Source organism: Lentzea alba (assembly GCF_011067745.1).
Classification (GTDB): Bacteria; Actinomycetota; Actinomycetes; order Mycobacteriales; family Pseudonocardiaceae; genus Lentzea; species Lentzea alba.
In genome coordinates this window covers 288,004-345,674 of record NZ_JAAMPJ010000010.1, presented here as the reverse complement: position 1 = coordinate 345,674, position 57,671 = coordinate 288,004, and the positions used below count along the sequence as shown (strand labels likewise).

The 57,671-nt window shown below is 70.0% G+C and carries 53 protein-coding genes (2 of these 53 only partly in view); 27 read left to right on the top strand and 26 right to left on the bottom strand.

The genetic code is table 11. From position 1 onward, the window contains the following. Positions 1 to 467 carry the 3' portion of a TetR/AcrR family transcriptional regulator gene (locus G7043_RS32735; RefSeq protein ID WP_166052322.1) on the top strand. It extends 148 nt beyond the left edge of the window, so the window shows 467 of its 615 coding nt (coding positions 149–615); its start codon lies beyond the left edge, outside the window; the stop codon is at positions 465 to 467. A gap of 21 nt (positions 468 to 488) precedes the next feature. Here the strand turns inward: G7043_RS32735 and G7043_RS32730 are convergent, their stop codons facing one another. From G7043_RS32730 to G7043_RS32715, 4 genes are all read right to left on the bottom strand, one after another. After that, a complete protein-coding gene (locus tag G7043_RS32730; protein WP_166052320.1) occupies positions 489 to 1,094 on the bottom strand; it encodes a TetR/AcrR family transcriptional regulator in 606 nt (201 codons plus the stop codon). A gap of 10 nt (positions 1,095 to 1,104) precedes the next feature. After that, positions 1,105 to 2,505, bottom strand: a complete 1,401-nt coding sequence (locus tag G7043_RS32725; protein WP_166052318.1) for a fatty acid desaturase — start codon at positions 2,503 to 2,505, stop codon at positions 1,105 to 1,107. A 63-nt stretch (positions 2,506 to 2,568) separates the two neighbouring features. Next, complete coding sequence (locus G7043_RS32720; protein WP_166052316.1) at positions 2,569 to 3,774, bottom strand: NAD(P)/FAD-dependent oxidoreductase; 1,206 nt, start codon at positions 3,772 to 3,774, stop codon at positions 2,569 to 2,571. Between the two features lie 41 nt (positions 3,775 to 3,815). Next, the gene (locus tag G7043_RS32715; RefSeq protein ID WP_166052314.1) at positions 3,816 to 4,241 is read right to left on the bottom strand and encodes a MarR family winged helix-turn-helix transcriptional regulator; all 426 of its coding nucleotides are present in this window, start codon (positions 4,239 to 4,241) and stop codon (positions 3,816 to 3,818) included. 55 nt (positions 4,242 to 4,296) lie between these two features. Between G7043_RS32715 and G7043_RS32710 the strand changes: the two genes are divergently transcribed. Continuing rightward, positions 4,297 to 4,977 carry an alpha/beta fold hydrolase gene (locus G7043_RS32710; protein ID WP_166052312.1) on the top strand — a complete coding sequence of 227 codons (681 nt, stop codon included), beginning with the start codon at positions 4,297 to 4,299 and terminating at the stop codon, positions 4,975 to 4,977. On the opposite strand, the gene G7043_RS50065 is transcribed toward G7043_RS32710, so the two are convergent. The 3 genes from G7043_RS50065 to G7043_RS32695 are packed head-to-tail and all read right to left on the bottom strand — an operon-like array spanning position 4,970 to position 9,845. Further along, entirely contained in the window at positions 4,970 to 6,901 is a 1,932-nt protein-coding gene (locus tag G7043_RS50065) for a GH36-type glycosyl hydrolase domain-containing protein (protein ID WP_166052310.1), read from the bottom strand. The genes G7043_RS32710 and G7043_RS50065 overlap by 8 nt on opposite strands. A gap of 44 nt (positions 6,902 to 6,945) precedes the next feature. Next, positions 6,946 to 9,279, bottom strand: a complete 2,334-nt coding sequence (locus G7043_RS32700; RefSeq protein ID WP_166052308.1) for a VIT domain-containing protein — start codon at positions 9,277 to 9,279, stop codon at positions 6,946 to 6,948. After that, on the bottom strand, positions 9,279 to 9,845 hold the full coding sequence (locus G7043_RS32695; RefSeq protein ID WP_166052305.1) for a MerR family transcriptional regulator: 567 nt from the start codon (positions 9,843 to 9,845) through the stop codon (positions 9,279 to 9,281). The genes G7043_RS32700 and G7043_RS32695 overlap by 1 nt, the downstream gene beginning before the upstream one ends. Before the next feature lie 131 nt (positions 9,846 to 9,976). Between G7043_RS32695 and G7043_RS32690 the strand changes: the two genes are divergently transcribed. Both G7043_RS32690 and G7043_RS32685 read left to right on the top strand, forming a co-directional pair. Then, on the top strand, positions 9,977 to 10,951 hold the full coding sequence (locus G7043_RS32690; protein ID WP_166052303.1) for a hypothetical protein: 975 nt from the start codon (positions 9,977 to 9,979) through the stop codon (positions 10,949 to 10,951). Further along, complete coding sequence (locus tag G7043_RS32685) at positions 10,948 to 11,457, top strand: GNAT family N-acetyltransferase (RefSeq protein WP_313888187.1); 510 nt, start codon at positions 10,948 to 10,950, stop codon at positions 11,455 to 11,457. The genes G7043_RS32690 and G7043_RS32685 overlap by 4 nt, the downstream gene beginning before the upstream one ends. Here G7043_RS32685 and G7043_RS32680 read toward each other — a convergent pair. Both G7043_RS32680 and G7043_RS32675 read right to left on the bottom strand, forming a co-directional pair. Next, on the bottom strand, positions 11,435 to 12,067 hold the full coding sequence (locus G7043_RS32680; RefSeq protein WP_166052301.1) for a uridine kinase family protein: 633 nt from the start codon (positions 12,065 to 12,067) through the stop codon (positions 11,435 to 11,437). The genes G7043_RS32685 and G7043_RS32680 overlap by 23 nt on opposite strands. 8 nt (positions 12,068 to 12,075) lie before the next feature. Then, the gene (locus G7043_RS32675; protein WP_166052299.1) at positions 12,076 to 12,447 is read right to left on the bottom strand and encodes a DoxX family protein; all 372 of its coding nucleotides are present in this window, start codon (positions 12,445 to 12,447) and stop codon (positions 12,076 to 12,078) included. Positions 12,448 to 12,552: 105 nt separating this feature from the next. Here G7043_RS32675 and G7043_RS32670 point away from each other — a divergent pair, with 105 nt between their 5' ends. The 3 genes from G7043_RS32670 to def all read left to right on the top strand — a co-directional run bounded on the left by G7043_RS32670 (position 12,553) and on the right by def (position 13,967). Further along, the gene (locus tag G7043_RS32670) at positions 12,553 to 12,930 is read left to right on the top strand and encodes a winged helix-turn-helix transcriptional regulator (protein WP_313888186.1); all 378 of its coding nucleotides are present in this window, start codon (positions 12,553 to 12,555) and stop codon (positions 12,928 to 12,930) included. A 144-nt stretch (positions 12,931 to 13,074) separates the two neighbouring features. Then, positions 13,075 to 13,416: a hypothetical protein gene (locus tag G7043_RS32665; RefSeq protein ID WP_166052295.1), complete on the top strand. Its 342-nt coding sequence runs from the start codon at positions 13,075 to 13,077 to the stop codon at positions 13,414 to 13,416. Then, positions 13,413 to 13,967, top strand: a complete 555-nt coding sequence (gene def / locus G7043_RS32660) for a peptide deformylase (RefSeq protein WP_166052293.1) — start codon at positions 13,413 to 13,415, stop codon at positions 13,965 to 13,967. The genes G7043_RS32665 and def overlap by 4 nt, the downstream gene beginning before the upstream one ends. Before the next feature lie 41 nt (positions 13,968 to 14,008). On the opposite strand, the gene G7043_RS32655 is transcribed toward def, so the two are convergent. After that, positions 14,009 to 14,653 carry a fasciclin domain-containing protein gene (locus G7043_RS32655; protein WP_166052291.1) on the bottom strand — a complete coding sequence of 215 codons (645 nt, stop codon included), beginning with the start codon at positions 14,651 to 14,653 and terminating at the stop codon, positions 14,009 to 14,011. Positions 14,654 to 14,851: 198 nt separating this feature from the next. On the opposite strand from G7043_RS32655, the gene G7043_RS32650 reads away from it, so the two are divergent. Both G7043_RS32650 and G7043_RS32645 read left to right on the top strand, forming a co-directional pair. Continuing rightward, positions 14,852 to 15,454, top strand: a complete 603-nt coding sequence (locus tag G7043_RS32650; RefSeq protein ID WP_166052289.1) for a sigma-70 family RNA polymerase sigma factor — start codon at positions 14,852 to 14,854, stop codon at positions 15,452 to 15,454. After that, positions 15,451 to 16,176, top strand: coding sequence for an anti-sigma factor (locus tag G7043_RS32645; protein ID WP_166052287.1), 726 nt, complete (start codon positions 15,451 to 15,453; stop codon positions 16,174 to 16,176). Before G7043_RS32650 ends, G7043_RS32645 begins: the two co-directional genes overlap by 4 nt. Positions 16,177 to 16,179: 3 nt before the next feature. On the opposite strand, the gene G7043_RS32640 is transcribed toward G7043_RS32645, so the two are convergent. From G7043_RS32640 to G7043_RS32620, 5 genes are all read right to left on the bottom strand, one after another. Further along, entirely contained in the window at positions 16,180 to 16,524 is a 345-nt protein-coding gene (locus tag G7043_RS32640; RefSeq protein ID WP_166052285.1) for a sunset domain-containing protein, read from the bottom strand. Positions 16,525 to 16,533: 9 nt separating this feature from the next. Further along, complete coding sequence (locus tag G7043_RS32635; RefSeq protein WP_166052283.1) at positions 16,534 to 17,460, bottom strand: hypothetical protein; 927 nt, start codon at positions 17,458 to 17,460, stop codon at positions 16,534 to 16,536. Between the two features lie 110 nt (positions 17,461 to 17,570). Then, positions 17,571 to 18,728: a glycosyltransferase gene (locus G7043_RS32630; RefSeq protein ID WP_166052280.1), complete on the bottom strand. Its 1,158-nt coding sequence runs from the start codon at positions 18,726 to 18,728 to the stop codon at positions 17,571 to 17,573. Next, a complete protein-coding gene (locus G7043_RS32625) occupies positions 18,728 to 19,537 on the bottom strand; it encodes an HD domain-containing protein (protein ID WP_313888185.1) in 810 nt (269 codons plus the stop codon). Before G7043_RS32625 ends, G7043_RS32630 begins: the two co-directional genes overlap by 1 nt. 45 nt (positions 19,538 to 19,582) lie before the next feature. Next, the gene (locus G7043_RS32620; protein ID WP_166052278.1) at positions 19,583 to 20,236 is read right to left on the bottom strand and encodes a TetR/AcrR family transcriptional regulator; all 654 of its coding nucleotides are present in this window, start codon (positions 20,234 to 20,236) and stop codon (positions 19,583 to 19,585) included. Between the two features lie 134 nt (positions 20,237 to 20,370). Here G7043_RS32620 and G7043_RS32615 point away from each other — a divergent pair, with 134 nt between their 5' ends. Genes G7043_RS32615 through G7043_RS32605 form a run of 3 tightly spaced genes read left to right on the top strand, consistent with a single transcriptional unit; the run spans position 20,371 to position 23,824 of the window. After that, the gene (locus G7043_RS32615; protein WP_166052276.1) at positions 20,371 to 21,174 is read left to right on the top strand and encodes an SDR family NAD(P)-dependent oxidoreductase; all 804 of its coding nucleotides are present in this window, start codon (positions 20,371 to 20,373) and stop codon (positions 21,172 to 21,174) included. After that, a complete protein-coding gene (locus G7043_RS32610; protein ID WP_166052274.1) occupies positions 21,174 to 22,295 on the top strand; it encodes a DUF5938 domain-containing protein in 1,122 nt (373 codons plus the stop codon). The genes G7043_RS32615 and G7043_RS32610 overlap by 1 nt, the downstream gene beginning before the upstream one ends. Next, positions 22,295 to 23,824 (top strand): acyl-CoA synthetase, encoded by a 1,530-nt coding sequence (locus G7043_RS32605; protein WP_166052272.1) that lies wholly within the window; start codon positions 22,295 to 22,297, stop codon positions 23,822 to 23,824. Before G7043_RS32610 ends, G7043_RS32605 begins: the two co-directional genes overlap by 1 nt. Here G7043_RS32605 and G7043_RS32600 read toward each other — a convergent pair. Genes G7043_RS32600 through G7043_RS32590 form a run of 3 tightly spaced genes read right to left on the bottom strand, consistent with a single transcriptional unit; the run spans position 23,814 to position 27,800 of the window. After that, a complete protein-coding gene (locus G7043_RS32600; protein ID WP_166052270.1) occupies positions 23,814 to 24,914 on the bottom strand; it encodes a zinc-binding dehydrogenase in 1,101 nt (366 codons plus the stop codon). The genes G7043_RS32605 and G7043_RS32600 overlap by 11 nt on opposite strands. Next, positions 24,911 to 25,324, bottom strand: a complete 414-nt coding sequence (locus G7043_RS32595) for an acyl-CoA thioesterase (protein WP_166052268.1) — start codon at positions 25,322 to 25,324, stop codon at positions 24,911 to 24,913. The genes G7043_RS32600 and G7043_RS32595 overlap by 4 nt, the downstream gene beginning before the upstream one ends. Positions 25,325 to 25,340: 16 nt before the next feature. Next, on the bottom strand, positions 25,341 to 27,800 hold the full coding sequence (locus G7043_RS32590; RefSeq protein WP_166052266.1) for a helix-turn-helix transcriptional regulator: 2,460 nt from the start codon (positions 27,798 to 27,800) through the stop codon (positions 25,341 to 25,343). A gap of 186 nt (positions 27,801 to 27,986) precedes the next feature. Here G7043_RS32590 and bdeA point away from each other — a divergent pair, with 186 nt between their 5' ends. The 3 genes from bdeA (at position 27,987) to G7043_RS32575 (ending at position 32,285) form a co-directional block, all read left to right on the top strand. Then, on the top strand, positions 27,987 to 28,847 hold the full coding sequence (bdeA, locus tag G7043_RS32585; protein ID WP_390828604.1) for a bis(hydroxyethyl) terephthalate hydrolase: 861 nt from the start codon (positions 27,987 to 27,989) through the stop codon (positions 28,845 to 28,847). Between the two features lie 72 nt (positions 28,848 to 28,919). Next, on the top strand, positions 28,920 to 29,330 hold the full coding sequence (locus G7043_RS32580) for a toll/interleukin-1 receptor domain-containing protein (RefSeq protein WP_166052262.1): 411 nt from the start codon (positions 28,920 to 28,922) through the stop codon (positions 29,328 to 29,330). Between the two features lie 6 nt (positions 29,331 to 29,336). Next, complete coding sequence (locus G7043_RS32575) at positions 29,337 to 32,285, top strand: NB-ARC domain-containing protein (protein ID WP_166052260.1); 2,949 nt, start codon at positions 29,337 to 29,339, stop codon at positions 32,283 to 32,285. 7 nt (positions 32,286 to 32,292) lie between these two features. Here the strand turns inward: G7043_RS32575 and G7043_RS32570 are convergent, their stop codons facing one another. The 7 genes from G7043_RS32570 to G7043_RS32540 form a co-directional block, all read right to left on the bottom strand. After that, positions 32,293 to 33,954, bottom strand: a complete 1,662-nt coding sequence (locus G7043_RS32570) for a hypothetical protein (protein ID WP_166052258.1) — start codon at positions 33,952 to 33,954, stop codon at positions 32,293 to 32,295. Further along, positions 33,954 to 38,522: a hypothetical protein gene (locus G7043_RS32565; RefSeq protein WP_166052256.1), complete on the bottom strand. Its 4,569-nt coding sequence runs from the start codon at positions 38,520 to 38,522 to the stop codon at positions 33,954 to 33,956. Before G7043_RS32565 ends, G7043_RS32570 begins: the two co-directional genes overlap by 1 nt. Positions 38,523 to 38,802: 280 nt before the next feature. Beyond that, positions 38,803 to 39,402: a hypothetical protein gene (locus G7043_RS32560; protein ID WP_166052254.1), complete on the bottom strand. Its 600-nt coding sequence runs from the start codon at positions 39,400 to 39,402 to the stop codon at positions 38,803 to 38,805. 89 nt (positions 39,403 to 39,491) lie between these two features. Further along, on the bottom strand, positions 39,492 to 40,142 hold the full coding sequence (locus G7043_RS32555; protein ID WP_166052252.1) for a response regulator transcription factor: 651 nt from the start codon (positions 40,140 to 40,142) through the stop codon (positions 39,492 to 39,494). Continuing rightward, complete coding sequence (locus G7043_RS32550) at positions 40,127 to 41,284, bottom strand: hypothetical protein (protein ID WP_242642904.1); 1,158 nt, start codon at positions 41,282 to 41,284, stop codon at positions 40,127 to 40,129. The genes G7043_RS32555 and G7043_RS32550 overlap by 16 nt, the downstream gene beginning before the upstream one ends. Next, positions 41,187 to 42,308 carry an ATP-binding protein gene (locus G7043_RS32545; protein ID WP_207312009.1) on the bottom strand — a complete coding sequence of 374 codons (1,122 nt, stop codon included), beginning with the start codon at positions 42,306 to 42,308 and terminating at the stop codon, positions 41,187 to 41,189. Before G7043_RS32545 ends, G7043_RS32550 begins: the two co-directional genes overlap by 98 nt. Continuing rightward, positions 42,301 to 45,153: a BTAD domain-containing putative transcriptional regulator gene (locus tag G7043_RS32540; RefSeq protein ID WP_166052250.1), complete on the bottom strand. Its 2,853-nt coding sequence runs from the start codon at positions 45,151 to 45,153 to the stop codon at positions 42,301 to 42,303. The genes G7043_RS32545 and G7043_RS32540 overlap by 8 nt, the downstream gene beginning before the upstream one ends. Positions 45,154 to 45,206: 53 nt before the next feature. On the opposite strand from G7043_RS32540, the gene G7043_RS32535 reads away from it, so the two are divergent. From G7043_RS32535 to G7043_RS32480, 12 genes are all read left to right on the top strand, one after another. Then, the gene (locus G7043_RS32535) at positions 45,207 to 46,064 is read left to right on the top strand and encodes an alpha/beta fold hydrolase (RefSeq protein WP_390828598.1); all 858 of its coding nucleotides are present in this window, start codon (positions 45,207 to 45,209) and stop codon (positions 46,062 to 46,064) included. Between the two features lie 78 nt (positions 46,065 to 46,142). Then, complete coding sequence (locus tag G7043_RS32530) at positions 46,143 to 47,045, top strand: ABC transporter ATP-binding protein (RefSeq protein ID WP_242642903.1); 903 nt, start codon at positions 46,143 to 46,145, stop codon at positions 47,043 to 47,045. Further along, the gene (locus G7043_RS32525; protein ID WP_166052247.1) at positions 47,042 to 47,770 is read left to right on the top strand and encodes an ABC transporter permease; all 729 of its coding nucleotides are present in this window, start codon (positions 47,042 to 47,044) and stop codon (positions 47,768 to 47,770) included. The genes G7043_RS32530 and G7043_RS32525 overlap by 4 nt, the downstream gene beginning before the upstream one ends. Before the next feature lie 10 nt (positions 47,771 to 47,780). After that, positions 47,781 to 48,860, top strand: a complete 1,080-nt coding sequence (locus tag G7043_RS32520) for a sensor histidine kinase (protein WP_313888184.1) — start codon at positions 47,781 to 47,783, stop codon at positions 48,858 to 48,860. 58 nt (positions 48,861 to 48,918) lie between these two features. After that, positions 48,919 to 49,524: a response regulator transcription factor gene (locus G7043_RS32515; protein WP_166052244.1), complete on the top strand. Its 606-nt coding sequence runs from the start codon at positions 48,919 to 48,921 to the stop codon at positions 49,522 to 49,524. Positions 49,525 to 49,821: 297 nt separating this feature from the next. Further along, complete coding sequence (locus G7043_RS32510) at positions 49,822 to 51,261, top strand: NAD(P)/FAD-dependent oxidoreductase (protein ID WP_166052242.1); 1,440 nt, start codon at positions 49,822 to 49,824, stop codon at positions 51,259 to 51,261. Beyond that, positions 51,258 to 52,256: a hypothetical protein gene (locus G7043_RS32505; protein ID WP_166052240.1), complete on the top strand. Its 999-nt coding sequence runs from the start codon at positions 51,258 to 51,260 to the stop codon at positions 52,254 to 52,256. The genes G7043_RS32510 and G7043_RS32505 overlap by 4 nt, the downstream gene beginning before the upstream one ends. Positions 52,257 to 52,271: 15 nt before the next feature. After that, positions 52,272 to 52,877, top strand: a complete 606-nt coding sequence (locus tag G7043_RS32500; RefSeq protein WP_166052238.1) for a TetR/AcrR family transcriptional regulator — start codon at positions 52,272 to 52,274, stop codon at positions 52,875 to 52,877. Positions 52,878 to 52,887: 10 nt separating this feature from the next. Then, complete coding sequence (locus tag G7043_RS32495; protein ID WP_313888183.1) at positions 52,888 to 53,490, top strand: TetR/AcrR family transcriptional regulator; 603 nt, start codon at positions 52,888 to 52,890, stop codon at positions 53,488 to 53,490. Between the two features lie 205 nt (positions 53,491 to 53,695). Beyond that, positions 53,696 to 54,232, top strand: coding sequence for a VanZ family protein (locus G7043_RS32490; protein ID WP_242642902.1), 537 nt, complete (start codon positions 53,696 to 53,698; stop codon positions 54,230 to 54,232). 10 nt (positions 54,233 to 54,242) lie between these two features. Further along, a complete protein-coding gene (locus G7043_RS32485) occupies positions 54,243 to 55,007 on the top strand; it encodes a response regulator transcription factor (RefSeq protein ID WP_166052234.1) in 765 nt (254 codons plus the stop codon). Further along, positions 55,004 to 56,077, top strand: a complete 1,074-nt coding sequence (locus G7043_RS32480) for a sensor histidine kinase (protein ID WP_166052232.1) — start codon at positions 55,004 to 55,006, stop codon at positions 56,075 to 56,077. Before G7043_RS32485 ends, G7043_RS32480 begins: the two co-directional genes overlap by 4 nt. Positions 56,078 to 56,152: 75 nt before the next feature. Here the strand turns inward: G7043_RS32480 and G7043_RS32475 are convergent, their stop codons facing one another. After that, positions 56,153 to 57,671 carry the 3' portion of a tachylectin-related carbohydrate-binding protein gene (locus G7043_RS32475; protein WP_166052230.1) on the bottom strand. The gene runs 1,259 nt beyond the window's last position, so the window shows 1,519 of its 2,778 coding nt (coding positions 1,260–2,778); its start codon lies beyond the right edge, outside the window; it ends in the stop codon at positions 56,153 to 56,155.

Genomic DNA, 57,671 nt, shown 5'->3' with positions numbered 1-57,671 from the left:
AGGCCCGTGTCTCGATCGGCTCGCTCTACCAGTACTTCCCGAACAAGGACGCGATCCTCGCCGAGCTGCTGGTGCGCCACGTCGACCGCGGTCGCTGGGACCAGGGCGACCGGCTCGACCTCTCGCCGGGAACCCTGGAACAGGTGGTGCGGGCACTAGTCCGCGACGCCGTCGACAACCACCGCGACGACCCGCAGCTGCTCCGGATCATGGTCGAGGAGGGACAGTTCTCGGACGAGCTGCGCGAGACGATCACCCGCCACGGCGCGCAGCGCGTCGCCCAGGTCCGCGAGCTGCTCGCCCGGCACCCCGACGTCCACGTGCGGGACCTCGACACCGCGGCCGATCTGATCGTGTTCACCGTCGAGCTGAACACCCACCGGCTCGCGGCCTCTCCGCAGACCGGCTCGATCGAGACCTTCGAGAACGAGCTCGTGGACATGGTGACGCGGTACCTGCGCGGCTGAGGGCTTCGACGCTCCCCCGAATCAGCCGTAGCGGAGGGGCTTGCGCGCGGGCTCTTCGAGGATCCGCGAGGCGAGCCAGGCAATCCCGTCGGCCGTGGCGGCCGGGGTGCCGGTCGGCTGGATCACGTGGCTGAGCACCGTGCGGGTGACGATGTCGATGACCACGTCGATCTGGTCACCCGTCAGCCCCGTCCGGTAGGACGCGACCCGTTCGACGAGCATCGCCTTCACCCCGGCCAGCAGCGTCTCGGCCTGCGTGGTCAGCAGCGGCACCAGTTCGGTGTCCGCGCCGTGCGTCGCCGACGCGATGGCGCGGACCAACTGGTTGCCGCGGGCGAGTTCGAGCACGTCGCGCACCGCGTCGTAGACCGCCTCGACCAGGTTGTCGGCGTGGCGGTCGAACGCGTCGCCGATCGCCTTCACGAACCGGTCGAGCTCGTGGGCGAGCATGGCGTCGGCGAGCGCGTTCTTGGAGCCGATCTCGTTGTAGACGGTCTGGCGGCTCACCCCGACCTGCTCGGCGAGCCGCGCCATGGTGACCGCGGCCCAGCCGTTGCGCGCCGTCATCTCGATCGCCGCCTCGACGATCGGCTGCCGGCGCTGGCCGCTCGCGGCCGGAGAAGTCATGCCCGCGATCCTAAGCTGTGCCGACCCGCCCCGGCGCGACGAAGTCGATCTTCTCCCGGACCCCGCAGTCCGGGCAGCACCAGGAGTCCGGGATCGCGGACCAAGGCGTGCCCGCGGGGAAGCCCTCACGGGGATCGCCGGTCGTCTCGTCGTAGACGTAACCACAGCCGGGACACATCCCACCGGCCGTTGCGTCGCCACGGGTGTCGGCGACGACGTCCTCCAACGTGCCGACGCCTCCGTACCGCGCGAGCACCTTCTCGCGCTTGCTCGGCTGGATGTTGGCACGGCCGATGTCACCGTCGAAGTGAGCACGCACCCGCGGGTCCATCACCCGGCGCCACAGCGGAGGCACCAGCGCCAGCAGGATCATCCCGGCGTACCCGGTCGGCAGCACCGGCGACTCGGCGAAGTCGCGCAGCGTCTGGTAGCGGCGGGTCGGGTTGGCGTGGTGGTCGCTGTGCCGTTGCAGGTGGTAGAGCAGGACGTTGGTGGCGATGTTGTTGGAGTTCCAGCTGTGGCTGGGATCCACCCGCTCGTACCGGCGGCGATCGGGCGCCCCGACCTTCTGCCGCAGCATCCCGTAGTGCTCCATGTAGTTCACGACCTCCAGGAGCGAGAAGCCGATGATCGCCTGGATCAGCAGGTACGGCACGATCCCGACGCCGAGCCAGGCGATCATCGCTCCCCACAGCACGGCCGACATCAGCCACGCGTTGAGCACGTCGTTGCCCAGCCGGAACGGGTGCCGGTCGCGGCGCGCGTACCGCTTGCGTTCGAGCCGCCACGCCGACTTCACCGAGCCGGCGACGGTGCGCGGCCAGAACCGGTAGAAGCTCTCCCCCACCCGGCTGCTCGCGGGGTCCTCCGGGGTCGCGACCCGCACGTGGTGGCCGCGGTTGTGCTCGATGTAGAAGTGTCCGTAGAAGCTCTGCGCGAGTGCGATCTTGGACAGCCACCGCTCGTGGCTCTCCTTCTTGTGCCCGAGCTCGTGCGCGGTGTTGATGCCGATGCCGCCGACGCACCCGATCGACACCGCGAGCCCGATCTTGTCCAGGACGGACAGGTCCCCGCGCGCGATCAGCCAGAACGCCAGCACGAACCCGGCGTACTGGATCGGCAGGAACAGGTAGGTGATCCAGCGGTAGTAGCGGTCGTTCTCCAGCCGCTCGATCACGTCGTCGGGAGGGTTGCTGCGGTCCAGCCCGGCCACGAGGTCGATGGCCGGGACGATGAGCAGCACCACGATCGGGCCGATCCAGAACCAGATGCCCCAGCCGGTCGCCGCGTGCAGGCCTATCGCCAGGAACGCCAGGGACGGCACGACCAGTCCCAGCAGCCACAGGTAGCGCTTGCCGTCGGTCCACTGCTCGGTTGAGCCGACGGGCACCGTTGCCTTCAAGTCGCTCATGCCACGCTCCTCAGGAGGTTGACAGAACGATAGGGCTTGTAAAGTTGATTTGACAAGGGTCGGCTATTTGTAAACCTCGGCGAGCACCGCGCGGGCGGCTCGGCGACCGGAGTGCAGCGCGCCCTGGATCGAGCTGGTGTCACGGTGGTCGCCGCACACGTAACGGCGTCCGCCCGCACGCACGGACTGCCGCAACCGGTGCGGCGCGTTCATCGCCGGGAGCGCCCGCTCGATCTCGTACCTCCGCAGGACTTCCCATCGACTGGCGTCGGTGCCGTACAAGCGGTTCAGGTGCGTGCGAACGTCCTGTTCGGACGCTTCGCCCAGCACGGTCGCCTGCACCAGCGGGGCATACGGCGAATACGGGCGCGAGACCTCCGACATCACGGCGGTGTTCACGACCGGGCCGCCGTTGGCGTCGATGACCAGACACCCGTCCCGCAGCGGGGATCGCGGCGGCCGGAAGTACCAGGTGGTGACGCTGTTCCAGCGGGGTTCGGCGAGCCCCGGCAGCAGGGTGGCCGCGGTCGCGCCGTCCGTCGCCACGACCACCGCGTCGGCGGACACGCGTCCGCCGTCTTCGAGGTCCACTCCGTCGTCGCGCACGGCTCGCACCGCGGTCTCCAGCTGAACGGTCCCGTCGGGTAACCGCGCCGCCAACGCCTTCGGCAGCTCACCCATGCCGAGCGCGGGCACGGCCGCACCACCACGCGCGAAGCTGCGCCACACCAGGTGGAAGAAGCGCGACGACGTCTTCAGATCCCGTTCCAGGAACACACCGGAGAGGAACCGGCGGAACACCGCGTCCACCGCCCGGTCGGTGACACCGAGGCGCCGCAACTCTTCTCGTGTCGTGCGGTCCGTTGCAGCGAGAAGCGGCCACACAGGTCCGAACGCGTCCCGTGCCGAGAACGCGGCCAGCGCGGCCAGATCACGCGCGCCCAGGACGTGCTGACGCAGCATCCCGTCCCACGCGGCGGATCCGCTGCGCGGGTCCGCGAGCAGGTCGTGCCTGCCGTTGTCGTGCACGAACACGCCGGACCTCAGGTGCCGCAACGGGAACGGGCCCAGGTCCAGGCGCTCCAGTTCCGGGTAGGCGGGCAGCATGATCTGGAAGCCGCGGTCGAACCGCACGCCGTCGACGACGTCCGTCCGCACGCGGCCACCGACCTCGTCACCGGCCTCCAGCACCGTGACTTCGACGCCGGCCGCGGTCAGTTCCAACGCAGCGCTCAACCCCGCAAGGCCTGCTCCCACCACCACGATCACAAATCGACGGTATGGGCCACACCGCGGGTCCGCATGACGGACTACTGATCCGCGAGATCGCCACCGAGTGCGGTGTCCAGCAGGTCACCCAGTTGTTGGAGCTGCGCGGCCGACAGCGCGCTGAACGACGACTCGACGACGCCGTCGACCAGGTCCTGCCCCTCGGCCCGCAGCCGCGCACCCTCGTCGGTGAGCCGATGACGCACCGCTCGCCCTGGTCCGGCAACGCGTTCGATGAGCCCGCGCTCGGCCATGCGCACCGCCAGGGAGCCGAACGACTGGTCGGTCTGAAAGGTCAGCACCGCGAGGTCGTGCAGCGACGCGTCCGGCTTGCGGTGCAGGTGACGCAGGGTGTCCCACTGCACGAGCGACAGCCCGAGCGGGGCCAGCGCCTGGCTGAGCGCCCGGTGGTGGCGGTGCTGCAGGCGCTTCACGGCGAGCGCGACGTCGGCGGGACGGTGCTTCACAGCGGCGATCTTAACCATCTTGCTTATCTAAGCATGCTTATCTAAGGTTCCTTATATGACTCAGACCTACCTGCTCCTCCACGGCGGAGGCGGCGCTGCCACGATGACGACGTTCGCCGACCTGTTGGCTGAACGCACCGGTTCCCAGGTGCTGGCACCCACCCATCCCGGCTTCGGCGGCACTTCGCGGGCCGGGCTCACCAACGTTCCCGACCTCGCACGGCACTACATCGCGATGCTCGACCAGCTGGACCTCACGAACGTGACGGTGCTCGGCAACTCGTTCGGCGGCTGGCTGGCGGCCGAGATCGCCCTGGGCGCCAGCCCCCGCGTGAGCAGCGCGGTGATCGTCAACGGGATCGGCGTCGAGGTCGCCGGCCACCCGATGACCGACGTCAGCGGCATGTCCGTCGCCGAGATCCGGTCCTTCTCGTTCCACGACCCCAGCAGGTTGCCCGCACCCACCGGGGGCGGCCCGAGCCCGGACGTGCAGGCGCTCATCGGCTACACCGGACCGTCCATGTCGGACCCGACCCTGCTCGAACGGCTCGGCGACGTGCGCCTTCCCGTCCACGTGCTCTGGGGCGAGAGCGACCGGATCGTCGACCCCGGCTACGGCAAGGCGTACGCGGCCGCGATCCCGTCCGCGACGTTCACCCTGCTCCCCCGCACCGGCCACCTGCCCCAGGTCGAGACGCCGGAGGACCTGCTCACGGCGTTGCTCGCGCTCAGCTGAACCTGGGTTCGACGCCTCGCAGCCGCAGGTGGGCGAGCAACGGCTGGGAATGGCTGTGCAGGTTGGCGACGGGGTAGGCCTGCATGGCGACGCCGAGATCGGGCAGGGCCCACGTCTCACCGGGCCGATCGCTCTCCGGCGCGAGGTAGCAGTCGGGGCCGGACAACGTGCCCGTCCACGTCGAGGGGTAGGCGGCGGTGTGCGCGTGCAGGGTCATGCGCCGCCACTCGTCCCACGCCAGGTCCGGGTCGTATCGGGAGGCCGCCCAGATCAGCGTCATGTTGACCGAGAACCACACCTGGCCCTGCCCGCTGACGGGCCACCGATGCCGCGCCCCCAGCGGTGAGCCGGCTCGGCAGGTTTCGTCGATCGTGTGCAGCAACGACCGTGCCTGCTCCGGAGTGGCCGCACCGCAGAGGATCGCCCACGGCTGCACCTCCAGCCACAGGTCGTGATCGCCCACGGGGTTACCACCTGGGGCATGCGCGCGACGGAACCAACGGCCGTTCCACTCCCCCGCAACGCGTTCACGCAGATCGGCCGCACGTTCACGCGCTTCCTCCGCCGTCGCGTGATCACCCAGCCGTTCGGCGAGGCCCGCGTACACCGGAAGCACCCAGGCGGCCATCGCCGAGTTCAGCACCGACTCGCCGCGTTCGATCATCAGGTCGCGGTCCACGCCGGACTCGCTGATGGCGAGGTCGTTCCAGTCGGCGTTGAGGATGCGGACGTGCCCGTGCTCCCCCACGCCGACCTCGTCGACGAAGAACCGGAACTGGCGCCGCAGGTTCTCGGCGAGCGGCACGGGATCGGCGCCGTGGCAGGGGTGGTACGGCACCGGCTGGCCGAACGCGGCCAGGTCGCCGGTCGCCGCGGCGTACTCGGCGGCCAGCCAGAGCGCCCACAGGTTCTGGTCGGACGGCCGGAACAGCTGGGTCCAGGGCTGCTTGTGACCGTCCAGCGCGTACGGCAGATCCCCGTCAGGACTCCCCCAGGCACACGTGTTGCGCAGGACCGACAGCGCGAGGTCCGGTTCGAGGTGGACAAGCGGGAGCGCGTGCTGCAACGGATCCCTTGCCGCGCCGTTGAATCCGTGCCGGAACGCATAGGCGGACCCCTGGTTCAGCGTGTGACCGCCAAGCACGCCATCAACGCAGGCGCCACCGGTGAGCATCGCCGCGTGCCAGGTGATCTCAGGAGTCTCGGCCGGCAGCCGCTCCCGCAGCGAGGCCAAGCTGTCGGCGTAAACCACCGCCGGTTCCACCGGTCCGTCCAGCAAACCGAACCGGAACCACACCGTCTTCCGCCCGCCCGGCGGCACCTCCACCGCAACCCCGACCGTCAACGCCCCGTCGACGCTCTCCACCCGCTCGCCCCCGCACACCTCCAGCCCCACCCGCTGTTGATGAGGGGAGCTTTCATCAACGTCAGGTTTAGGAAAGCTCCCCTCATCAACAGCGGGTGGGCCGAATTCGAGGTTCACCGAGCGCTGGCGCACCACCCATTCCTCGGTCAGGGAACGGTGCAGCGTCGTCTCGGCTCGGTTGACCACGTCGACCCGGATGAGCACCCACGGCGCCTCGCCCTCCGGGCACATGATCGTGCGTTCGACCTCGGCGTGCGCATCGGCCACGGAGAGACGGAAGAAGGTGGGACCGAACAGCTTTGTCGTGGCGGCGTCGGTGGAAAGCTCGCCGAACCGGGCGATGCCGGTGTTCTCGGCGAGCCACCGGCACCCGAGGTGCTCGTCCCACACGCTGCTGAGCCCGTCACTGCCGGCCACCAACGTGATCCGGCGGTTGCCCAAGTGCACCCGGTGCACGGACTTCGGCGGGTCGAGGATCGGATCCCACGGCGCAGGGCCCGCCCGGTAGTCGAACGCGGGCAGGCCCTCGGCCGTCGTCCACTCCCCGAACGCGCTCACCCGTAGCAGCGTTCCGGCAGCGCCACGGGTGGGCAATCGTCCGATCAGCGCCAGAAACTCCGCCGGCGCTCCGGTGCGGCGGGCTGCTGGGCGAACTCCCGCAGCACCTGCTGCGCCCGTGCCCACAACTGGTTCACGTCCCCGCCCGCCGTGAGCTCCACGACCAGCTGCCGCAGCGGCTCGTACGCCGGCCCCTGCCGCGAGGCGACGAGGGTGCCGAGCCGGCTGGCCAGGTCGGCGAGCAGCTCCCGGCGTTCCCAGTCGGGCCGTCCCGCGTCCTGCTCCAGCCGCCCGACTTCCAACGCGGCGATCTTGCGCAGCTCCGCCGGGTCGTCGGGCGACGGCACGGGTGCCGGTGCGGGCATCATCTTGGACGCCAGAGGACGGCCTCGGGTGCGTCCCGCGGCGGCTTGCGGTGCCGGAGGAGGCAGAGGTGCGCCGTCGAACGCGGACCGCGCCACGGGGCCACCGCCGTACCCACCGCCGGGCGCCGCGCCAAAACTCACCATCGGCGCGGCGGCGAACGGTGCCACCGGCATCTCCCAGCCCGCAGGCGACTCGACCGGCTGCACCACCCGATGCACCTTCCCGTCGGACACCACTTGCTCGTCCACCGCGACGAACGCGGTGAAGCGGCACAACACACCGAACCGCAACGAGGTCCGTACGATCTCGGGCTCCACCGCCCGCTCACCGGTCGCGTACCGATCTTCGAGGTCGCGCAGCGCCGCACGGGCCCATTGCGCCCGGACCGCGGGCTCGGCGAGACGCACCACCGGCACGGTCTCCTGCCAGTCCGAACCGTCCCTGGTCCGGCCGCGCACGCTCAACGACTCCGGCGCCGATCCGCGGTAACGGCCGAACGCGACCAGCGGCACACCGGGGTAGATCGCCGTGGGCTGCTTGGGCAACGACGACTCGGGCGCCACCACGACGTCGGTGATCAACGGCGCGCCGATCCGCCGCTGGATGTGCGCCATCGCCTCGTCCAGGCGGTCCTCGCTCTCGACGAGCTCGCACCGGCCCGCGCCCGCCGCGGCCAGCCTGCCGAGGAACCCCGCGTTGACCGCCGTGTCGATGCCGACGGCGTGCACCCGTGTCCGGTTGAGCACCGGATCGATGTCGCGCAGCAGCTGGTCCTCGTTGCCGACCTGCCCGTCCGTGACCAGCACCAGGACCGGATCGCGGCCCTCCCGCACGTCCGAGAGCAGGCTCAGGCCCTGCCGCAGCGGCTCGAACATCTCGGTACCGCCGCGCGCCTGCACGCCCGCGAGGTGTTCGACGGCGCGGAAGCGGTGCCGGTCGGTCGCCGCGACGAGCCCGCTGCCGAGCTCCGTCGGCCGTTCCACGCGGTCGTCGAAGGTGATCACGGAGAACGTGTCGTCGTTGGTCAGCGTGTCGACGATCCGAGCCGCCGCGCGCCGGGCCGCGACCATCTTCCAGCCCGACATGCTGCCGGAACGGTCCAGCAGCAGCACGACGTCACGCGGGCGGACCTGGCCGGACAGGTCCGGCGGCAGAACCGTCAACTGGTAGGTGCCCTCGTCGGCGTTGTCGGGATCGGGCACGCACACAGCCGCGGAGCTGTTGCCCGCGTAGGCCAGGCGCAGCACGAAGTCCCGGTCGACGCGCTCTCCCGGCACGACCGACACCGTGTTGCCCTCGGTGACGACCGTGTGCAGGCTCGACCGCACCTCGCCGAGCTCGAGCCCGGCCGGGTCGATCTCCACGCCGATCCCGAGCCGCACCGGGTTCGGGAAGCCCGGCAGCAGCACCGGCGGCGTGATCCGGGACGCGTCCGGCACCAGGTCCGTGTCGTCGGCGTACCCGTCGCCCACGGACGGCCCCGGCAGCGGCGAGCCCGGCACGTACCTGGGCGCCACCACCAGCGGGAACCGGAACGTGGCCGCGCCGTCCTCGAACACCAGCGGCCCGACCAGGCTGAGCTCGACGGTCACCCGTTCGCCCGCCGGGATGTTGCCGACCCGCATGGTGAAGACGTCGGGCCGCTCCTCCTCCACGATGGACGCTCTTCGGCCCGCCGCTATCGCGTCGTCGTAGGCCTGGCGCGCGGCGCCGCGTTCCTGCAGTTCGGCCTCGACGGTGCGGTCGCCGGCGGTCATCTTCATGCCGGTGACGGCGGCGCGGTCCGGCAGCGGGAAGACGTAGGTGGCTTCGAGGGCGGTGTCGTGGGTGTTCACGAAGCCGGTCGTCAGCACGACGCGGCCGACGAGACCGGTGATCGTCGCCCGCACGTCGAGGCGCTCCAGCGGCAGGTTGCCGCGTTCGGTGCGCAGCGCGCCGACACCCGCGTCCTCGCTGGTCCGGGCGATGCGGTCCGCTTCGGTGGACGTCATCGGGGCGACGGAGATGGTCATCAGGACTCCCTTTCATTCGTGAGCAGACCACGGGCGGCGAGCAGGTCGAGCAACGGCCGGGCGGCGGCCGCGAGGTCCGCGCAGTCGGCGGCGGTGGGCGTACCGGGCACCAGCAGGACAGCGCCTCCGCCGAGCGCGACCCCGTTCAACGCGACGGCCTGCGCCGGTGGTGGCGCCGCAGCCGGTGCGGCGGCGGGTTCGGCCCAGAACCGGGGACGGACTGCCTCCGGTGGTGCCGGATCACCGCTCTCGAGCAGTTCTTCGGGAACTCGGGCGATCGCCGCCAGCGTCTGGTCGGTGGCGCCCGCGAGCTCGGTCTGGATCTCCGCCAGCGCCCTCCCCTCCGACTGCAGTCGCTTCACGGCCACCAGCTGGAGCAGGTGGCGCTTCTCGTACAACGCCGTGCGGCCGCGCATCGCGGACGGTCTGTCGACCAGCCCGGTCGTCGCGTACCAGCGAACGGCCCGCCGGTCGGGCACGTCCCGCACGCGACCGTTGGGCGCGCCCGAGTACTCCGCCGTCAGCGCGGCGGAGACACGTTCCAGCAACTCGTCGAGCGTCCACACCACTCGATAGTGACACTGCAACCGTGACAGTGTCAACGTCCTAAACCTGGTGTGGATCTTGTCCAGTCACCCGGTAGGGTTCCGCGGGTCCGCGTGCCCCTGTACATCCACACGAAGGACGGAGAGCACGAGTGACCACCGACGAGGTCGGCCAACTAACCGACCACGCCGCCGCGTTAGGCCGCTTGAAGACCAAGAAGTCGCAGATCCTGTACGCGCTGGAGCACATGCCGCGCGGGTGCACCGTCGAGGACGTGCGCAGGTGGCTGTTCAAACACGGCCAGAAGGAACCGGGCAGGCCTTACGCCGCAGCGATCGTGAACGAGTGGCGTGCGCGCAACGGCGTGACCGACACCGGCGGCCACGTGCTGCTGACCCCGGAACTGATCGCCGAGATGGACGAGGCCGACCGCGAGGTCCCCGAACCGGCTGAGCCCCCGAAACCCGATGGTGCCAAGGGTTTCTACGCGGTCGCACTGCTGAGCATCGGCGTCAGCGTCGACACCTCGTGGCGGTTCTTCGAGCAACGGCTGGGCATCACCGACACCTGGGAGCGCGTCGCCCTGTTCTCCGTGATGGAGGCAGCGCTGATCGCGTGCGGCTGGGCCATGCGCGGTGGCGTGCGCCGCGACGGCCGCCCCGGTCCGGCACGACTGGTGGCGTGGGCGCTGACGGCGTTCGCCGCGTTCGCCGCCCTGAGCCTGTCCGGCCCGATCGCCGGCACTGCCCGCGTCCTGCTAGGACCGGTGCTGGGCCTGGTGATGCTGCACCTGGCGCTCGGCATCGAGATCCGCGCGTCCCGCCAACGCACGACAACCTGGGCACGCGTAGGCCGTGAACTGCGGGAACGCGTGTTGTCGTTGCTGGGCTTGGGCGACGACGGCCGCGACGCCCTGGCGCGCACCCGCGACCGTGCGGCGTTGCGCGCGGCCAAGCTGGCCCTGGCCAGCCGCTGGACGCCGTGGCGAAAAGCCCGCCTGCGCAAGGCACTGCACGTCTCGCACGTAGCGCACGACCCCGCCCAGCGCGACCGGATGTTGCGCGAACTGGGAGTGCTCCAACACGCGGACAAGCTCGCCGAGACCACCCAACCGTCCCCGTGGTGACCTTCGCCTCCGCCGCTCCCGGTCTAGCGGCGGAACTAGCCGACCTGGTGAACCGCGTTTATGCCGAGGCCGAGAAGGGCCTGTGGGTCGGCGACACGGCCCGCACCACCGAGTCCGAGATGGCAAGCCTCGTCGACGCCGGGCAAATCGCGGTGGCCCGATCGTCCGGGCGTCTTGTCGGCGCAATCCGCATCCAGCAGTTGGACGACAACACCGGCGAGTTCGGCATGCTCGTCGCCGCACCGGAAGAACGCGGCACCGGCCTCGGCCGCGACCTGGTCACCTTCGCCGAGGCCTGGGCGCGCGAGCGCGGGTTGTCCCGCCTGCAGTTGGAACTGCTGGTCCCCCAAACCTGGACGCATCCGGTCAAGAACTTCCTGCGGGCTTGGTACACGCGCATCGGCTACCAGGTCGTACGCACGGACGACTTCGGCGAGGCCTTCCCACAACTGGCCCCGCACCTCGCCTGCCCGTGCGACTTCCTCATCTTCCACAAGAACCTGTAACGACCTCGGTCTCGGGATCGTGGCGAAGTCCGGTCGTGCCGGCCACAACAATCGTCGCCTTCTCCCACGGCCGTTCCCTGCGCATGAACGGCAGTTCTTCAGCCAGCCACGCGGCAACGTGACGCCGCTGCGCCGCCGAATCACCGTCCCGCGCCACCAACCGACGTTCCTGCTCATCCAGGTCGCCCTGCACCCAGATCGACGCGTCGAACCACGCGGTCAGTTCGTCGCGGATGATCCCGGTGCCCTCAACCCACACGACGTCCGCCCCGGCCGGGACGCGGATCGCCCCCGGCCGGTCGTGCTCGATCCAGGCGGGCGGCCGGAACTCGACCGCCTCACCCCGGCGAAGAGGCCGCAACACGTTGTGGGCCAGGAGATCCGCCCAGTCGAAGAACGCCTGGTTCCACGCGATGTCGTCGGTGTGCACGACCTCGGACCGGGGAACAACCTGCCGCATCCGTTCGACGAGGGTGGACTTCCCGGCGCCGCCGCGTCCGTCAACCGCGACGAGAACAGGCCGTCTGGGTGCACGCAGTCGTCCCACAAGGTCCGCCAGCTTCTCGACCCGCCATCCCGCGGCCTCGACCTCACCTTCGTGCAGGCGCATGCACCCCATCATCCAACGGCGAAGCGCCCCACCGCCACGAACGCGGCCAGGAGCAACAGAACCACGTTGACGGGCAACGACTTGGTCTCCCCCAGCTTCAGGTGCACCCGCATCGCAAAAACCTGCACGATCACCAGCCCAACGGCGGCGATCGGCGTGAGCACCGGCGCGATGCCGGTCAGCTGCGGCAGGACCAGCCCAAGCGCACCGAGCACCTCAACGGCACCGATCGCCTTGACGGCCCCGTCCGTCATGTCCTTGGCCCACTCGAACCCGCCGGACGCGACCATCTGCTCACGCGGGCGCACCACCTTCATGACGCCGGCCGCCAGGTAGACCGCCGCCAGCAGCCCCTGCACCACCCACAACGCGATGTTCACCGCAGTCTCCAATCCTTACGAGTTGTGCGTAGCCACATGCTGTGTAAGTTTTGAAGCGCCGCAAAAGGCACATCGATGTATGTGTCCAGGAAAGCGAGGCGAGCTGTGGCCGGGATCACACGCACACGCACCTGTCCGCCGCTGCTGAACGACGGCGGCGCGGTCCGGGAGGTGCTGGACCGCATCAGCGACAAGTGGAGCCTGCTGACCCTGGGCGCCCTGCGGTCGGGCCCGCTGCGCTTCGGCGAGCTGGAGAAGGCGATCGGCGGCATCTCCCAACGAATGCTCACCCTGACGCTGAAGCACCTGGTCGAGGACGGCCTGGTCAGCCGCACGGCCTACCCGGAAGTGCCGCCGCGCGTCGAGTACGAGGTGACCGCGCTCGGCAAGACGTTGGTGCCGCTGGTGATCGCGCTGGCCGAGTGGGCGATCGAGCACCGCGACGAGATCAACGCCAACCGAGGCTGCTCACCCAGCGAGTAGCTCCGCACGCGATGGTGCAGGCGAGGCGAAGCGAAGGCGCAGCCGAGCCGCTTTTCAACCGCGACCACCCGCAAGGTCGTGCCACTGGCGACGTTGAACACAGACACCGAAACCAGCCCGGCACAATCGAGTTAGATCCAGATCATGACGCCACGGATCACGGTCTGCCGGGGATGCTGCTGCGGAACCACCCGCAAACACCCCAACGTCGACCACGACCACCAACTCGAGGTCCTGCGAGCAGCCCTCCCAACCGTTCGCGTGGCCGACTGCCTGGACGCCTGCGAGTCGTCGAACATCGTCGTCGTGCAACCCACCCCTGCCGCACGGGCAGCCGGAGCCAAACCGGCCTGGGTGGGCTCCGTGCTGAACGACGACGCGATACACGGCGTCATCGCCTGGATCAACGCGGGCGGCCCAGGCCGAGCCGCCCCACCCCCAGTGGTCGCCGAACGGATCGTGATGCCACCCGCGGTCAAGCCATGACCATCCGCCCGATCCTCGTGGCCGGCGACCCGCGCCTAAACACCCCCACCACCCAGATCACCGAGTTCGACGACGACCTGGCACAACTCGTCGAGGACCTGTTCGACACCAACACCGCCGCGAACGGCGCGGGCCTAGCAGCCAACCAGGTAGGCGACAGCCGCAGCGTGTTCGTCTACGACTGCCCGGACGACACCGGCCGCCATCACCGGGGCCACGTGATCAACCCGGTCCTGGAGACCTCCGGACCCCCGCTGACCGCACACGAAGGCTGCCTTTCGGTACCCGGCGAGCGTTTCCCGACCAGCCGAGCGGCCTGGGCCCGCGTAACCGGCGTCGACCTCCACGGCGCCGAGGTGAAGGTGGAAGGCACCGGGTTCTCAGCCCGGTGCCTCCAGCACGAGACCGACCACCTAGCCGGTCGCCTCTACCTGTCGCGGCTCCTGGAACCCCACGCCGCCGAAGCCGCCCTGATGCTGGAACGCAGCGGTTGGACCGAACCCGGCATCAGCTGGCTGCCGGGTGACGGGCCCGATCCGTTCCACTCCTGAGAGCGTTGCCGCACACCATCACTGCCGCAACAGCGCCGAGATCACTGAGGCAGCAACACCGAGTCGATCAGGTAGACGGTCGCGTTGGCGGTACGCACGCCACCGCAGATCACGTTGGCGTCGTTGACCTTCAGCGCGTCACCCGAGCCGGACACCTTCACCACGCCGGCCTGCACGGTCTTCTGGTCCCCGGCGATCTCGTCGGGCGCGATCTGACCGGGCACCACGTGGTAGGTCAGGATCTTGGTCAGCAGCGCGTCATCGGTCTTGAGCCTCTCGATCGTGGCGGCGTCGATCTTCGCGAACGCCGAGTCGACCGGCGCGAAGACGGTGAACTCGGCGCTGTTCAACGTCGAGACCAGGTTCACCTTCGGGTTGAGCTTGCCGGACACCGCGCTCACGAGCGTGGTGAGCAACGGGTTGTTGCTCGCGGCAACGGCGACCGGGTCGGCGGCCATGCCCGTGACGGAACCGGCGCCGGACGGGACCTGCTTGGCGTAGTCGGCACAACCGGGGCCGACGAGGTCACGGGCCGGGTCGGCCATCGCGGCGGACGAGGTCGTCGAGGTTGGCGTGGAGCTGGTGTTGCCACTGCTCGCCATGTCACCCGAACCACAGGCGCCGGCGAACAGGGTGAACGAGACGGCGCCGATGGCCAGGGCGGTGCTGCGGACGGTCTTGTTCATGACAGGACATCTCCAAAAAGTGGTCGAGCGGTTGCTGCACGTGATTCGCCACCACTCGGAGAACGGATGGGTGCGGTTACCGATCCGTTACCAATCCGCCTGTCCACAATGGACCAAAACAGAACAACCCGTTCAACACCGATCCACAGACGCCTCTGCCGCGAACACCAGAGGACGACGCCGTGGAAAGGAAGCCCGATGCCGAAGCGTGAGCGGTCGCTGCAAAGCATTCCACGCGACGACGACCGCCCGGCCGAACCCACTGCCAACGACCTGCTGGCCCTGGTGGCACGGGGCGACGAGGCGGCGTTCGAGCGGTTGTACGACCACGTGTCCGGCTCGGTTTTCGGCCTGATCAGAAGGGTTGTGCGCGACCAGGCGCAGTCGGAGGAGGTGTTCCAGGAGGTGATGCTCGAGGTGTGGCGGACCGCGACCAGGTTCGACCCCGGCAAGGGCAGCGCCAACACCTGGATCCTGACCCTGACGCACCGGCGCGCCGTCGACCGCGTGAGATCCGCCCAGGCCGCCACGCACCGCGAGGAACACGTGGCACGTCTCGACACCACCAGGCCGTTCGACGAGGTCAGCGAACAGGTCGACGGCCGCCTGGAACAACGCCAGGTGCGCCGCTGCCTCGGCAACCTGACCGACCTGCAGCGCGAATCCGTGTTGCTCGCCTACTACCAGGGCTACTCGTATCCCGAGGTCGCGAGCCTGCTCGGGCTGCCGCTCGGCACGGTCAAGACCAGGATGCGCGACGGCCTGATCCGACTCCGCGACTGCATGGGGGTGACCGGATGAGGAGCACATCCGCAGAACTGCACACGCTCACCGGCGCCTACGCCGTCAACGCGTTGGCGGACACCGAAAGAACGGCGTTCGAGACTCACCTCGACCGGTGCGGCAGCTGCGCCGCTGAGGTTGCCGAGCTCACCGCCACGGCGAGCCGGCTGGGCACGGCGGTCGACTCCCCACCGCCTCCACACCTGCGCGCGCGGGTGCTCAAGGCCGCCGCCGAGACCCGGCAGCTGCCACCGCGAACCGCCCGCGTGCCCCGGATTCGCAGGCTGCGCGAGGCGGGCGGTCTGCTCGTCGCCGCCTGTCTGGTGGCGGCGGTCGTCGTGACAGCACAGGGCCTGGGGTCCACGAAGGACAGTGACACGCTGGCCCAGATCTCCCGCGAGTACAGCCAGTTCACCGATTTCCTGTCCACCCCGGACGTCAAGCTGGTCAGCGCGGCCGGTCCGGACGGCGCCACGGGCACCGCGGTGGTGTCGGCGAGCCGGGACGAACTGCTGTTCCTGAGCCGGGATCTGCCCGAACCACCCGCCGACCGGGTCTACCAGCTGTGGTTCCTCGATGCCGGCGACCCCCGGCCCGCGGGGCTGCTGCCGGCGACCGGGTCGGCTCCGATGATGGCGTCGGGAGTGTCCGGCGCGCAGAAGGTGGCGGTGACGGTGGAGCCGCAGGGAGGGTCCGCGACTCCGACCAACCCACCCATGATGGTCATCTCGCTCGTGTGACGGTCACACCTTCACGCGAGCTTTGGTGGTCCACATCCGGTACCCGGCGGCGACGGCCTCCGCCTCCGAGGCGAACGCCATGTCGCCCTTCATCCGGTTGTAGTAAGGGGAATCGGAGGTGTGGTACACCATCGTCTTCGAGTTCCCCTTGAGCGGCAACGACTGCCGGACCGGCGGCTGCTCCACCACCACGTCCTCGGGCGCGGCCCGCCTCGGCGCGGGCAGGGCCAGCCGCGGCTTCGGCGGCTCGGGACGCAGCCGGTTGCGCACGGACAGCCACGTCATCAGCGAACCGACACCGAACGACACCAGGCAGAGCACGAACATCTGCGCGAACAACCAGAGCACGACGAACTCCTAGCGGACTACGACGTCGACCTGGCGCAGTGCCGGGTCGTACTCGCCGTCGGGGGCGGGACGGGTCTCAAGTGCGATCAGCGCGGGCGACACGCCTTGACCCACGAGCACGTCGCGGACCATCTCCGCGCGTTTCGCGGCCATCGCGGGGTCGGTGCCGTGCGCCACCAACGTGATCGAGGCGCGCGGTGCGACGAGAAGCATGCGGCCGACGCGTTCGACGAGCACCGGGCCGTGGCCTTCCCACCCGGTGGTGCCCTGCACGAACCGGATGGCGCCGTTGCCGTTCACCAGGCGGTTGATCGAGTCGTGCAACGCCGCGACGTTCAGATCACCGGCGGACGTGGACGGTCCGACCTCGACGCGGTCGGTGATCTGCAGTCCGTTCGCGGCCTGCTTGACGGCGTCCCGCACCGCGGTCGCGCGCGCTTCGTCCGGGACGCGGGCGGCGATCGCGAGCTGTCCGTTGTGGATGGTCGTGGTCACCTCGGACACCTTGGCGGACAGCGCCGCCGACACCAGGCGCCCGACCACGACCGGTGGGACGGGCAGGGTGCCGCCGAGCCGGAGCGCGGCCGTCACGCGGTGGTCGTCGGCCTTCGCGGCGTTGAGCAGCGCCACGCGTTCGGTGTCGTCCGCCACCGCGCCGGACAACAGGATCTCGCCACCGCGCACGGCCACGAGCAGCTGCTCCGGGCCCGCGGGACGCACGTCGGTGCTGCTGACACCGGACACGTCGGAGACCACGGCGCGTACGGCGTCCACGGACCGCGGCGACACTTCGCTCACCACGACCGAACGGCCGTTCACCTCGACCACGCCGTGATAGCCGGCCTTGCTCAGCGCAGAACGCACATCGGCGTACAACGTCCGTTCGACGTCGTTGCCGTACACGAGCACGCCGGTGGCGGCGAGCAGCGCGGGCACCAACAGTCCGCTGATCCAAACCGCGTGAGGAAGACGCACGGCGCAGGGATTACCGGACCGCGCTGCCGAAAATCCACTCGCTGCCACCGTTTGGACAGAACTTCACCCGGTCAGGTGGCAACCCTCAGCACGGCGCGGCACACCTCGACGGGATCGCGAACCTCGGCCACCGTCGCCGCCGCACGCGCCGCCGCGGCAGCGAACCGCGAGTCACCCAGCAACCGCGCCACCGCGGCACGCAAACCGTCCACAGTGGCCGGACGCACGATCACCCCGCTCCCCTGCCGCGCCACCCGGTTCGCCATCTCCCACTGGTCGCCGCCACCCGGCACGACCACGACGGGAACCCCGGCCAGCAACGCCTTGGCCAGCATGCCGTGCCCGCCACCGCAGACCACCACCGACGACGCGCGCAGCAACTCGTCCTGCCTGCCCGGCCCCGACCGCACCCACGCCGGCAGCTCGCCCGGTGCCGGGGCGAACGTCGACACCACGGCCCGCACACCCAGCTCCCGCAGCGCGTCGAGCGTCATCCCGGCCATGTCGGCGGCCCCGGTCCACGCCGTCGACGGCGCGACCATCACCAGCGGAGCGTCGCCCCCCGGTGGGCTGATCCGCTCCCGGCTCGCCTCCCACAACAGCGGCCCGACCACGTGCGCGTTGCCCGGCCAGTCCGGGCGCGGCACCTCCAGCGCGGGCAACGTGGCGATCAACCGCACGGCCGGCCCCGCTCCCCGCGCGCTCAAACCGATCCGCTGCCGCACGACCGCGCGCTGCCGCTCGCCCTGACGGAGCGACCTGGCCGTCATCGCCCGCAGCACCGAGTCCCGCAGCCGGCCTCTGAGTCCGAGGCCCGCGGCCAGCCCACTGCCCATCGGCGGCAGCGCCCTCGACGGTTCGTAGAGCGGATGCGGGGAGAGCTGCGCCCACGGCACGCCGAGCAGTTCCGCGGCCATGCTCGCGCCCAACGCCAGGACGTCGCACACCACCAGGTCAGGGCTGATCGCCGCCAGCTGAGGGGTGAGCTTGGTCGCCAGTTCCGCGGCCTGGTCGTGCAGCGCGCGGCCGAGATCAGCGGCATCTCGCAGGTCCGCCAGCGCCAGCCCGGTCACCCGTGCCGCCGTGATCCCCTCGCCCTTCGCGGCGTCCACCCACCGATCACCGGTGAGCAGCACCGGCGTGTCGCCGGCCTCCGCGAACCTCAGGCACAACGCGATCGCCGGCACGACGTGCCCAGGATCGCCCCCGGAGACGACCGCGACGCGCATCAGCCGCGGTCGCGAACCGGCTGGTACGTCCGCCGCAGCAGCCGGTGAACCCGCCGCACCGCCGCCAGCCGTTCGTCGACGTTGACCTCGAGCGCCCGCACCACCGGATCGTCCGGCCCGCGCCGCCGCCGGATCTCGGCGAGCCGCGCCTCGACCGTCGTCGGATGACCGTCCGGGCTGGTCGTCATGTCGGCGTACCAGAGCGCGTCCCGCAGCCGGCCACGTTCGTCGCCGAACTCCGCGAGCCGCTCACCCAACCCGGTCAGCTCGGCCACCGCCGACGCCCCGGAATGGTGCGCGACCAGCCCGCACACCCGCCGATCGAGCCCGGCCCGCACCAGGTAGTGCGCCCCGTCGAGGGAGTGCAGTCCGGTGTCGACGAGCTCCGACGCGTACCCGATGTCGTGCACCCAGGCGGCCGCGACCAGCAGTTCGCGCTCCTCGACCGGCAACACGCGCGCCACCTGCCCAGCCCGGCGCGCCACTCCGGCGGTGTGCGCCCAGCGACGCGGCAGCTCGGCGGCGAGCAACCGCCGCGCGGTGTTCCGCGCCCAGTCCGACAGCCAGGTCCCCGACATCTCCGGCGGGTCAGCCGAGAAGCCCAGCACGGACGCCCGCACCGCGCGTTCCACCAGCAACGGCACGAAGTCCCGCACCCGAGCGTCACCGAACCGCGCGTTGGCGCGCTCGATCCACTCGTGCACCAGGCTCGGCGGCACCTCGTCGTGCTCCCGGACCAGCCGCGACTCCAGGCGCCTGATCCGCTCGTCCACCTGCCGCCGCGCCTCGACGCTCGTGGTCGTCAGCACGTCACCCGCCTTCCGCAGCCCCTGCCCCGACCACCGTAGTCGCGCTCAGTCCGCCTTGGACACCAGGAGATCGATCACGTCCGGCAGCTCGGCCCGCAACCGCGCCACGGTCTCCGCGTCGCCGGCCAGGTGGTGCAGCAAAGCCCGCTGGAACACGCCGTCCAGCGTCACGTAAACAGTGCCAGAAGACCCCGCGACCACCCCGCCCAGCAGCTCGGCGTAGCGGCTGATCACCCGCCACACCATGGCTTCCCGGTGGGTGTCGATCTCCAGCACGTCCGCCCGGAACGACGCATCGAACAGGCTCTGGTTGCGTAGGTCGTACCAGAGCCGGTGCAGCGTGGCGTCCTGGCCGAGGGTGTCGAAGAACATCGCCACGAACTCGGCCCGCAGCTGCTCCGACGTGACGGCGTGCGCCACCACCTCGTCGTACCGCGTCACGCAGACGACCTCGTACTGGCGCACGGCCTCGGTGATCAGGTCGCGCTTGTCCGCGAAGTAGTAGTGCAGGACGCCGTGCGAGAACTCGGAGTTCTGCGCGATCTCCCGCAGGCTGGTGCGGGCGTACCCCAGTTCGGCCAGCGTGTGCAGGGTCGCCACGGCGAGCTCGGTCCGCCGGGCGTCGAACTTGTCGACCTGCCGGCGGGCGATGCGGTCCTGTTTGCTCTCCGCGACCTTGCTCTCAGCGACGTCTGTCACGCCTCGGATCCTAACGCTGATCTCGACAACAGTTGACCACTCGTCCAAAAAATCTTGGACAGTCGTCAAGGAAAAACTTGACGACTGTCAAGCCGCAGCTAGGGTGTGAGCCAACTCACCGAGGAGGCGTCGCCATGACGAGCTATCAGCTGAACGGACGGAAAGCGCTGGTCACCGGGGGTGCGCGAGGACTGGGCGCGGGCATGGCCGAGGCGCTGGCCGCAGCCGGCGCGGCGGTGCTGATCGGCGACGTCCTGGAGGAGGAAGGCAAGCAGACCGCCCAAGCACTGCGTGACTCGGGCGCGACCGCGGAGTTCGTGCCGTTGGACGTCACCGACGACGACAGCTGGGCGTCCGCCGTGAACACCGCGGTCGACGCGATCGGCGGGCTCGACATCCTCGTCAACAACGCGGGCATCGAGATCACCAGCCTGATCACCGAGCTCGACCCCGCCGACGTGCGCAGGATGCTGGACGTCAACGTCCTCGGCACCGCGCTCGGCATGAAGCACGGGCTGCGCGCGATGCGTCCGGGCGGCGCGGCGGGCAACGGCGGTTCGATCATCAGCGTCGCCTCCGTCGCCGCGACCATCGCCTTCCCCGGCATCAGCGTCTACTCGGCGACCAAGTCCGCCATCGACCGGCTGACCAGGGTGGCGGCCGCGGAGTCCGGCAAGCTCGGCTACGGCGTGCGGGTCAACTGCATCTACCCCGGTCTCACACCCACTGCCATGGGCAACCAGCTCGCCGTCGACTGCGCCGAGCTCGGCCTGTTCCCCTCACCCGAGGCGGCGGCGGGCGCGGTGGTGGAGCTGACCCCGCTCGGCCGGCTCGGGCAGGTCGACGACATGGCCGACGCCGTGGTGTTCCTGGCCTCGGACGCCTCGAAGTTCATCACCGGAGCTGGTCTTCCGGTCGACGGTGGGATGGGAATGTGATGAGCAAGCCTGTCGTCGTCTACGGCGCCTCCGGCTACACGGGCCGCCTGATCTGCGAATACCTGCGCGAGTACGGGGTCCCGTTCCTCGCCGCCGGTCGGGACGGCAAGCGCGTCAAGGAAGCCGTCGACGCGGTGCCCGGCATCGACACCGTCGACTACGAGGTCCTGGAGGTCGAGCACACCGAGGCGGCGCTGACGGAGGCGTTCACCGGCGCCAAGGTCGTGCTGAACACCGTCGGGCCGTTCTCCCGCTATGGCCACGAAGCGGTGCGGGCGAGCCTCAACGTCGGTGCGCACTACACCGACACCAACGGTGAGCAGGACTGGATGATCGACGCCGACGCGCGGTACGGCGCCGAGTTCGCGAAGCAGAACCTGTTGCTGTCGCCCGGCATCGCCCAGATGTACACGGTCGGCGAGATCGCCGCGCAGATCTGCCTGGAGCAGCCCGGTCTGGACACTTTGGACATCGGGGTGTTCTGGAAGGGTTATCCCACCGTCGCTTCCACCAACACGATCCTCACGAACGCCGCGTTCGCGAAGGCCTACTACCTCGAACAGAACCAGTACGTCGAATGGCCGGCCGACGCGGGACTGTACGAGCTCGTCGTGCCCGGCCAGCACGAACTGGGCCTGGCACTGCCGTGGGGCGGCACCGCGCATCCGGTGTGGTTCAAGAAGGATCCGCGGGTGGCGTCGGTGCGGGCGCTCGGTGGTGTGTTCAACCGGCCGTTGATGCTCGGGGTGCCGCAGATCGTCACCGCCGCTCTCCAGCAGATGGAGGGCAAGTCGGACGAGGAGAAGTACCGGATCGTCGACGAGTTCTCCGCGCAGGTGCGCAGTGAGATGCCGCCGCGCGAGAACCCGCGGATCAACATCTCGCTGGACTCCGTGCACGCTTCCGGACCGCTCGGGCGCGCGCATTGCGTCATCCACGGCAACTGCAACTACAAGCAGACGGCGTTGTTGAACGTGCACGCCGCGGTGCACCTGTTGCAGGACGCGCCGCGCCGGGTCGGGTTCGCGTCGGGCTGTCAGGCGTTCGGCCACCGGGAGCTGCTGGGCGCGCTGCGGTCGTTCGGTCTCGTGCTCGACCCGATCGTCGAGGTGCACCGTTGATGCGGCTCCACGGCTACCTCGACAAGGGCGCGTCGCTCGGCGGCGACGCCCCCTGTCTGACCATCGGAGACGTCTACCAGACCTACGCCGAAGTGCAGCAACGCTCCCGCACGATCGCGGGAGCGTTGCAGGACAGCGGAATCGGGCCTGGAGACCGGGTCGCGGTGCTGTCCGCGAACGACCCGCTCGCGCTCACCTGCGTGTTCGGCACCTCGCGGGCCGGCGCGGTGTGGTGTCCGGTCAACCCCCGCAACGAGGCGGCGGAGAACCGGGAGCTGCTCGATCTGTTCGGCTGCCGGTGCCTGTTCTTCCAGGCGAAGTTCGCGCCTCTCGTCGAACGCATCCGCGGTGACCTGCCGGCGTTGACCACGCTGGTGTGCCTGGACGGTGAGGTCGACGGCGCGGTCACGTTCGACGAGTGGCTGGCGGCCCACGGCAGGGAGCCGGATCTGGTGACGCTGCCGGACGACCTCTGCGTGCTCGCGGGCACCGGCGGCACGACCGGCAAACCCAAGGGCGTGCGGCTGACCGGCCACAACCTGGAGACCGCGACCGCGCTGACCCTGATGAGCTACCCGTTCGGCGAGCGGCCGCGCTACCTGGCGCTGGCGCCGCTCACGCACTCGGCGGGCGTGCTCACGTTCCCGATCATGGCACTCGGCGGCGAGACCGTGATCATGCCGGCGCCGGATCTCGGCGAGTTCCTCCGGCTGATCGAACACCACCGCATCACGCACGCGTTCCTGCCGCCGACGGTGATCTACGGCCTGCTCGACCACCCCGCGCTGGACTCGACGGACCTGACCTCGTTGCGCTGCCTCTGGTACGGCGCCGCGCCGATGTCCCCGGTGCGGCTGACCGAGGCGCTACACCGGATCGGGCCGGTGATGGGTCAGCTGTTCGGGCAGACCGAGGCGCCGAACATGATCGCCACGCTCGCTCCCGCGGATCACTTCCTGCCCGACGGGTCGATCGCGACCGCGCGGTTGTCGTCGGCGGGCAGACCGACGCCGCTGACCCAGGTCGCGATCATGGCCGCGGACGGCGCGCTGCTGCCTCCCGGTGAGCGCGGGGAGATCGTGGTCCGCGGGCCGTTGGTGATGGCCGGGTACCACGAGAACCCCGCGGCCACCGCCGAGGTGAGCGCGCACGGCTGGCACCACACCGGTGACATCGGCTATCTCGACGAGGACAACTTCCTCTACATCGTCGACCGGGCCAAGGACATGATCATCACCGGCGGGTTCAACGTCTACTCGGCCGAGGTCGAGAAGGCGTTGCAGGCCCATCCCGCGGTCCAGGACAGCGCTGTTGTCGGTCTGCCGGACGAGAAGTGGGGTGAACGGGTGGCCGCGGTCGTCCAGCTTCGCGCCGCTGGTCAAGCCGACCCGGACGCGTTGATCGCGTTCGTGAAGGAGCACCTGGGCAGCGTGAAGGCGCCGAAGCAGGTCGAGATCTGGCCCGACCTGCCGCGGTCCAAGGTGGGCAAGGTGCTCAAAACCGAGATCAGGCAACGGCTCAGGCCATGATCACGACCTGCCGCACCGCCTCGCCGGACGCGAGCCTGGCGAACCCGTCGTTGACCTCGTCCAGGCTCAGTCGCCCGGACAGCAGGCCGTCCACGGGGAGGCGCCCCGCCCGGTACAGGTCGACGAACCGGGGCACGTCCCGGCGCGGCACGCACGAGCCGAGGTAGCTGCCTTTGAGCGTGCGTTCCTCGGCGACCAGGTTCAGCGCGGGAAGGGTGACGGTGCGATCCGGGTGCGGCAGGCCGACCGTGACCGTGGTGCCGCCGACAGCTGTTGCGGCGTAAGCCTGTTCGAGCACGGCCGCGACGCCGGTGGTGTCGATGACCTTGTCGGCACCACCGTTGGTGAGTTCTCGGACGTGTTCGACGACGTCCGGTCCGCCCGGGGCTTCGTGCGTCGCGCCGAGGGTGAGGGCGAGCTGCCGTTTGTGTGCCACGACGTCGACCGCGACGACCTGGGTCGCGCCCGCCGTGACGGCCGCGAGCACGGCGGCCAGGCCTACGCCGCCGAGGCCGAACACCGCGACCTTCTCCCCCGGCACGACCTGGGCGCTGTAGAACGCGGCACCCGCGCCGGTCAGCACCGCGCAGCCGAACAGGGCGGCGATGTCGAGCGGCAGGTCCGGTGGCACGAGGGTCGCCGACCGGTCGGAGATGACGGTGTACTCGGCGAACCCGGACACGCCGAGGTGGTGGTGCGGTTGGGTGCCGTCCGGGAGCGTCCACCGGCGGTGTCCGCTGAGGAGGGTGCCGTCGCGGTTCGCGGCGGCGCCCGGTTCGCACAACGCCTGCCGCCCTGCAGCACAGCGACGGCAGGCGCCGCACGCGGGCACGAACGACATCACGACGTGGTCGCCCGGCTTGAACTCGGCGTTCGGTCCCGCTTCGACGACCTCGCCCGCCGCCTCGTGGCCGAGCACCATGGGCAACGGCCGGATGCGCGAGCCGTCGATCACGGACAGGTCGGAGTGACACAGCCCGGTGGCGTGCACGCGCACCAGCAGTTCGCCGGGTCCGGGCGGATCGAGCTCGAGGTCGACGATCTCGAGCGGACCACCGACGCCGGTCAGCACCGCGCCTCGGGTCTTCACGCGACCACCAGACCTTCCATCGCCGTGCGGAGGTTCGCGGGGATCTCCACCGGTTTGCGGGTCGTGCGGTCGACGAACACGTGCACGAAGTGGCCTTCCGCCACGACGTCGGCGCTTCCTTCGAGGAAGAACCCGACCTCGTAACGCACGCTCGACCGGCCGAGGTGCCCGACGCGCAGCCCGGCGTCCAGCGCGTCCGGGAACGACACGGAGGCGCGGTAGTTGCAGTGGGACTCCACGCACAGCCCGATCTGCTGACCGGCCTGGATGTCCAGGCCCGCCTCGATCAGCCACGTGTTGATCACGGTGTCCATGAACGCGTAGTGGACGACGTTGTTCACGTGTCCGTACACGTCGTTGTCCGCCCACCGGGTCGGAATCCGCTGCCAGTGCCGGTAGTCGTCACGCACACGACCTCCATCTTCCTCAGTCGAGCCTCCGGGTGAGCTCGACCCGTGACCGTACGCCGAGCCGCGCGAAGATGTTGCGCAGGTGGTGCTCGACGGTGCGGTGGCTCAGGAACAACCGCGCGGCGATCTCGCGGTTCGTGGCACCCTCGGCGACCAGCCGGGCGATCTGCGCCTGCTGCGGCGTCAGGTCAGGGTGGTCCTTCGGTTCGCCGGTGGGATCACCTGCCGCGCGCAGTTCCGCCTGAGCACGGGCGACCCAGTGATCAGCCTGGTAGGACTCGAAGATGCGCACGGCGTCCCGCAGATGTTCCCGCGCCGCCTTGGGTTTGCGGCTTCGGCGCAACCGGTTGCCGTAGAGCAGCTCGGTCTTGGCGAGTTCCAGGGCGGTGCCGCTGGCCCGGTGCAACCGGATCGCTTCCTCGAAGTGCTCGTCGGCGGTTCCTGCTTCCAGGAGGCCGTGACACCGGTGGGACAGCGCCATCCGGGCCGTGCTGCCGGTGGTGTCGGCCCACTTCTCGAACCGCCGCAACGCTCTGTCCCCTGTGGACGGTCGGCCGCACGCGACCGCGGCCTCCACGACCTGCGGTGCCGCCATCACCTTGATGCCGGCGTGGCCGGGCTGCAGCCGCAGCCGGTCCAGCGCGTCGGCGGGCCGGTCGCGGGCCAGGTCGACGCACGCGAACGCCCACGCGCCGAACGTGCCCGGTCTCGTCAGTCCTCGTTGGGTGATGTGCTCCGTGGCGGTGTCCATGCGGTGCACCGCCGTCTCCGCGTCACCTCTGAGCGCCGCCAACAGAGCGAGGATCGTCAAGTGGTCGACCACCGCGTTGTGCTGCCCGATCGCCGTAGCCGCGTGGACGCCTTCGGTCGCGGCGGTGAGGGCGGCGGCGTGCTGGTCCAGGAGCAACGCCGACAACGCCCGGTACACCAACGCCCACGGCACGAGCGCCGTGAGCCCACTCTCTCTCGCAGCCGTCACCGCACTGGTCGCCATCTCGTGCGACCTGGTGGCGTCCCCCAGCACGTAGGCGGCCTGGCTGGCCCAGATGCGCGCCTGCGGCCCAGCGACCTCGTCGGCCAGCCGGACGACCTCTTTCAGTTCCGGCAGCGCCTCGTCGTGCCGTCCCTCGAGCGTCGCGGACATCCCGACCAGGTGGTCGAGCGTGAGCCGGGTGGCCGGCGGTTCGTCGCTGCGGCGTATCTCGCGCGCGAACTCCGCAACGGCCGTGTACCTGTGCGGGTCGCCAGCGATGTTCGCCGCCTCACCCGCGAACCCCAGCGCGGCGACCGCGAGCCCGCGGTTGGTGCCGACCAGCCCCTTCGCGGCGCGCACCAGCCGGTCAGCCGCGACGTCCGGGAGTCCTTCGCCCAGGTCGATGCCGCCCACGACCAGGTCCATGAGCGCCTTGAGCTCGGTCGTGTCGGTCAACCTCGCCGCGGTCCGCAGAACGGCCCGCGACCGGTGCGACGCGCCATGAGCCCAGTGATCGGCGGCGGTCTTGAGCAGCCGGTGGGCTTTCGTCTCGGGATCGCTGGTCAGCTGGGCGGCCCGGCCGTGGTCGCGAGCGGCCGTGGCGAAGTCCCCGCAGCGCCGGGCACGTTCGGCGTGCGTCGTAAGAACGTCCGCGAGCTTCGCGTCCTGGTTCGCGACCGCCTGGTGCCACGCCCAGCGGGCCCCCAACGGCAACGTCGCGGCGAGCTCGGCGTGCGCCTTCCACCGAAGATCGATCGGCACCTCCGCCGCGATCGCCGACCGGACCAGCCTGCGCAGGTCGAGCAGCTCGCCCGCCTCCACCACCGCGTCCAGGTCCCGCATCGCCAACGCCTCGGCGTCAAGATCCTCGTCCACCGCCGCGAGCGCGACGACGTGCTTCGCCTGGGGCGACAGCGCGTCGAACCGAGCCCGCCACCGGCCGCGCAACTCGCTGTTCTCCGGCAACACGTCCGGCGCCGGCGCGGTCCCCCCGAGCTGCGCGGACGTGAGCGAGCCCGCCAGCTCCACGAGCGCCAGCGGGTTGCCGCAGGCCAGGTCGGCGAGCTCCTCGGCAAGCGTGCCGGGCACGCCGGGCACCAGATCGCGCAGAACGCTGATGCTCGTCGCGCGGTCCAACGGGTCGAGGGTGATGCACGGCAGCCCGCGCGGCTTGCCTTCGGTAGCGATCAGCAGCGCGGCGCGCGTGCCGTGGATGTCATGGGCGAGTTGTACAAGGTCGTCGTCGAGAGAGAGGACGTCCACGCAAAGTAACGCGTCGTAGGTGTGCCTCACCGCGTTGAGCAGCGCGGTCTTGCCCGAACCGGCCTCGCCGCGCAGCACCAACGCCCCACCACGTCCCGCGCGCGCACGCTCGACCAACGCGTCAACGGCGACACGCTGCCGATCACGCCCACGCAACCCCAACGACCCGCCATCCCCGACGCGCGCACAGCCGCCCAACGCGTCCACACCGACGCGCTGCCCGTCACGCCCACACAGCATCCGGCCAGTCTTGCGGCCCCTTGACAACCGACGGAAGGGTTCCGAGCGAATTTCACCTACCGCTGTTAGTTTTCCCGCCGAAGCTCCCCGCCGAGACCGGTGGTTGCACCGATGCGGACCCGCGCGCCGCCGCTGCAGGGTCGAAACGTTCCCCTGTTCCCCTGCCGAATAGAGGTGTACAACGCCGTGCAACTCCGCACCCTGCTCCCCCTCGCACTGTCGCTGGTGCTCGCCACCGGCACCTCCCAGGCCACCGCCCAAGCCGCAGCCAACCCGTACGAACGCGGCCCCGCGCCGACCGTCGCGAGCATCGAGGCGTCACGCGGCCCGTTCGCCGTGTCCGAAACCACCGTGTCGTCCCTGGTCGGCGGCTTCGGCGGCGGCACCATCTACTACCCGACCAGCACCGCGTCCGGCACGTTCGGTGCGGTCGCCATCTCCCCCGGCTACACCGGCACGCAGGCCACCATCTCGTGGCTGGGCCCGCGGCTCGCGTCGCAGGGCTTCGTGGTGATCACCATCGACACGAACAGCATCTTCGACCAGCCCGACAGCCGTGCGTCGCAACTGCTCGCAGCGCTCGACTACGTCACCCAGCAGAGCACCGTGCGGACGCGGGTCGACGCCACCCGGCTGGGCGTCATGGGGCACTCGATGGGCGGTGGCGGCTCCCTGCGCGCGGCCAGCCAGCGGCCGGCCCTGCAGGCGGCGATCCCGCTGACCGGCTGGCACACCACGAAGAACTGGTCGTCGGTGCGGGTGCCGACGCTGGTGATCGGCGCCGAGAACGACTCCATCGCCCCTGTCGCGTCGCACTCCGAGCCGTTCTACACGAGTTTGCCGTCCACCTTGGACAAGGCGTACCTGGAGCTCAACAACGCCTCGCACCTGGCGCCGATCTCGTCCAACACGACGATCGCGAAGTACAGCATCTCGTGGCTCAAGCGGTTCATCGACAACGACACCCGCTACGAGCAGTTCCTCTGCCCGCCGCCGGCCCGCAGCACGCTGATCGAGGAGTACCGCGACACCTGCCCGCACTCCTGAATCTGAGCAGTCGCGCGGAATTCCAGTCCATCAGGAATGAATGGGCTGGAATTCTGCCGCGGGTTATTGTTGATGTCCTTGAACCTGGAGGACGTCGTGAGCACGGTCTTCGTCAGTCACCGGCTCGCCGACGAGCGTCCTGCCGAACTGCTCGCGGAGGACCTGCGCAAAGCCGGCCACGACGTCTGGCTCGACACGTGGGAGATCGACCTGGGCGACTCGATCATCGGGAAGATGGACGAGGGGCTGACCGGCTCGGCGTACGTCGTGCTGTGCTACTCCAGTTCCGGCTCGACGAGCCCGTGGATGAGCAGGGAGTGGATGTCGGCGCTGGCGCGGCAGCTCAACGGCCACGGCGTCAAGCTGCTGCCCGTCCGGCTCACCGGCGGCGAACCGCCCGCGATCCTGGCCGATCTGAAGTACGCGGACCTCACCACGGACTGGGCGGCCGGCGTCCGAGCGCTGCTCGCCGCGATCAGGTGATGCGCGGTGGCCCAGATCGTCTACATCGTCTGCGCGGAAGGCGAGGAATCGCTCGCGCGGGAACTGGCTGTTCCGCTGGGCAAGGCGGGGTACGACGTCGCCCACAACGACACTGTGTCCGTCGGTGACTCGCTGATCGGCGCGGCCAACGCCGCGGTCGCCTCGGGCGCACCCATCGTGCTGTGCGCGACCGTGAAGTCGGTCGGTAGCACGTGGTCGCACCAGATCGTCAACGCGGGGCGGGTCAATAACCGGGTCTTCGTGGTCCTGATGGAGAAGTCGGCCTACGTGGAGCACCTGTCCATGAACACGAAGGTCGCCCGCTACTGCGACGACCCCGTGCAGGGCATGAGCGACCTGGTCGCCGCACTGGCCAGGCACTTCCCGCCCGGCATGGTCCTGCCCGTCACCGCCGACGCCCCGGACCAGCGGGACCTGCAGTTCCTCGACCAGAGCACCGACGTACGACTGGACCACGCGGCGCTGCAACACTTCCGCGACACCATGCGCGAGGAGATCGCCGCCCGCCACCCGGCTGCCCTGACCCCCATGGAGTTCCTCGAGCGAGGCATGCTCGTGCTGGAAGGAAGGCTCACCCGCACCGGCGCCCTGCTGTTCGGTGAACGCCCCGCCGCGGCCTGCCCGACCGCGATGGTGAAATGCGTGCGGTACTACGGGGCGACTCGCGCCGAGCAACGGGAAAGCCTGACGTTCGAGGGTCCGATCGCGGAGCAGATCATCGCCGCCCGGGACTTCGTTGCCCGGCGGGTGCAGCGTGGTGAGCGGCCGTCCAGCGTGAGCGCCGAGTCCGTGCCGGTGTACGACTACCCGATGATCGCGGTGCGCGAGATCATCGCGAACGCCTTGGTGCATCGCGACTACTCCGTCGACCACGCGTGCGTGCACGTCCGGTTGTTCAGCGACCGTCTCGAGATCAGCAGCCCGGGGTCCTGGCTCGGCCGCGACGTGCCGGTCGGTGTGCCCCTGGACCTGACGACGCTCGTCGGACATTCCATCAAGCGCAACTTCCGGCTCGCGCACGTGCTGTCCTGGGTTCGGCTGGTGGAGGGTGAGGGTTCCGGGATTCCGACGGTGCTGAGCGAGTGTGACGGCACCAGCGTTCCCGCGCCGACCGTGCTGCAGGAGCAGGGGTTCATCACCGTCACGCTGCGGCCGTTGCCGCGGTTTCCCGAGCGCGTGGAGTCCGGTGGCTGGGCCGAGATGCCGGTGCCCATGCAGGTCCCGATGGCCGTGTCGGGGTTCGTCGGACGAGACCAGGAGCTCGAGAAGCTCCGGGCTCAGGTCATCAGCGCTGATTCTTCGAGTGTCGCCGTGATCAGCGGTATGGGCGGCGTGGGCAAGACGACGCTGGCCATGCGGTTCGCCCATCAGGCGGCCGACCGCTTTCCGGACGGTCAGCTGTTCGCGGTGCTCCACGACGACACCGATCCGGCTGACACCCTCGCCGGTTTCCTGACGGCCCTCGGAGTTCCCGGTCACCGCATCCCGGCTGACACGACGTCACGCGCGGCGCTGTACCGGAGTTTGCTGTCGGGACGCCGGACACTCGTGGTTCTGGACAACGTCGTCGACGTCCGTCAGATCGAGCAGTTGCTGCCGGGCAGCGACGGCAACAAGGTCGTCGTGACGAGCCGTTCCAACCTCGGTGAGGCGATCACGCTGTGGGGCGCTTCGACGCAGCGGTTGGACGTGCTGTCGAAGGAAGCGTCGATGAAGCTCCTCGCGGATCGCGTCGGCACCGAACGCGTGGCCGAAGAGCCGGAGGCCGCGGAGGAACTGGTCGCCATGTGCGGTCAGGTGCCCGTAGCACTGGCGGTGGCAGCCGCCTACGTGCGCAGTCGCTCGACCGTGCCACTAGCCGACGTCGTCGAGGCGATGCGCGCCAGGTGGTCCGTGTCGACCGACACCACCGTGCGGGCCACCTTCGACTGGTCGTACCAGCACCTCAGCCCGGACGCTCAACGGGTGTTCCGCGACATCAGTGTGCATCCAGGACCGGACATCGGCATCGGCGCCGTTCGTGCCGTCTCCTCGCTACCCGACCGGGCAACCGACGTCGCGACAGCGGAACTCCACGATCAGCATCTGCTGGAGGAGCACCTGCCGAACCGGTACCGCGTTCACGACCTGCTCCGGCGGTACGCGCGGGATTTGATGGACAGCAGGAAGGAACGAGAAGCGGCCGAGCGCCGCATGTTCACCTACTACGTCGAGGCGAGTGCCAACGCGGGCAACGAGTGGATCGCCTCGGAGGAAGCGGTCCTGCGAGCGGTGATCAGTGAAGCCGGTCGCGCCGGCCTCCACGAGCAGGTGTGCCTGCTCGCGTTCGCGGTCACGCCGTATCTCGAATCGCAGGGCCGCTGGGAGGACGTGGTCCACGTCCAGACGTCGGCACGCGACTCGGCAGCGCGCATCGCCGACCACCTCACGCACGCCCGCAGCCTCGCCCGAGCGGCGACCGCGCTCGAGAAACTCGGACGCGACGAGGAAGCCCGGAAGTGGCGTCACGACAGCGCGGAGGCCGCCAAGAAGATCAGCACCGGCACGGTCACCGTGCCGCGCCCGGCGTCATCGGCGAGAACCGTTGGCGGCCAGCCCGAGCAGCCCATGCAGCCCACGCAGTCTCCCGAGGACGGTGCGGGCCGCCGTGAGCGCCAGTCCCGGAGCACCGCCGTCGGGCAGTCCGAGGTTCCGCCCTACTTCTCACACATGTCCGACGAGGAGCTTCTCGCGTGGTACGGCGAGCTTCAGTCCCGGGCCATGAACCCGCGGCCCGGGGACGTCGACTTCGACCACTCCCACCAGCCCTTCAGGCCACTCACCACGGAGGAACTGCGCCACCGGCTGAACACCTTCACCGGCTGGCCTGGAGGGATTTCCGCTCTCGACAGCGGCTCGCCGTTCCACGCGCTGTGGCACTGGCTCCACGACTGAAAGGCGGTCAGAACGTCAGCTGATCGACGAGCTCTCGTGCCGTGCGCAGATGATGAGCCCCTGCCACGAACGCGAGAACACCGCGAGGCAGCGGCAGGTCGGGATGACATCCCTGGCGGAACCACTCCTTCGCCAGCGCGACGTGCCACTGCCAGTGCCACCTCTCCGCGCTGATGTCGAGGCCCTCGAACTGCACGTAGCCGGGGAGCTGGGTGACGACCTCGTCGAGGAAGTGGTCGACGGCCTCGTCGCCGGCGAGTTCGGTCCGGTCGCATCGCGGGCACAACCGGCCGGCCACGTCCGCCGACTCCGCGAAGTCCTCCCACAGCAAGGCTTTCACCCCCGTACCACGCACCCGGAGGAAGACGTCGACGGTCATCCGGGCGAGATCGGCGGCCCAGTGGTGCCTGCCGAACCTGGACGCGTCGATGAGCACCGGGTTGGGGTTGCGGCCTTGCTGCACCAGGACGTTCGAGGAGTGCAGGTCGCCGAACCCGGACACCAGGACGACCGAGCCGTCCAACCGCCCTGGGTGCTCGACGGGCAGCGTGCCGTGCTCGACGAAGTCCGTGATCTCGCGGCGGAGGACGGCCGCGTCGGCTCGGTTCGCCCCGGCGGGGTGTTCGAGGATCTCGGCGATCCGGTCCACCATCGCCCTGGCGCGCAGCCGCATGATCGCCGACGAGCGGAGCCACTGGCTGATCGGGATCTCGTCCTTCAGGTGTGGAGCGGAAAGTCTCCCGAGCACCTCGTCGAAGAGGATGTGCGCGAAGGACCGCGCACTCGTCGCCGAGGCTCCGGACCGCAACCAGTCGCTCAGCGGCTGTGCCCGGTCCGCGACCCGCGCGATGATCGCGGAATAGCCCGACCTGTCCGTCCGCACCTCGCCGAGGATCCGCACGAGTGTCTGTTCCGGTAGCGCTTCCGCCGCTCTCCGGTTCGCCTGCAGCTCGTGTTCGAGCGCGCGTTTGTCGAGGCCGATCTTCAGCACGAACGACTGGGGCGACCTGTTCTCGTCGCTGTAGTCGACCTTGCACACGTGCGCGCCGGACTTGCCCGCCGTGAGATAACCCAGGTGGAAACGAGGGTTCTGCATGTTGACGTCTTCCAGGCAGCTCATCGCGAGACTTCGTGCCACGGCGGCGCCGTGCTCGATGTCGCCCTCCGGTCCGCCGAGGCTCTCCAGGACCGACACCATCCCGATCTTGTCGTCGTCGTAGAGCAATGTCCGGCTGTCGACGGGATCATGGGTGATCACGCGCTTCCTGATCTTCGCCGCGAGTGCGGGAAACGCCCAGTCACCCTGGTCGTTCGTGAGCTGCTTGCGGATGATGAGCGGAACCTCGAGGCCGGCGATTCTGGCGGCGTGCTCGGCGAACATCGCCTGGTCCCCGGTGACGGCGACCACGAAGGTCCGCTCGCTGCGCTTCACCAGGTCCTCGACGGCGGGCACCCCCTGGAGCTGTCCCTCGCCGAGGTGGAGGTCGACGATCGCGAAGTCGTACACCTCCGGCTCGGCGATCTTCAGCCGCGCGCTGGTCAGGTCGTTGCAGACGCTCCACTGCACGGTCCACTTCCACGCCTTGCCGAACTCGAAGCCGAGGGCTGACTTGATCAGTTCGACGTTCTGCTTGAGGTCCTCCACGAGCAAGCCGCGAATTTCGCGCATCAGTGCATCCTCCAGCGCTCGAGGGTGATCAGGACTCCGAACGACCACGGCGGCGCCACGTCGTCGATCGTCTCCAGGCGGGCGTCGAAGGCCTTGAGCCGGTCCCGGAGCGTGCGCAGGCCCCGGCCCCTGCCCTGGGTTCCGGGCACGCTGTTGGTGTTGCGGATCGACACCGCGATCTGCCCGGGCCGGTCTTCCGGAACCCGGACGACGATCTCGAACTCCAGCTCGTCGGCTCCGTCGGTCCGGTGGTACTTCTCGGCGTTCACACGCACGTGCCCGAACGCCTCGCGCAGGAGGTCGTCGGTGCAGAAGGCGAGCAGTGACGACGCCGGCACCTGCTCGCGACCGCGGTCCACGACGACCTTCGTGTCCGCGAAGACGTGCTTGAGCGCCGCGACCGGGTCGGCCGGGCACTTCTGCACTATCTCCGTGAGGAAGGCGCCCTTGTCGGAGACTCCCGGTTCGACGATCGCGGTCAGGAAGTGCCGGTCCCACCACCGCAGATCGGCCAGGAGCGTGCCGACCGACACCTCCGACCCGTCCGCACTGTCCAGAATGGACTCGATGTTGTTGGTGATGCTGTCGACCCGCTGCGCCCCGCCGCCCTTGACGACGTCCTCCCAGCGGCTCACGTCGGCTCCCGTCAACCCGCTGAGCACCTGCCTGCTCAACAGGTACTCGCGCAGCGGCACGAGGTTGGGCAGCACGTCGAGGGTCAGGAAGTTGGCGCACCTGCGCCAGTCGTCGCTGATCGCACGCCGATCAGCCGGCACCCCCTTCGCCAGGTAGTCGATGGTCCCGATCACCAGGAACATGATGTTCTCGTACGTGTGCTCGTCGACCGACCGGCGGTAGTTGCGCAGTCCCGCCCAGGCGCTCTGCTTGTCGATCGGGACGGGCAGCAGCCTGCGGCGTGCGTGTGAGATGAGGTAGCGGATGTCGGACAGGGTCGCGCGACCGTAGGTCACCGCCTGACCGCCGGTCCGGCCCCTGAGGTCCGCCTCGATCATGTTGAGCTCGTGGAGGAAGAGCTGAACCAGTTCCTCCCGAGAGGTTCTCCACGGCGCGGCCGGTCCCACGATGATCCGGAGCGCCTCCAGCAGGATCTGGCCACTGACGACCCTGTGCTCGGTGCTCGAGATCAGCTCCGCGAAGTGCCGGATGAACTCGAGGGGTTGCACCGCCGCGAGCAGGATCAGCGCCTGGGTCTGCAACGAGGGGTCCACGGGGAGGGCGTCGTCGCCGAGGACCAGGTTCTTCGCCAGTTCGCCCACCTGTTTGCGCACCGACACGAAGCTGAGCGGCGCCGATCGCAGCCAGCTCGTCTCCGCCGCGAGGAGCCGGACCAGCGCGTCGCCCACCTGCGGATCGGTGCGGGCGCGGGCGAGTTTCTCCACCACGTACTGCCGGTGCCGCGTGCTGGTCGCGGCTTCCCTCAGGTCGAACTTCCAGTCGAGGTACGCCACGCAGTCGTCCTGGCCGATGTGCATTCCGGCGAGGTCCGACGCCTCTTCCTCGAACGCTCGCCGCTTGGACCGGGGTGTCAGGTTCCGCAACATCCACGTGCGCTGCTTCTCGAGCTTGACCGGCAGCGAGGCCAGCAACGGCATCGTCTCGTACGCGCTCCTGAGCTCGCACACGTCGCAGTCGCGGGCGTCGAGACTGCTCACGGCCGATCTGGCCACGAAGTGGACCCGCACCGGGATCGACTTCACCTCGGTATGACTGGACGTCTCGCTCAACCTCGGCGCCGACATCGCGGTGATCTGCTGGAAAGCGAGGGCGTCGAGATCGTCCAGCCCGTTGAGCAGGATGATGCAGGTGATCAACCGGACGTCCGGCGCGGCCGCGACGCGGAGCATCTGCTGGATGGTGCGGCCGCTTCCCGTCGCCGAGTCGAGCATCACCACGTGCTGTGCGGCGGAGAAGGTCACCGAGGCGGGCAGCAACCAGTGGGTGCCCAGGACGGCTCGTGGGATGGGGACGACCTCGGGCGGCCGCAGCCGGCTCTGCGTCGCCACCGCATCAGCAAGATCGCGTGCCACCTCCGCGATGTTGTCGGTGGTTTCGGCGGGATAGGCGATGCACACGGTCTCCACCGGGCCTCGGCCGTCGTCGAGCGTCGCCTGGGCCTCGAAGATCGTCCGCACCGCGCTCGCGCGGAAGCGCTGGGCCCACTTCTCGTCGCGGAACAGCAAGGTCGGGTCGACGTACGCGGTGTAGTGCCTGCCCGCGGGCCGGGCGATGTGCGCCAGCCTCGCCGCGCGGGTGCGTTTGAGGGTCTCGACGTAGTACTCCTGGCCCATCAAGGCCTGAAGCTCCGGTTTCACCGTGCCGTCGGGCCGGTCGAGCAGGGGATCCACGACGACATAACGGGAATCGCCGACCTCGTCCCTCGGCTCGATGTCGACCGAGGCCAGGCTCACCAGTCGCGGCCGCGAGGTGTGAAAGGTCATCTCCCTGGTCCCGGTCCCGCTCGCCTGGTTGCTCCGCGCGTCCACCACGGCCGCGATCGCGACGGTCGTCATGCCGAGCGCCGCCAGTTCGTCGAGGACGATCGCGATGTCGTCCTCGGTGGCGACCAGTCCGGTGAGGATCAGCACCTGCGCGGACAACGGGAGGGTGCCGCTCGCGCGATCGAGCCTCAGGCTGGCGGCCGAGTTGAAGTACCGCTCGGACCCCGTCAGCGACCGGGCGAACGCCGAGGCGAACTCGCGGGAGACCGTGCCGAGCCTCAGGACGGACGGCGGCAGCGGGCGGTCCACTCCTTTGATCATCATTTTGACCTTGCACCCGAGCGCGAACCCGGCCAGCTGCTCGGTCTCGGTGTGCTCCAGCAGCGTGTGGATGTCGCACCAGCGGGTCGTGAACCTGAGGCCGGGCGTCAGGAACAGCCCGCGTTCGACACCGGCGTGGTCTCCGGACTCGATCGCCTTCTCGATCTGCCGGGTCAGGTGGCTGGTGAGGGCGTTGATCGCGTCCTCGGGGGTCACCTGCAGCCGGACGTAGTCCTCGTGGACGAGCAACAACACGGTCTGCTCGTGGATGCGCCTGACACCGTCCAGTTTGGACGCCAGCGAACCGGACTCCACCAGCGCGCCGAGCACGCAACCCTGCCCGGCGTGCGACAGGTGGTTGAGAACTTCCCGCGCGGCGTCATCCGCGCCGATCCAGTAATGGCGGTTCTCCGGTGCGATGAGCAGCACGGGCCGGAGCGGCGCATCCGCGGACGTGGCGTCCTCAGCCAGGAGGTCGTCGACCGCGAGTGCGAGCAAACGCCGGTTCACGGCGGGCAGCGCCGCCACCAGCACGGCGGCACTCGTCGTCTGGCGGGCGATGTCGAGCACCTGGCGCAGCGTCGCGAGGATCTCCCGGTGTCCCGGGCCCACGCCGCCGAAGTCCGCGTTGATGGCGAGCACCAGCCCGAGCGAGGAGGTGATCGTCAGTCGGTCGAGGTGGTCGCGGACGGTGGCGAGGGCGTCGTCGTCCAGCCCACCGGCGGCCCGCATGGCCACCGTGACGCAGCCCAGGCTGGTCCGGTCTCTGCCGGCCACCTCCTCCTTCGCCTCGACCTCGTGGTCCGACAGGATCGCGTCCGGGCCGGGCGAGACCAGGAGGTCGCACTCGAAGACGGCGGTGGGAGGCCCCGGCACGGCACGGCCTGGCAGGAGCTCACCCGCCACCCCGCCGAACGTCATGCCGCTCGCGAAACCGTCGGACGAGACGAGGAACGCGCCCTGATAGCTGCGGACGATCTGCGAGACCTTCGAGCGCACGCGCTGCGCCCTGTCTCCGCTCCACCGTGACGACCCGTGGTGCACGACCCGGTCGAACGCCTCCGGGCGGTCCGTGCCACCGACGAAGATCCGCACAAGAGGACTCTCCCGGCTGCTCGCCCACTCGACGAACGGGCGCAGTCCGGCGTCGAAGTCCTCGTGCTGGGGCTCGTAGCTGCCCGGGGCCACGACGCACACCCCGACGAGCAGTTTGCCGTGGGGCACCGAGTTCTCCGCGGCGACCGGGGTGTCGATCAGCTCGGCGAACAACCCCTCCGCGACGGCGGCGGCGGTCTCCGGGGCGAGCCCCATGTCCAGCAGAGCGGTTTCCAGCACGGCGACATCGGAAGGCGCCCCACCCGGCGCGGCCAGCCACCGGTACGGAACCATCCGCCGGAGCTTTCTCGGCGGGCGCGGTTCCTCGATCTGCTCGTCGCCGGCCGCCGCGGAACCGCTGTGAGGTGGCGCCTGCTGGGTGAGGTCGATGTTCTGCCCCGGCCAGCCGGCCGTGCGCAGCGCGGCGGTGAATCCCGACTGCTTGAGGAACAGCCGGCAATGTTGCCGTTGCCGCTGCCGCCGGGCGGACTCGGCGTCGAGGGAATCGGGATGACCCTCGGTCGGGCGGAGCAGAACCACTGTCGCGCCGGCGTTCACGATCTTGTCGATGAACACGAGCAGATGGCCCAGGGTGACGAAGTCCGTGAAGCCGGTCTCGGTGAGATCGACGCGCACGGTGATTCCCGAAAGATCGTGGAGCCGATTGCCCAGTTCCTCGGTGAACCGGGCCATTGCCGCGTCCCAGGATTGCGCGTTGAGACGAATTCCGAAGGTGAGCGACAGGTGATCGATCTCGTGCAAATCTCACCCCCGGCCTCGACGAACCTGCCGAATCCGTCGCACCAACCCGTTCACGTGTTACAGATCAACACGCGCGCACGGATAGGCCGTTCGGGTGCTTCAGTCTCCTCAACTCAGTGACACAAGGCGCTGATCTCGCATTCGCCGCAATACCATTGCCATCAGTTTTTCCAATGGCGTTGTTATTCCAGGTCGACGCGCTCCTGATTCGTCAGCTTTCCCAGATCACGGGCGACTTGTCGTAGCCGTCGCCGCGGTTGTACTCGGCCGCGGCGACCTTCGAACCGTCCGGTGCCGCCGTCAGCACACAGGTCTCGTAGGACGCGCCCGCCGTCGTGAAGGTCTTCGGCGCGCTGGTGGAGTCGCACTTCGGGGTGTCGCCGGAGATGATCACGCCGGTGCCCTTGCCGTCGGCACCGAGGCCGCGCAGGGCCACGGAGGTGTAGCGCAGGTCGGTGCCGCTCAGGTTCTCGACGCGGACGCGCAGGTAGAAGGGCGTGATGCCCTTGGCCTTGTCGCCGAACTTCGCGAGGTCCTCCTTCGCGCCCGGTTCGATGGCGGTGACGGTGACGGCGATGGTGCCGTTCTTGTCCGTCGCGGCGTACGGGAGCACCGCGCGGGCGCCGACCTTCAGCTTCGTGCCGGGTGCGGTGGCGTCGCCGGCAGGCACCGCGGCCGAACTGGTCTCCGACGACGTCGTCGTGGTAGTGGCGGCAGTGGTGGACGCGGGTGCGGCCGTGCCGGTGGTTTCGGAACCGCAGCCCGACAGGAGCAGTCCCGCAGCGGCGGCGATGAACAGGGCGTGCTTCACTGCGGAACTCCTCAGGGCGGAAAGCCGGGTCGCCGAGGAGGCTAGGTCGCTGGTGATCAGGGCGGTATCGGTCGTTCACACCACACGGGTCAGAGGTCGTCGAGGCCGATCAGGCCGTCCTGGACGGCCCGCGCCACCAGTGCGGCCTTCGTGGGTGCCTGCCTGCCGATGGCGGCGTACTTGACCCGGATCCGCTCCAGGTGGGAGTTCACCGTGCTGAGCGTGATGTTCAGCCGCTGCGCCACGAACTCCTTGGACTCCGACTGGAACCACTCGACCAGCACCTCGGTCTCGCGCGGGGACAGCGCGGGCCGCGTTTCCGACCTGTCGCCCGCCAGTGCGCCCGCGAGCGCCGGCGGTGTGTACGACTGGCCGGCCGCTGCCGCGCGCACGGCCTGCACGAGGTGGTCGGCGCCCTCGGACTTGGTCAGGTAGCTCAGCGCGCCGATCTCCATGCACTGCAGCGCGGTTTCGTCGTCCGCGCGCATCGAGTACACGACGACGTTGCGGCCGTCCTCGACGAGCCTGCGCAGCGCGGGCAGGGCCGGTGTGGAGCCGCCGAGGTGCAGGTCGAGCACGACCACCTGAGCAGCGGTTCCGGGGCCGGTCCAGGCGACCTCGGCGTGGTCGCCCTGGGCCACGAGGGTGATCGGTGGCTCCGAGGTGGACAGCCAGTGCGCCACTCCGGCCCGCACCACGGGATGGTCGTCGACCACGACCGCCGTCACGTCGTCCGCCATCTCGCCTCACTCCTCACCAGTCCACCGTGGACACTCGTCTCGACCGCGACCGACGCCGGCGCGTCCTGGTCCGGCAGGGCGCCGCTCGCCTGCGTCACCACGGCCACGCGCACCTCGTCCGGCGTGCGCAACAGGCTCACCTTCGCACGTCCGTCGGCCACGGCGAGCGCGCGGGCCATCGGCGCCACCAGCTCGCGGCGCACCTCCGTCGGCACCGGCGTCGCCACGCCGCTCACCGCGAGTGACACGACCACACCGCGCCGTTCGGCCACGTCCACGCACGCGGTCAGCTCGTGCAGCAACGGATCCGGCACGTCGTCGTTCTCCGCGAACAACCTGCGCAACTGCACCGCCGCCACCGAGCACCGCAGCCGGGTGGCCTCATCGCCCGCGCTCACCACCTCGTCGGCCAGGTCCGCGAGCAACGGCAGCACCGCGCCCAGCTGACCGGCGAACCCGGTGCGGAGGTCCTGTTCCCGTTGCCGGGCAAGCTCTTCGCGGGTGCGCGCGGCGTCGTGCTCGGTGGCGGCCTGCGCGGCCAGCCGGGCATCGCGCACCAGCACGCGGATGATCACCAACGCGCCCAGCTGCACGCTCGTGCCGCTCAGGACGACCACTCCGGCGGTGCCCGCGTCGCCGTTGCCGTCGTGCAGGAACCACGCGATGGAGAAGGCGATGTGCGCGCCGAGTGCGGTGGCCAGGATCTTGGGGCGCTCGGCCAGCAGAAGCAGCAGGTACCAGCCGACGAGCCCGAACGCCCAGTCCGCCGGGCCGAACGACGCTCCGCCGGGCAGGGCGGTGGTCGCGAGGAACGACGAGGTGAGCGCCGCCGCGGCACCCGGCAGCGCGAGGGCGGCGGGCAGTTCGGCACGGCCCGCGGCGACGGAGCCGCTGACCAGGGCGAGGACGGCGGCCAGGAGGGCGAACGCGACCCAGGCGGCCGGGGCGTGGTCGTGGGTGACGAGGGCGGGCAGGGTGAGGCCGAGTTGGATGGCGACGACCACGACCAGCAGGACCTGGCGGGCGGTGGCGAGGACGGCGTGATCAGTCATCAGCAGGCCGGGGCGGTCGAACGGCGGGCGGCACCCCAGCGTCATCGGCAGGCCGGGGCGGTCGAACGGCGGGCGGCACCACAGCGTCATCAGCAGGCCAGGCCAGTCGTGCGGTCGTGCCGCGCGACGGCGTCGACTCGATCACGGCGACCCCACCCACCGCCCGCAGCCGATCGACCACCGACCCGCGCAACCCGCGCCGATGCGAGGACACCTCGGCGAGCACGAACCCACGACCGTCGTCCTCCACCACCACAACAACGCCCCGGCCCACCCGCGCCACGCTCAACGACACCGCCGAAGCGGCCGCGTGCCGTTCGACGTTCGTCAGCAACTCCCCCACAGCCCGCACGAACGCCAGCGCCACTGCGGCAGGCACCGGCGCGGGCTCGACCGACACCGTCAGGGCACGGTCCCGCGCCACCACCGCAAGGGCGGCCGCGAGGTCCACCGCTCCCTTGGCGTTGTCCCGCTCGGACAACGCCACGAGATCACGCCGCGCCTGGACCGCGACCGCCGAAGGATCACCGTCGTGCGCGGCCATCAGGAACGTGGCGGCAGCGGTGTCGTGCAACAAAGCCAGAAACTCGCGTTCCTGACGACCGCGTTCCAGAGCCAGCGCCGCAGAACGTTGCTGCGCCGCCGCTTGGGAGCGCAGCTCGTCGACGCGGCGGCTGGAACGTCGCAACAGAAGGTAAGCAACTCGCGCCAGCACCGGCTCCAACACCGCGCGAACCAGCACGCCAGGACCGGCCACCACCACCTGCAAGGCGATGAGCAGCGCGGAAAGAGGCACGGTGACCCGCAGAGGCCATTGCCACTGCCAGGTGATCAAAGTGGTGGTGAGGACTGTGAGCGTCCACTGTTCGCCGACACCGCCCAACAGCACGGAAAGCACCACCACGCGGACGAACGCCACCGGCAGCGCCACGCGGGGCACGCGGAAGTCGGCGATCGAGGTGAGGACGACGAACGCGAGCAGTGCCCAGCCCAGCGACGACCCCACCGACCAGGCGCCGAAGACGCTGATCAGGACCACGCCGGCACCACGGATCGGGCCGGCGAGCCGGGACACGGAAGCGAGGAGTCCGTCCTCCAGCACCACCTCAGCCATTCACCGAGTCCAGATACCGCGCCACCGGGCCGAACGTGAACAACCCGGTGCCCGCGCCCGCCAGTTCGCCCGAAGCCGGCAGAAGCAGTGAACGAGCACGCAAGCGCAACCCCGGGTCCCGCAAGCGCACAGCCGCCATCGCCAGCAGGCACGCGCGGACCTCGCTGAGCAGATCGGCGGGGCCGTCCGGCAACGCCCGCGCGGCAACAAGCGCCTCATCAACCGGCAGCACCAGCGGGCGAACCCAGTCCAGGTGCGGACCCCAGTCGTCGGACAGGTCCACTGTGGACGGACCGTGCAGGCTCAGCAACGCCAACGGCAGCAGTCCGCGCTCCATGCCCCACATGCCGGTCCCCCGCACCCGCGAGGCAGCGGCACGGTAGGCGCGATCAGCTGAAGCCACCTCACCAGAGGCCGCGAGTTTCAAGGCCGCGTACCACTCGGTGAACACGGAGACCAGCGGCAGGTCGTGGCGGCGGGCCAGCTCGTCGGCAGCCGCGGCGTGCTGGTCGGCCACGGAGAACTCGGCCAGCGCCGCATGCGCCTGGACCAGGATCAGGTGGCCGAGGACCTCGTGCGTGACCAGGCCCGAGGCGACCGCGAGCAGTTCGCGGCCGATCACAGCACGTTCCGGAGCGAGGCCGGTGCGGTGGAACGTGTGCATGAAGCGGGCGTTCAGCGCGAACGCCAGCAGGGCGGGATCGTCGAGGTCACGGGCGATCGCCTCGGCCTCCACCGCCTCGGCCAGACGATCACCGGTGCCGCGCTGCTCCATCGCGATCGTCGCGAGCAGCCGGGCACGGGTCACCGTGGGATCGGGGAAAGCCTCCAGGGTGCGTTCGGCGGCGGCGACGAGTTCGGCGGAGTGCGCCGGGTCGTCGTTCGTGGTCCAGATGCCCGGCACGTCGAACGAACCGATCACCGCCGCCGTCTCGTCCGCGCCACGGGCCACCCGCAGCGCCTGCGAGCGGCGGGTGCGGCCCGCTTCCAGGTCGCCGCTGACCGCGAGCGCTCTGACCAGGCCGGTGAGCAGGTCGAGCCGGGTGCCGCCGGCCGCTTCGATCGCCGCCTGCCACAGCCGCGCCGCCGCACGGGGTGACCGGCTCGACTCGGCTGCCGCGGCGAGTGCCCGGACCACCTGATCACCGCGCGCACCGGACAACAGGTAGTGGTGCGCGAGCAACTCGACGTCGTCCGGCCGTGTGGATTCCAGCGCCGCCGCGACGACGGCGTGCCAGCGAGCCCGCCGAGTCAGGGACACGTCCTCGTACACCGTGTCACGCACCAGCGCGTGGGTGAACCGAGCGCGACCGGGCGCGGACTCGACCAGGAAACCCGCTTCGAGGGCGACGTCCAGCGCGTCGAGGACGTCGCCCGCCAGAGCGGCGAGCAGGTCCAGTTCGACGTCTCGGCCCAGCACGGACGCCTGGTGCAGCACGGTCCGCACGTCGGTGGGCAGCGCGGACAGCCGGTGCCGGATCACGTCCCGCACGCCCGCCGGCACCGCGCCGAGATCGCCACCGGCCGCGTACAGCCGGGCGAGTTCCTTGACGTAGAACGGATTACCGCCGCTGCGCTCGTAGATCACCCGCACGTCCGGTGAGCCGCCGACCATCGACTTCACGAGTGCGGCGACCGACTCCTCCTCCAGACCGCCGAGCTCCACCCTGACCGGCTCGGCCCGCGCCAGCGCTTCGGACAGCACAGCAGCGCGTGCGGTGGCGACGATCAGCACTCGCCCGGAGAGCTTGTCCCGGGTGAACGCCGCCAGCACCGCGAGCGTCTCGTCGTCGGCCTGGTGCAGGTCGTCCAGCACGATCAGCACCGGCGCGGCGGACTCCACAACGGACACCACAGCGCGGCGAAGACCGAAGCGATCGGAGACGACCAGCTTCTCCCCCAACGCTTCCACGACCTGTTGCCACGGCCACGCCACCGGCGCGTCCTCCGGGCACCGCGCCCACACCGTCGTCCAGCCGCGCGAGGCCAGCACCGACGAGAACGCCTCGGCCAGCGCGGTCTTGCCCACCCCCGCCTCGCCGGTCACCAGCGCGATCCCCAGCCCCGCCCCCGGCACGGCCGCCTCCAGCGCCGCCAGCTCGGCGGACCGCCCCACCAGCGAAGTCTCGACGGCAGGCGACAACCGAGGCGACTGGGCGAGGATGTCCGACTCCAACGAGCGGAGCTCCACACCCGGATCGACACCGAGGTTCTCGACGAGCGCGTGCCGGGCCGCGCGCACCGCCTCCAGCGCCTCGCCCTGACGTCCTTCGCGGTACAACGCCAGCGCGAGCAGGCTCCACGCCTTCTCCCGCCACGGCTGCGTTGCCAGGTGAGCACGCAGATCGGCGACCACCCCCGCGGACCGACCGAGTGCCAGCGCGGCCTCGGCCCGCCGTTCCACCCCGACCAGCCGCAACTCCTCCAGCCGGTCGATCTCGGCCCGCGCCCAGTGCTCGTCCGCGAACTCCGCGTAGGCAGGACCACGCCACAACGCCAGTGCGCTGTCCAGCACGGACAGGTCCCCGCCGAGCATCTCCTCGAACCGCCACGCGTCCACGTCGTCGGCGCGCAGCGCGTAGCCCGCGCCCTCGGTGACCAGCAGCGTCGACGGGGTCCGGGGTGGACGATCGGGTTCGAGCGCCTTGCGCAGCGCCCCGACGAACGTCTGCACCGTGCCGAGCGCCCCGTCCGGCGGGTCTTCCCACAGGTCGGCGACCAGGACGCGCACCGGCACGACGCGACGCCGGGCGATCAGCAACCGGGCCAGCACGGCGCGTTGCTTCGGGCCGCCGAGGCGGGCGGATCCCGCGGTCAGCGGGCCGAGCACCCCGAACGTCACCACCCGCTGACCCTAACGCTGATTCGTTGCTGATCGGACGCGCGCAGGGTGTGGGCGTGAACCGATTCGAACACCAGCGCGTCCAGGTCGCCGACGGCGTCGAGCTCAACGTGGCCACCACGGGCGCGGGTAGCCCCGTCGTGCTGCTGCACGGCTTCCCGCAGACCCACCTGATGTGGCGGCACGTCGCCGCCGACCTGGCCGCCGACCACACCATGATCATGCCTGACCTGCGCGGATACGGTGACAGCGACAAACCGGCGGACACCGGCCTGACCTACGCCAAGCGCACGATGGCCCAGGACGTCGTGAACGTCGCGAAGGCGCTCGGCCACGACAGGTTCGCCCTGGTCGGCCACGACCGCGGCGCGCTCGTCGCGTTCCGGACGGGCCTCGACCACCCCGAGCACGTCACCCACCTCGCATCCCTCGACGTCCTGCCCACGCTGGACATGTGGGACGTGATGCGGGGAACGTCCGCCGCCGTCGGGTTCCACCTGTTCCTGATGGCGCAGCCGCCCGGCCTGGCCGAGGAACTGATCAGCGCCCGTCCCGACGCGTTCTTCGGCCATTTCCTGGACGTCTGGAGCACGGCGGAGTTCCCCGCCGACGTCCGCGCCGAATACCTGCGGGCGAGCCGCGAAGCCGTCACGTCGATCGTGGCGGACTACCGGGCCTCGGCCACGATCGACGTCGAGCACGACACCGCCGACCGTGAGGCAGGCGCGCAGCTGAAGATGCCGGTCACGGTGCTGCAGCAGGACTGGGGTGCCGCGCTCGGGTTCGACGCCGAGGCGTTGTGGCGGGCGTGGGCACCCGATCTCGACCACCGCACCGTCTCCTGTGGACACTTCATGGCCGAGGAGGCACCGCAGCAGGTGGCGGATGCGATTCGCGACCTTTTGACCCGCTGAGTGCCATGACATCTGTCATGGCGAGGTCGTGACAGCTGAGACCCGCTCGACCGGGCGCGGGTCGCGAGCATGGAGTACATGACAGAGACAGCTGTGCGAGCGGGCGCCGCGGTGGCGCTGAGCGGCCTGCGGAAGCGGTTCGGCGAGGTCCAGGCCGTCGACGGGATCGACCTGGTGATCTCTCCCGGTGAGGTGGTGGCGTTGCTCGGCCCCAACGGCGCCGGCAAGTCCACGACGGTCGACATGGTGCTCGGTCTGTCCACTCCGGACGGTGGACGGATCAGCGTGTTCGGCAAGGCACCGCGCGAGGCGGTGGTCGCGGGGCAGATCTCCGCGATGCTGCAGAGCGGGGCGCTGCTGGACGACGCGACGGTGGCCGAGGCCGTGGGGTTGATCGCGGCGCTGCACCGCAAGCCGATGCCGGTGGCGAAGGCGTTGGCGCAGGCAGGGATCACGGACCTGGCGGACCGCAGGTGCACGAAGTTGTCCGGTGGGCAGAAGCAGCGGGTGCGGTTCGCGCTGGCGTTGGTGTGCGAGCCGGACCTGCTGGTGCTCGACGAACCGACCGTCGCGATGGACGTCGAGACGCGGCGGGCGTTCTGGCAGCAGATGCGCGCGTACACCGACACCGGCCGAACCGTGCTGTTCGCGACGCACTACCTGGACGAGGCCGAGGAGTACGCGGACCGCGTGGTGCTGATGCGGTCCGGGCGGATCGTCGCCGACGGGTCGGTGGCGCAGGTGCGGGCCGCGGTGTCCGGACGCACGTTGCGCGCGGTGGTGCCCGGAGCACTGGACCTGGAGTTGCCGGGTGTGCGGTCGGTCGAGCAGCGCGGCGACCAGATCACGTTGACCTGCACGGACTCCGACGCCGCGGTGCGCGCGCTGCTGGCCCGTTACCCGAACGCCCACGACATCGAGATCACCGCGCTCGGCCTCGAGGAGGCCTTCCTCACGCTGACCGGGGAGGACAACCGATGAACACCCGTTTCCTGGCTCTGGAACTCCGGCGCGCGATGCGCAACGGCCGGTACCTGATCTTCACCGTGGTCGTCCCGTCGGTGATGTTCCTGCTGTTCGTGAGCCTGTACGGCGGCGGCGAGGGCACCTTCCCGAACGGTCTGCCGGTCACCACGTCGTTGATGATGAACATGGCGTTGTTCGGTGTGATGGCCGGACCGCTGTCGATCGGCGCCCGGATCGCGGTCGAGCGCGGCCTGGGCTGGCAGCGGCAACTGCGGCTGACCCCGCTGACCGGCTCGGGGTACCTGTTCACCAAGGGCGCGCTCAGCATGCTGGTGGCGTTGCCGGGAATCCTGCTGGTGTGCGTGATCGGCGCGGTCGAGGGCGTGCGGATGGACGTGCCGCAGTGGCTCGGCGTGCTGGCGACGCTGTGGCTGGGCGCGATCCCGTTCGTGCTGCTGGGCATCGTGATCGGGCTGATCGCGAGCCCGGACGGCATGCAGGCGATCACGGGGCTGGCGTCGATGGTGTTCGGTCTGCTGGGCGGGATCTGGATCCCGGCGGACGTGGCGCCGGACTGGCTGGCGACGCTGATGAAGGCGCTGCCGACGTACTGGGTCAAGCAGCTCACCCAGGCACCGTTCGTCTCCGGGGTGGACGTCGAACAGGCGTTGCTGGTGATCAGCCTGTGGGTGGCCGGTCTGTCGCTGATCGCCGTGCGGCGTTACCGCGCGCAGAGCTAGGTTGATCCTCGTGCGCCGCGAGAAGAAGGACGGGAGCAGGTGGCACTGGTTCGCCATCCTGTTCGTCCTGCTCTACGTCCCCAGCGTGATCTACGACGTCATCGTCAGCGACCGGGGCGTGGCGGCGCGGGTCGTGCTGGTGTTGCTGCTCGTGCTGTACGGCGTGGGCTGGATGATCGCGCCGCGCTGGTTGTGGTCCAGCGGCAGCGACAACTTCAACACGGTGCTGTGCCTGGGACTGACGGCGGTCGGCCTGCTCGTCGTGTTCTGGCTGGGGATGTCGTACGCGGGACTGTTGGTCTACATCATGTCGACGGTGGCCGTGGCGCTGCCGGCCTGGCGGGCGATCGCGATCGACGGGTCGGTGCTGCTGGTGCTCGCGGCCACCATGTACGTGACGCAGGACCTGCCGCGCGACGGCGGCCAGCTCGCTACGTTGTCGTCGATCTCGCTGGGCATGCTCGCGGTGGGCAGGATGATGCGGGCGAACCGGGCGCTGTCCAAGGCCCAGGAGGAGATCGCCGCGTTCGCGCGGACCGAGGAACGCGCCCGGCTGGGGCGCGACCTGCACGACATCCTCGGCCACAGCCTGACCACGATCTCGCTGAAGACCGGAGTCGCCCGGCGGCTGCTGGAGAGCGCCGAGAACGAACGGGCGCTGGAGGAGATCCGCGAGGTCGAGCACCTCACCCGGCAGGCCCTCGGCGACGTGCGCGCGACGGTCTCGGGCTACCGCGAGGTGTCGCTGTCGGCCGAGGTCGTGGGGGCACGAGCGGCGTTGCGCGCGGCCGGGGTCGAGGCCGACCTGCCGCACGCGGTGGACAACGTGCGACCCGAGCTCCAGGGGGTGTTCGGGTACGTGTTGCGCGAGGCGATCACCAACGTGCTCCGGCACGCGGCCGCGACCCGTTGTTCCGTCCGGCTCGGTGACACCTGGCTGGAGGTGCGGGACAACGGGCGCGGCACGGGCGTGGGTGCCCCGGGAACGGGGTTGCGGGGGCTGGCCGAGCGGCTGGCCCCCTTCCGTGGAACCGTGCTCGCGGGACCGATGGCCGACGGCGGCTACCGCCTGCGCGCCGAGGTCGCGTGAGCGTGCGAGAAGGCGGCGCGACCCTGGAGGCGGCCGCCACGGTGTGCGAGGAGATGGTGTGATCAGGGTGTTGCTGGCCGACGACCAGGCGTTGGTGCGGGGCGCGTTCGCCGCGATGCTGGGCCTGGAACCGGACATCGACGTGGTCGCGGAGGTCAGCGCGGGCGACGAGGTCGTGGCCGCCGCCCAGCGCACCAAGCCCGACGTGGCGTTGCTCGACGTCCAGATGCCCGGCAAGGACGGCCTGACCGCCGCGGCCGAGCTCCGCCGCGCGGTGCCGGGCTGCCGGGTGATCGTCTGCACGACGTTCGGACGGCCGGGCTACCTCGCGCGGGCGATGGAGGCGGGCGCGGCGGGGTTCGTGGTCAAGGACGCCACCCCGGAACAGCTGGTCGACGCCGTCCGCCGGGTGCACGCCGGCCTGCGCGTGGTGGACCCCGTGCTCGCCGCCGAATCACTGGCGACCGGCCACAGTCCGCTGACCGACCGGGAACGCGACGTGCTCGCGGTCGCGCGCGACGGCGGCACGGTGGCCGACCTGGCCAAGGTCCTGCACCTGTCCGAGGGCACGGTGCGCAACCACCTCAGCGCGGCAATCGGCAAAACCGGCGCGCGCACACGGGCAGAAGCCGTCAAGCACGCCGAGGACAGCGGCTGGCTGTAGCGCCCACACGCACGCCCCTGAACACACCCGACCGCGTCACCCAGCTGGTCCGACCTACCCCACAAACAGCACACTCCGTAGTCCCTCACCCGCCTGCCAGCCGGCACGCGGGGCCCTTTTGTCCGCTCCTGTAGTACGCGGGGTCCCCGCGTACCGAAAAGTGGGGCTGGTGGGGTTCGGGTGAGTGAACGGCTGGCGGTAGCCGCGACCGCTGCCGATCGGCTGATTGACACCCCCGGCCGGTCATTCATACATTCGAGGGCACTTTGTATGAATGAGCCCGGGGAGTTGGTCCGCATGAGGCTCGGCAGGACCGCGGTCGTTCTCGGCGGCAGCGCCGCCGGTCTCTGCGCGGCGGGGGCGCTCGCGGCGCACTTCGACGAGGTGGTGGTGCTCGAACGCGACGAGCTGCCGGCCGAGGCCGAGCACCGGCGCGGGGTGCCGCAGAGCAAGCATCCGCACTTCCTGCTGAACTCGGGGCGCCGGGCGATCGGGGCGTTGTTCCCCGGTTTCGAGGACGTGCTCATCGACGCGGGCGGGCTGCACCTGATGCCGTCGATGGACGCCGCCTACCTCGACGGGGAGGGGTGGTCGGCGCGCAAGCGGGCGTCGATGACCATGATCTACAGCTCCCGGATCCTCATCGAACGGGTGTTGCGCGACCAGGTGCGCGCGCTGGACAACGTCGTTGTGCGCGAAGGGATTTCGGTCACCGGGCTGAGTTGCCGGGACGGCGAGGTCGTCGGGGTTCGGACCGCAGACGAGGAGATCGCCGCCGACTTCGTGGTGGACGCGATGGGGCGCGGTTCGTCGGTCGGCACCTGGCTGATGGCGGCGGGCTGGCCGGAGCCCGAGGTGCGCACGCTCGACGCCAAGGTCACCTACACGTCGCGGTGGTACGAACTGCCCGACGAACCGCCGGACTCGTGGTGGTGGCGACACATCGTGGTGATGCCGACGCTGGACAAGGGCGAGCACCCGCCGGAGCACGAGTTCCTGGTCAACTTCTTCCCCATCGAGGGCAACCGGGTGATCGCCTGCATGGGGTCGTGGGGGCTGGAGATGCCCCGCACCACCGACGCGTTCGTCGGATCGGCCCGGCGGGTGCGGACGCCGTTGTTCGCGGAGGCGATGGAACGGTGCACGCCCACCTCGGAGGTGCACCTCACGAGGTCCACGGGCAACAAGTGGCGCCGCTACGACCGGTGGCGGACACCGCCGCGACGGTTGGCGTTCGTCGGTGACTCGATCTGTGCGTTCAACCCGTTCTACGCCCAGGGCATCAGCTCCGCGGCGAGTTCGGCGCTCTTGCTGCGCGGGCATCTCGAGAACGCCACGCGGGTCGACGACGACTTCTCCAAGAAATTCCTGGCGGCACAACGGAAGTTGCTCAAGGTGCCGTGGGGCCTCGCGATGGCGCGCGACCAGGGTTACGAGTGCGCGGAGGGCACGGAGAAGCTGCCCGAGTGGCGGCGCAGGCTCATCGCCGCGGTGTCCGGGCCGGCGTTCACCTTCATCGTCGGCGCGGCACGGGAGGACGCGGTGATCGACGAGCACTTCGCCAAGGTGTTCAACCTCGACGAGTCGCTCGGCGACATGATGACCAACCCGCGCGTGATCGTGGGCCTGCTGCGGCACCGGGTGCGCACCGCGTTGGGACGACAGCGGGTTCCGTTCGGGTTCGATCCGCACGCCGAGCCGCCGGCCACCGACTACTCGAACCTGGCGACGCGATGATCACCGAGTGCGGGCCGGAGGCGGAAGCGGTCACCCGCGGTCTCGGGTTCGACTGTCACGACGTCTCCCCCGTCGTCTCGGTGCGCCCGCCCTGGGAGCTCACGCACTGGACGATGCCGCTGCTGGAACTGCTCGTGATCGCGGGCGCCGTGTTCGCGCTGGTGCACGCGATTCGACGACGGCGCGCGGGCGACCCGATCAACCTGGCGCTGTGGTGGGCCTCGCTGGTCTACCTGTTCGTGATCGAACCGCCGCTGTACTTCCCGGAGTGGTTCGGGCTCGACGACATCTACGGGTTCATCTTCGCCCACAACAGGTTCACCGTGCAGTTCATGTGGGACCGGCTGCCCCTGTACATCGTGGCGTTCTACCCGATGATCAGCCAGCTCGCCTACGAGGTCGTGCGCTCGCTCGGGATCTTCCGGCAGCGCGGCGCGCTCGCCGGGGCAGTGGCCGTCGCGTTCGTGTGCCAGGTCTTCTACGAGGTGTTCGACCACATCGGACCACAGCTCAAGTGGTGGGCGTGGAACCCGGACAACGTCATCGTCAACCAGCCCGCGATGGGTTCGGTGCCGTTGAAGAGCGCGCTGCTGTTCGCCTCGGTCTCGCTCGCCGCCATGACCTACCTGGTCGTGCGGATACCGGGCAGGTGGCGAGCGTTGGCGGCCGGGGTGCTGACGCCGTTCACGATGATGATCGCGGGGATCCCGTCGAGTCTGGCCGGGACGAACATCACCGCGCAGGCCTGGATCCTCGGCGCCGAGCTCGCCCTGATCTGGGTCGCCGGTCTGTGGCTCGTCGCACGAGCGGTCGCGGACCCGCCGTCGCCGTTCGCGCGGTACTACCCGGCGTGCTACCTCGCGGTCATGGCGGTGTGCTGGCTCGTCGCCGGCGGCAAGCTGGTCAGCAGCGGGATCTACGCGCTCGTCTGCCTCGCCGGGGCGGGGTTCGTGCTGTTCAAGCTGTATCGGGTGGCACCTGCCTCCTCCAGGTGAGGAAGGATGGTGCTCATGGGGCACCACGGATGGCAGGGCAACCCGCCCGGCACCGAGCAGGAGGCACGCCGCCGGATCGTCGAGGCGGCGACGGCGTGCCTGGACCGCGCCGGGCTCGCCAAGACCAGCCTGTCCGACATCGCCGCCGAGGCCGGGGTGACCCGGCAGACCGTCTACCGCTACTTCCCCGGCCTGGCCGACATCCTGGGCGCCGTGGCGATCGCCGGCGTCGAGGAGTTCGCGGTGCGGATGGAACGTCACCTGACGTCGTTCGACAGCCCGGCCGAGGTCGCCGCGGAGTCCGTGGTGTTCGGTGTCCGGGCCGTGCCCGAGGAGCGCTACCTGAGCCTGCTCCTGCAGGCGGGCGAGGGCGACTTCTTCACCGGCGCGGTCACGTCCCGCGAGTGGCTCGCGCTCGGCGCCCGGATCCTGCGCAACGTGCCGGTCGACTGGCGTTCCGCCGGTGTCACCACCGACGAGGACTTCGCCGGGCTCGCCGAGGTCCTCATGCGACTGTTCCTGTCGTTCCTGCGCTCCCCCTCGACGCCACCGCACACCGACGACCAGCTGCGTGAGCTGGTCCGCCGCTGGATCGGCCCGGCGCTGAACCCCCGCGGGTAGCGTTCGGTCCGTGGAACCAGTCGCGTTGCCGTGGGGCCGCCCGCGCGAGGAACGGGCCGATGCCGCGCGCAACCGCGCCCACCTGATCGAGGTCGCCCGGCAGATGGTCGCGGAACTGGGCGCCGACAAGGTCACCATGGACGGCCTCGCCGAACGCGCCGGGCTCGGCAAGGGCACGGTGTTCCGCCGCTTCCGCACCCGTGCGGGCATCTTCCACGCGCTGCTCGACGAGGAGGAGAAGCGGTTCCAGCAACGGCTGTTGAGCGGCCCACCGCCGTTGGGTCCGGGCGCGCCGGCGGCCGAGCGGCTCGTGGCGTTCGGCCGGGCGCGGCTGGAGTTCCTGGTGGAGCACACCGTCCTGGCCCGCGCCTCGCTCGACCCCGCCGAGCCGGTGCCCGCCGGTGACAGCCCGTCGCTGTTCCACGTGCAGGTGCTCCTGAGCGAGGCACGTCCAGACCTGGCAGCGAGCGGCACCCTGGCGTTGCAGCTGGTAGCCGCACTGGAGGGACCGATCCTGCTCTACCTGCGGGCGTCGGACGCCCCGGAGCCCGGCTCCGTGGTGCACGACCTCATCGCGAGCTGGCAGGTCCTGGTCGAAAGCATCTGTCCCTAGCTCCGCGCCTCAACTCGTCGCTGACGGCACGCGGGGCCCTTTCGTACTGTCAGAGCGAACGAAAGCTCCCCGCGTGCACTCCAGTGACGGCGTGTCGAGGCACGACACGCCGTGGCACGGCGTATCGCGGGCATATCGAAAAACCCATACGCCCCGGCAACCGGCGTCCGTCTTGAGTGGACGCATGTTCAGAGGCTGGTACTGGATGACCACGGAAACCGGGGCGGTCGTCCTCACGGTGCTCGCGCTGCCGCTGGCCGCACTGGTGATGTGCGCCCTGGCGCTGCACCGCCGCCGCGCCGGCCGCACGTCGCCGTGGCGGAACTCGCTGGCCGACGTCGGCCTCGTCTACGGCACGGTGCCGTGGCTGTGGATCGTCATGATGCCGGGCACGTACGCCGGAGAGGTCACCGGACGGGTGAGCCTGGTGCCGTTCGCGGACCTGCTCGAGATGAAGACGCTCGGGATCGTCGGCAACCTGCTGGTGTTCGCCGCGGTGGGCTGCTTCGCCCCGCTGCGGTTCCCGGCGCTGGCGTCGTTCCAGCGGATCGTGATCCTTGCGGCGAGCTCCTCGGCCCTGGTCGAGATCCTGCAGTTCGTGCTGCGGCTGGACCGGGTGTCCTCTGTGGACGACGTGCTGCTCAACACCGCCGGCGCCGGGCTGGCCGCGCTCGTGTCCTGGCCCTGGTGGCGCGCCAAAGCCCGCGAGGAGGATACGGCGGCGATATACCAGCCCGTCTAGGGTGCGTGGAGTGCGTGTGCTGATCGTCGAGGACGAGCCCTACCTGGCCGAAGCCGTCCGGGACGGGTTGCGGCTGGAAGCGATCGCCGCCGACGTCGCGGGGGACGGTGACACGGCCCTGGAGCTGCTCAGCGTCAACTCCTACGACCTCGCGGTGCTCGACCGCGACATCCCCGGCCCGTCCGGCGACGAGGTGGCCCGGCGGATCGTCGCGTCCGGCAGCGGTATCCCGATCCTCATGCTCACCGCCGCCGACCGGATCGACGACAAGGTCTCGGGGTTCGAGCTCGGCGCCGACGACTACCTCACCAAGCCGTTCGAGCTGCGGGAACTGGTGGTGCGACTGCGGGCGCTCGACCGTCGGCGGGCGCACGTGCGGCCACCGGTCAGCGAGATCGCGGGGCTGCGGCTGGACCCGTTCCGCCGGGAGGTCTTCCGAGACGGGCGTTACGTCGCGCTCACCCGCAAGCAGTTCGCCGTGCTCGAAGTCCTCGTCGGGGCCGCGGGCGGTGTCGTCAGCGCCGAGGAGCTGCTCGAACGGGCCTGGGACGAGAACGCCGACCCGTTCACCAACGCCGTGCGGATCACCGTGTCCGCCCTGCGCAAACGCCTCGGCGAACCCTGGCTCATCGCCACGGTCCCCGGCGTCGGCTACCGGATCGACACCCGGCCCGGCGACGTTGATGAGGGGAGCTTTCCTCAACCTGGGGTTCAGGAAAGCTCCCCTCATCAACCTGGGGTGGCGGCGGATCCGAGCGCCGGTCCGGTCACGTGACCAGGCGCCCGGGACACAGCGTCCGGCTGAAGCTCACCCTCAGCTACGCCGGGCTCGTCCTCGTCACCGGAGCCGTCCTGCTGGCCGTGGTGTGGCTGTTCCTGTTGCGCCACGTGCCCAACACCGAAAAGGGCCTGCTCGGCATCTCGCCCAACCGCTACCTGCTGTCGCGCATCTTCGGCCGTGCCGCCGCCATCGCGTTGCTGACGCTGCTCGTGCTCGGCCTGGCCGGAGGCTGGTTCCTCGCCGGCCGCGTGCTCGCACCGCTGCGCAAGATCACGGACGCGGCACGGACGGCCACCAACGGCTCGCTGTCCCACCGGATCCGGCTGGACGGCCGCGACGACGAGTTCCGCGAGCTCGCCGACGCGTTCGACACCATGCTCGAAAAGCTCGAATCCCATGTGGCCGAACAACAACGGTTCGCCGCCAACGCCTCCCACGAGCTGCGCACCCCGCTGGCGATCTCGCAGGCCCTCCTCGACGTCGCCCGCAAGGACCCCACCGCGGACCAGGGCGAAGTCGTCGAACGCCTGCACACCGTCAACGCGCGGGCGATCGACCTCACCGAGGCCCTGCTGCTGCTCAGCCGCAGCGACCGCGGGAACTTCGCCCGCGAGCCCGTCGACCTGTCCCTGGTCGCCGAGGAAGCCGCCGAAACCCTGCTCCCCCTGGCCGAACAACGTGGAATCACGCTCGACGTGACCGGCGGGACGGCCCACACCCCCGGCTCACCGGCGCTCGTGCTGCGGATGGTGACGAACCTCGTCCAGAACGCCATCGTGCACAACCTCCCCGCCGGCGGCACCGTCACGGTGCACACCGAAGCGCGGCGGAACACGAGCATGCTGCGAGTCGAGAACACCGGCCCGCCGCTTCCACCCGACCTGGTGCCCACGCTCACCGAGCCGTTCCAACGCGGAACCGAGCGCGTCCGCACGGACGAACACGCTGGAGTCGGACTCGGGCTGGCCATCGTGCACAGCATCGTCCGCGCTCACGGCGGCACCCTCGCTCTCACGCCCCGTCCCGGCGGCGGCCTCGTCGTCACGGTCCACCTGCCCGTCTGACCGTCTACAAAAGACGGAAGGGGGCCTTTCCCGCCGCCGAAGCGACAGGAAAGGCCCCCTTCCGTCAGATCAGGGCTACTTGAGCTCGCCCTGGGTGACCTCCGGGGTCACCTCCTTCGCCGACAGCTCCTCGGACTGCGCGGCCTGAGCCGACATCGCCGCGGACTGGTCCGACGTGTACGCCGGAGCGTCCAGCAGGTAGTACTGAGCAGCTTCCCGCCAGAAGATCCGCTGCTCGCCACTCGGGCTCGCCGCGAACGACGGGTCCATCGGCGCGGTGCGCAGCGTGTTGTCCCAGACCCGCCAGGTGGCCGAGCCCGGGGCGGTCTGACCGCCGCGGTGCACCACGTTCGTGTTGTCGCGGATCACGACTTCCACGATGCCGAACGCGTTGAGCAGCACACCGGGCGAACCGGTGAACTCAAGCGCGCCACCGATGTTCGTCCACGCCGGGAACACGCCGTTCGCGCCTTCCCTGGTGGTGTACAGCTTGCCGTCCACGTCCCGGCTCACCAGCTGCACCTTGCCGTCGTCGAACACGACCGCACCCGGCGTGCCGGCACCCGCGATGCCTGCCGCCACCCGCTGGGTCTCCAGCTTGCCGTTGGCGAACTTCTTCACCGCGAGCGTGCCCGTCGGGTTGCGGTAGGCGATCTCGAAGCCACCGGTGACCGGCAGGATCGTCATGTCGGACGTCATGTTGTAGTCGGTGGTGTACTCGGCCTTGCGCCACGTCTTGAACGCACCGTCCACACCGTACTGCTCGGCGAACCAGAGCTTGTTGGCACCGTCGAGCGCGAACGCGGTGAGCACCTTGTTCTTGCCGCGCACCACGATCGGATCCGTGAACAGCGCGCCGTTCAGGTCCTGCGGCTGGTTCCAGTCAGTGTCGAGGCCGCCCTGCTTCTGCGTGTACGACCTGGCCTGCGCGTTGGTGCCGCGGGCCGCCGCTACGAGCCTGTTGTCGTTCTGCAACGCCACACTCGCCCGGCCGGTGAAGTTGGCACCCGGAATGCCCTGGAACATCATCTCCTCGGCACCGGAGATGCTCTGCCAGCCGCGGCGCAGAACGCCGGCGTCGGTCACGTAGGCGACCTCGAACCGGGACTTGGCCTCGTTGTAGATCATCTGTGCGCGCTCGTTCTGCGGTGCGGGCACCGAGGCGGGCGGCGTGATCTTCTCCGGGGTCGTCAGCTTGCAGGAGTCGATGTCGACCATGACCTCCTTGAGATCGGCCCACCAGGCGATCCGCTTCTTCGGCTCCCCCTCGGCGGTGGTGGTGAACTCCTTCTTCGTGTTGTCGAAGCGGTACCACCAGATGTCGTTGCCCCACTTGCCGAGAACGACGTCGCCGCCCGGAGACAGAATCTGCGTGAACGGGTTCCAGCCCCAGCCGACGTTGCGCGCGTAGTCGATCCAGCGGCGGTTCTTCCAGTCGTAGTGGAAGCGGTAAAGCGTGCCGTCCTGGATGCTCGGGTCGCGGGCGTAGAGCACGCCGTCACCCGCGGCGAAGACCTGGTCGTACTTGCCCCAGCCGTCGTCGATGATCTGCTTCTGGGTCAGCTTCTTCGACACCTCGTCGAAGACGTTGAAC

Bases quoted from the DNA above. Each gene is read 5' to 3' on its own strand.
- G7043_RS32730 (WP_166052320.1), bottom strand. From the start codon at position 1,094: ATGACTTCTCCGGCCGCGAGCGGCCAGCGCCGGCAGCCGATCGTCGAG.
- G7043_RS32725 (WP_166052318.1), bottom strand. From the start codon at position 2,505: ATGAGCGACTTGAAGGCAACGGTGCCCGTCGGCTCAACCGAGCAGTGG.
- G7043_RS32710 (WP_166052312.1), top strand. From the start codon at position 4,297: ATGACTCAGACCTACCTGCTCCTCCACGGCGGAGGCGGCGCTGCCACG.
- G7043_RS32700 (WP_166052308.1), bottom strand. From the start codon at position 9,279: ATGACCATCTCCGTCGCCCCGATGACGTCCACCGAAGCGGACCGCATC.
- G7043_RS32680 (WP_166052301.1), bottom strand. From the start codon at position 12,067: ATGCGCCTGCACGAAGGTGAGGTCGAGGCCGCGGGATGGCGGGTCGAG.
- G7043_RS32665 (WP_166052295.1), top strand. From the start codon at position 13,075: ATGACGCCACGGATCACGGTCTGCCGGGGATGCTGCTGCGGAACCACC.
- def (WP_166052293.1), top strand. From the start codon at position 13,413: ATGACCATCCGCCCGATCCTCGTGGCCGGCGACCCGCGCCTAAACACC.
- G7043_RS32655 (WP_166052291.1), bottom strand. From the start codon at position 14,653: ATGAACAAGACCGTCCGCAGCACCGCCCTGGCCATCGGCGCCGTCTCG.
- G7043_RS32650 (WP_166052289.1), top strand. From the start codon at position 14,852: ATGCCGAAGCGTGAGCGGTCGCTGCAAAGCATTCCACGCGACGACGAC.
- G7043_RS32645 (WP_166052287.1), top strand. From the start codon at position 15,451: ATGAGGAGCACATCCGCAGAACTGCACACGCTCACCGGCGCCTACGCC.
- G7043_RS32630 (WP_166052280.1), bottom strand. From the start codon at position 18,728: ATGCGCGTCGCGGTCGTCTCCGGGGGCGATCCTGGGCACGTCGTGCCG.
- G7043_RS32615 (WP_166052276.1), top strand. From the start codon at position 20,371: ATGACGAGCTATCAGCTGAACGGACGGAAAGCGCTGGTCACCGGGGGT.
- G7043_RS32610 (WP_166052274.1), top strand. From the start codon at position 21,174: ATGAGCAAGCCTGTCGTCGTCTACGGCGCCTCCGGCTACACGGGCCGC.
- G7043_RS32605 (WP_166052272.1), top strand. From the start codon at position 22,295: ATGCGGCTCCACGGCTACCTCGACAAGGGCGCGTCGCTCGGCGGCGAC.
- G7043_RS32590 (WP_166052266.1), bottom strand. From the start codon at position 27,800: ATGCTGTGTGGGCGTGACGGGCAGCGCGTCGGTGTGGACGCGTTGGGC.
- G7043_RS32580 (WP_166052262.1), top strand. From the start codon at position 28,920: ATGTCCTTGAACCTGGAGGACGTCGTGAGCACGGTCTTCGTCAGTCAC.
- G7043_RS32570 (WP_166052258.1), bottom strand. From the start codon at position 33,954: ATGCGCGAAATTCGCGGCTTGCTCGTGGAGGACCTCAAGCAGAACGTC.
- G7043_RS32565 (WP_166052256.1), bottom strand. From the start codon at position 38,522: ATGGCCCGGTTCACCGAGGAACTGGGCAATCGGCTCCACGATCTTTCG.
- G7043_RS32555 (WP_166052252.1), bottom strand. From the start codon at position 40,142: ATGGCGGACGACGTGACGGCGGTCGTGGTCGACGACCATCCCGTGGTG.
- G7043_RS32550 (WP_242642904.1), bottom strand. From the start codon at position 41,284: ATGACGCTGTGGTGCCGCCCGCCGTTCGACCGCCCCGGCCTGCCGATG.
- G7043_RS32545 (WP_207312009.1), bottom strand. From the start codon at position 42,308: ATGGCTGAGGTGGTGCTGGAGGACGGACTCCTCGCTTCCGTGTCCCGG.
- G7043_RS32530 (WP_242642903.1), top strand. From the start codon at position 46,143: ATGACAGAGACAGCTGTGCGAGCGGGCGCCGCGGTGGCGCTGAGCGGC.
- G7043_RS32525 (WP_166052247.1), top strand. From the start codon at position 47,042: ATGAACACCCGTTTCCTGGCTCTGGAACTCCGGCGCGCGATGCGCAAC.
- G7043_RS32510 (WP_166052242.1), top strand. From the start codon at position 49,822: ATGAGGCTCGGCAGGACCGCGGTCGTTCTCGGCGGCAGCGCCGCCGGT.
- G7043_RS32505 (WP_166052240.1), top strand. From the start codon at position 51,258: ATGATCACCGAGTGCGGGCCGGAGGCGGAAGCGGTCACCCGCGGTCTC.
- G7043_RS32500 (WP_166052238.1), top strand. From the start codon at position 52,272: ATGGGGCACCACGGATGGCAGGGCAACCCGCCCGGCACCGAGCAGGAG.
- G7043_RS32490 (WP_242642902.1), top strand. From the start codon at position 53,696: ATGACCACGGAAACCGGGGCGGTCGTCCTCACGGTGCTCGCGCTGCCG.